Source organism: Pseudomonas sp. LBUM1645, assembly GCF_059716185.1.
Map to the genome: position 1 here is coordinate 5,803,623 of NZ_CP166811.1, position 57,034 is coordinate 5,860,656.

Sequence of the window (57,034 nt, forward strand, 5' to 3'; positions counted from 1 at the left end):
CGATAGCCCTCCTCGCCTTCGGCGGTGAAATGCCGGTCGCGAAAGGCGATGTCCTGGCCACGAAACGAATTCTTGCCGTACAGCGCGCGCCGGGCTTTTTCCACCGACAACGGACTGACGTCCATGCCTTCGACCTTGAACTGGTGCGGCTGTAACCCCGCATCGAGCAACGCCATGGCGATGGAATACGGTTCTTCACCGGTGGAACACGGCAGGCTGAGAATCCGCAGCGCGCGCATATTGTTGATGTCGCTCAGGCGTTTGGCGGCCAGTTTCGCCAATGTGGCGAAGGATTCCGGGTAACGGAAAAACCAGGTCTCGGGGACAATCACCGCTTCGATCAGCGCCTGCTGCTCGTCCTGCGAACCCTGCAAGGTGTGCCAGTACTCATCGGCCGTCAGCGCTTTGGATGCCATGCTGCGCTGGCGCACCGCGCGCTCGATGATCGCCGGGCCCACCGACGTCACGTCGAGACCGATGCGCTCTTTCAGGAAATCGAAAAACCGCTGATCGCTGCTCATGGCCGCTCCTCAAGCAGTGCCAGGTTCAGAGGCTGCGACGGAAACAGCAACTCGCGAACCTGATCGTCGAGTAAGTCGGCGACCCGCACCCATTGCAGCAAACCCTGGGCATCTTCACGCACCGGCCCGAGGTACGGCGCCTGACGATTGTCCAGGCCATAGGGCTGAAAATCCGCCGGGTTGCAGCGCAAGGTGTCGGTGGCCTGTTCCAGAATCAGCCCGAGCAATTGCGCCTCAGCGAACTCATCCGGACGGTAATTGACCAGCACCAAGCGCGTGCTGGTGCGGGCCTGGGCCGGTTGGCCGAACGTCAGCGCACTGAGGTCGATCACCGGCACCACCGCGCCGCGGTAGGCGAACACCCCGGCCACCCAGTCCGGCGCGCGGGGAATCGGCTTCAACGGCAGGCGCGGCAGCACTTCCGCCACCTCGATGGCCTGCAAGGCATAGCGCTCGTTGCCGATGCGAAACACCAGAAACAATGATTGCAGCGCCGGCTTCACGGCGGTGCGCTTGGCCGTGGGTTCGCTCATCAGACTTTGAATCGCGAAACGCCACTACGAAGCCCTACGGCCACCTGGCTCAGTTCGTCGATGGCGAAACTGGCCTGGCGCAGGGACTCGACGGTCTGGCTGCTGGCATCGCCCAACTGCACCAGCGCGTGGTTGATCTGCTCCGCGCCCGTGGCCTGGGCCTGCATGCCTTCGTTGACCATCAACACCCGCGGCGCCAGCGCCTGGACCTGATGGATGATCTGCGACAACTGCTCGCCGATTTGCTGCACCTCGGACATGCCGCGGCGCACTTCTTCAGAGAACTTGTCCATGCCCATCACCCCGGCCGACACCGCCGACTGGATCTCGCGCACCATCTGCTCGATGTCGTACGTGGCGACGGCGGTCTGGTCCGCCAGACGCCGCACTTCGGTGGCGACCACGGCAAAACCGCGGCCGTATTCACCGGCCTTTTCGGCCTCGATGGCCGCGTTGAGCGACAGCAGATTGGTCTGGTCGGCGACTTTGACGATGGTCACCACCACTTGATTGATGTTGCCGGCCTTCTCATTGAGGATCGCCAGTTTGGCGTTGACCAGATCGGCTGCGCCCATCACCGAGTGCATGGTCTCTTCCATCCGTGCCAGGCCTTGCTGCCCGGAACCGGCGAGCACCGAGGCCTGATCGGCGGCGGTGGAGACTTCAATCATCGTGCGCACCAGATCCCGCGAAGTGGCCGCAATCTCACGGGACGTCGCGCCGATTTCGGTGGTGGTGGCAGCGGTTTCGGTGGCGGTCGCTTGCTGTTGCTTGGAGGTGGCTGCGATCTCGGTCACCGAGGTGGTGACCTGCACCGAGGAACGCTGGGCCTGGGACACCAGGGACGTCAGCTCGGTCATCATGTCGTTGAAGCCGGTTTCCACGGCGCCGAATTCGTCCTTGCGCGCCAGGTTCAGACGACTGCTGAGATCGCCAGTACGCATTATTTCGAGGATCTGCACTATGCGGTTCATCGGCGCCATGATCGCGCGCATCAACAAAAGACCACACAACCCGGCACAAATGACGGCGACCAGCAACGAAACGCCCATGATCAGCTTCGCCACTGCTACCGATGAAATGATCGTGTCAGTGGCCGCCTCTGTCGCCTCCTTGTTGAATTCAATGAGTTCGTCAAGCTGTTTGCGGCCGGCAGCCCATGCCGGGGTCAGCTCTTCGGTGAATAGGCGGCGGGCCTGTTCGAAGTCCTTATGCTGGTAGGCATCGACTACCTCTTCGAGCAGCTTGTCATATTGCTCGTGCAGCTTTTCAAACGCCTCGAACCTTGCCTGATCATCTTTCTCGAAGACGGTACTCCGGTAGCTGGACATCGAGCGTTGCAGCCTTTCCTCAATACCCTTGTACAGATCCTTGTCATCCTGGGTCATGACTCGACCGCCACCCAGCCCGATCAGTTGCTGGGTCAGCACGTAATCATCGACCCAGGCACCGCGAATCAGGGAACTGTAGTGAATCCCGGGAACACTGTCCGTGCGCACAACGTTCTCACTGGACTCAATCGACAGTAAACGGGAATACGACACAACGACCATCAGCAACATGATGGCGATAATCACCGCAAAGCTCGCCAAGATGCGTTGGCGCAACGTCCAGTTCTTCACAGTCAGTCCTCGGGGGGCATTTCAAATGCTGCGGAGTATAGCCGAGGGCGAGGTTGCATCTATAAAGGGTTGCGCGCCACTTCTCATCCCCGGCAAAAACAGCCGTAATTGGCCTTGAGGGTGGCATGTGGCGCGACTGAAGGCGGCCTGAAGGGTTACATGGAAGCCTGGCGAACCTGCTTCTCCAACTCAGCCTTCAACCCCGGCTCAAGCTTCAACTGACGTGCAAGCTCATCGAGGTAGGACTTCTCCATGAAGCTCTCCTCATCCACCAGCATTACGCTGGCGATGTACATCTCAGCGGCCATTTCCGGCGTGCTGGCAGCGCGGGCCACTTCCGTCGGGTCGAGCGGCTTGCTGAGTTCGGCATGCAGCCACTGCTGCAATTCCTGATCGTTGTCGAGTTTGGTGAATTCGCCTTCTATCAATGCACGCTCGCGTTCATCAACGTGGCCATCGGCTTTGGCCGCAGCGACCAGCGCCTTGAGAATCGCCTGGCTGTGCAACTCGACTTGCGCTGGTGGCAGACGGTCGAGTGTCTGCGGTTCAGTCTTCGGCACGGTGCCTTGCTGGGCCTGCCAATTACCGTAGGCCTTGTAGGCAATGACGCCGAGCGCCGCGAGGCCGCCGTAGACGGCGACTTTGCCGCCGACGTTGCGTGCCTTTTTGCTGCCGAGCAACAGGCCCATGGCACCCGCCGCCAACGCCCCGCCGCCTGCGCCCGAAAGCAAACTGCCGAGGCCGCCCGAACCACCGCTGCCACCGAGCAATCCGCCCAGGCCACCGCCAGAGGTCTTGTTTTGTGAACCGCCGGCCTTGTTCTGCAACATGTCCTGACCGGACTTGAGTAGCTGATCGAGCAATCCACGCGTGTTCATTTGCCGCCTCCAAAAAAGGGGTTAACCGGATCAATAAGGCCACCAGCCTAGATCGAAAGTGCCCGGCATTCGGGGGCGAGAGTGCTTCGAGATGTTGCGCAGCGCCATTCAGCCGACCGCGGCCCTTCAGAAAAATGGATATACACTCAAGCAAATCTATAAAAACCGCCCACCGGGTACTTTCACCATGATGACCTTGCGTCAGATCCGTCACTTCATCGCCGTGGCCGAGACCGGCTCGATCTCCGCCGCCGCGCAAACCGCGTTCATTTCTCAGTCCACCTTGACCCTGGCGATCCAGCAGCTGGAGCAGGAAATCGGCGTAGGCCTGTTCAACCGTCACGCCAAGGGCATGACGCTGACCCACCAGGGCCACCAATTCCTACGCCAGGCGCACCTGATTCTGGCGACGGTGGACAACGCCAAACGCAGCCTGCAACAGAGCACCGATCAAGTCGCCGGCCAGTTGATCATCGGCGTGACCAGCCTGGTGGCCGGTTACTACCTTGCTGATCTACTCACCCGTTTCCAGCGCGCCTACCCCAATGTCGAGATTCGGGTGATGGAGGACGAGCGCCCTTACATCGAGCATTTGCTGGTCAGCGGCGAAATCGATGTTGGTGTGTTGATCCTCTCCAATCTCGAGGACCGCCACGCCTTGCAGACCGAAGTACTGACCCACTCGCCCCATCGGTTATGGCTACCAGCCCAGCATCCGCTGCTGGAACACGACAGCATCAACCTCGCCGACGTGGCCCGCGAACCGTTGATTCAGCTGAACGTCGATGAAATGGACCGCAATGCGCAGCGCATGTGGGCGGCGGCTTCGCTGCAACCGCGCATCACCTTGAAAACGGCGTCGACGGAAGCGGTGCGAAGCCTGGTAGCAGCGGGATTGGGCGTGTCGATCCAGCCCGACATGACCTATCGCCCATGGTCACTGGAGGGCGACATCATCGAAGCGCGACCGATAGCGGACTTGAGCCAGACCCTCGACGTCGGCCTGGCCTGGCGTCGTGGCACCGCGCGCCCAGCGTTGGTGGATCCGTTCCTGACCGTCGCCCGCGAGCAACCCCACGGCGGGCGCAAGCCATCTATTTAATCGAACGCCACCTTCAGTATTTAGTATTTGTCGACCTCGGGTGCGGCGCCTAGTCTTGGTACATCTATAAGACGGCCGGGCCCCAGTCACAGGGAGCAGCATGGCCACACAAGAAAAGAGAACCCGAAAAATGGCTGGCGCGCAGACCCCGTTGTTCACCGCGTTGTTGATCGATGGCGAATTGGTCGCGGGTCAGGGGTTTGTCGAACCGATCCTCAACCCGGCCACCGGTGAAGTGCTGACCCACATCGCCGAAGCCAGCACTGAGCAAGTCGAAGCCGCGATCCTCGCCGCCCATCGCGCCTTTGCCGGTTGGTCGCGGACTACGCCGCAACAACGCTCGAACCTGCTGCTGGACATCGCCAACGCCATCGAAAAACAAGCCGACCTCCTCGCCCGCCTCGAATCCCTGAACTGTGGCAAGCCGTTGCACCTGGCCCGTCAGGATGACTTGAGCGCTACGGTCGATGTGTTCCGTTTCTTCGCCGGCGCCGTGCGTTGCCAGACCGGCCAGCTCAGCGGCGAATACCTGCCGGGTTACACCAGCATGGTCCGCCGCGATCCGATTGGTGTGGTCGCCTCGATTGCGCCGTGGAACTACCCGATCATGATGGCCGCGTGGAAAATCGCCCCGGCCCTGGCCGCCGGCAACACGCTGGTGTTCAAGCCCTCCGAACACACGCCGCTGTCGATTCTGGCCCTGGCGCCCGCGCTGGCCGAGATCCTGCCACGCGGTGTGATCAACATCGTTTGCGGTGGCGGTGAAGGCGTCGGCAGCCACTTGGTCAGTCATCCTAAAGTGCGCATGGTGTCGTTGACCGGCGATATCGTCACCGGGCAAAAAATCCTCCAGGCCGCGGCGAAAACCCTGAAGCGTACTCACCTCGAACTCGGCGGCAAGGCCCCGGTGATCGTCTGCAACGATGCCGACATTCAGGCCGTGGTCGAAGGCGTGCGCACTTACGGCTATTACAACGCCGGCCAGGATTGCACCGCAGCCTGCCGAATTTATGCACAGGCGGGGATTCATGACCGCTTGGTGGCCGAACTCGGCGCGGCGGTCAGCAGCCTGCGCTTTGCCGGCAAGCGCGACGCCGACAACGAGATCGGCCCGCTGATCAGCACCCGCCAACGCGACCGCGTGGCCAGTTTCGTCGAGCGCGCCCTCGGCCAGCCGCACATCGAGCGAGTGACCGGCGCGGCGGTGCATTCCGGTGCCGGCTTCTATTACCAGCCGACGTTGCTGGCCGGTTGCAAGCAGACCGATGAGATCGTCCAGCGCGAAGTGTTCGGGCCGGTGGTCACCGTGACCCGTTTCGATCAGCTCGAACAAGCCGTGGACTGGGCCAACGACTCGGAATACGGCCTCGCCTCCTCGGTCTGGACCCAGAACCTCGACAAAGCCATGCAAGTCGCCGCGCGCTTGCAGTACGGCTGCACCTGGATCAACAGCCATTTCATGCTGGTGAGCGAAATGCCCCACGGCGGCCTGAAGCGTTCGGGCTACGGCAAGGACTTATCCAGCGATTCGCTCCAGGACTACAGCGTGGTGCGGCACATCATGGCCCGCCACGGACAGCATCTCTGACTACGCTTATAACAAGCCGCTAACGGCCTGCTTCATCACGTTCAAAACTGCCCCGACCATAATTAAAGAAGAGGGAAACCCCATGTTCGTGCACAAGACCGCACTGCTCAGTGCAATCACCACCGCGCTGCTGGCCAGTGCCAGTATCCAGGCCGCCGAACCGCTGAAAGCCGTCGGTGCCGGCGAAGGTCAGCTGGATATTGTGGCCTGGCCTGGCTACATCGAACGTGGCGAAAGCGACAAGGCCTACGACTGGGTCACCGGCTTCGAAAAGGAAACCGGCTGCAAGATCAACGTCAAGACTGCCGCCACTTCCGATGAGATGGTCAGCCTGATGTCCAAGGGGGGTTACGACCTGGTGACGGCATCCGGCGATGCCTCCCTGCGGTTGATCGCCGGCAAGCGTGTGCAGCCGATCAACACAGCGTTGATCCCGAACTGGAAGACCATTGACCCTCGCCTCAAGGACGGCGCTTGGTACGTCGTCAATAAGCAAACCTACGGCACCCCGTACCAATGGGGCCCAAACGTGTTGATGTACAACACCAATATCTTCAAAACGGCGCCAGACAGCTGGAGTGTGGTGTTCGAAGAGCAAACCCTGCCGGACGGCAAGTCCAACAAGGGTCGGGTCCAGGCCTACGACGGGCCGATCTACATCGCCGATGCGGCGCTTTATCTCAAATCGAAACAGCCGGAACTGGGCATCAAGGACCCGTACCAGCTCAACGAAGCGCAATACAAAGCGGCGCTGGAGCTGCTGCGCAAGCAACAGCCCTTGATCCACCGCTACTGGCATGACGCAACGGTCCAGATGAGTGACGTCAAAAACGAAGGCGTAGCGGCGTCCAGCACCTGGGGCTACATGGTCAACGGCCTGGTGGCGGACAAGCAGCCGGTTGCCTCGGTCATTCCAAAAGAAGGTGCAACGGGTTGGGCCGACACCACCATGCTCCATGCGGAAGCCAAGCACCCGAACTGCGCCTACAAGTGGATGGACTGGTCGCTGCAACCGAAAGTCCAGGGTGACCTGGCGGCGTGGTTCGGTTCGTTGCCGGCGGTTCCAGCAGGGTGCAAGGAGAGTGAATTGTTAGGCGCCGAGGGCTGCAAAACCAACGGTTACGACCAATTCGACAACCTGGCCTTCTGGAAAACCCCACAAGCTGAAGGCGGCAAGTTCGTGCCGTACAGCCGCTGGACCCAGGACTACATCGCGATCATGGGCGGCCGTTAAGCCCTCTTCGCGAGCAAGCTCGCTCCCACATTTGATCGCATTCCAATGTGGGAGCGAGCTTGCTCGCGATGCTTTTAAAGATTCAGATTTTTGGAGCACCGCACCATGACGCTTGCAGTCCAGTTCACCAACGTTTCCCGTCAGTTCGGCGAAGTGAAGGCCGTTGACCGGGTTTCCATCGATATCCAGGACGGCGAGTTCTTTTCCATGCTGGGCCCTTCCGGCTCGGGCAAAACCACCTGTCTGCGCCTGATCGCCGGTTTCGAACAACCGAGCGCTGGCTCTATCCGTATTCACGGCGAAGAAGCCGCCGGGCTGCCGCCGTATCAACGTGACGTGAACACCGTGTTCCAGGATTACGCGCTGTTCCCGCACATGAATGTACTCGACAACGTCGCCTACGGTTTGAAGGTCAAAGGCGTCGGCAAGTCCGAACGCCAGAAACGCGCCGAAGAAGCCCTCGACATGGTCGCCCTCGGCGGCTACGGCGAGCGCAAACCGGTGCAACTGTCCGGCGGCCAGCGCCAGCGTGTGGCCCTGGCCCGCGCCCTGGTCAATCGGCCGCGCGTGCTGCTGCTCGATGAACCGTTGGGCGCGCTCGACTTGAAGCTGCGCGAGCAAATGCAGGGTGAACTGAAGAAGCTGCAACGCCAGCTCGGCATCACCTTCATCTTCGTCACCCACGACCAGACCGAAGCGCTGTCGATGTCGGATCGTGTGGCGGTGTTCAACAAGGGGCGCATCGAGCAAGTCGATACCCCGCGCAACCTGTACATGAAACCGGCTACAACCTTTGTCGCCGAATTCGTCGGCACCTCCAACGTGATTCGCGGCGATCTGGCGAAACAATTGAGCGGCAATCCACAGCCGTTTTCGATTCGCCCGGAACACGTGCGTTTCGCCGAAGGTCCGCTGGCCAGCCATGAAATCGAAGTCAGCGGTTTGCTCCATGACATTCAGTACCAGGGCAGCGCCACGCGCTATGAATTGAAACTGGAGAACGGCCAGACCCTGAACATCAGCCAGGCCAACGTCCAGTGGCTGGACGTCAGCGCGCAACATCAGACCGGACAACGCATCAGCGCACGCTGGGCACGGGAAGCGATGATTCCGCTGCACGACAACGCTGTCGGTGGGGTGTGAGATGAACAGCGTGGCTCTCCCTCAAACCCCGGCCGGCGGCTCGCCGTTGCGCAGGTTTTCCAACCTGCTGTATCGCCGGCCGAACCTGTACCTGTCGATGCTGCTGGTACCGCCGCTGCTGTGGTTCGGCGCGATCTACCTCGGCTCGCTGCTGGTTCTGCTGTGGCAAGGCTTCTACACCTTCGATGACTTCACCATGGCGGTCACGCCCGACCTGACCCTGGCGAACTTCGCTGCGCTGTTCCAGCCGTCGAACTTCGACATCATCCTGCGCACCTTGAGCATGGCCGTCGCCGTCTCGATCGCCAGCGCCATCGTCGCGTTCCCGATTGCCTACTACATGGCGCGCTACACCACCGGCAAAACCAAGGCGTTTTTCTACATCGCGGTGATGATGCCGATGTGGGCCAGTTACATCGTCAAGGCGTATGCCTGGACCTTGCTGCTGGCCAAGGGCGGCGTGGCGCAGTGGTTCGTTCAGCACCTGGGGGTTGAGCCGGTTTTGCAGTTCATTCTGGGCATTCCGGGCGTCGGCGGCAGCACGTTGTCGACCTCACACTTGGGCCGTTTCATGGTGTTCGTCTACATCTGGCTGCCCTTCATGATCCTGCCGATCCAAGCCTCGCTGGAACGGCTGCCACCGTCCTTGCTGCAAGCCTCGGCCGACCTCGGCGCCAAGCCCCGCCAGACCTTTATGCAAGTGACTTTGCCGTTGTCGACTCCGGGCATCGCGGCCGGTTCGATCTTCACCTTTTCGCTGACCCTGGGCGACTTCATCGTGCCGCAACTGGTGGGCCCGCCGGGCTACTTCGTCGGCAGCATGGTGTACGCCCAGCAAGGTGCGATCGGCAACATGCCGATGGCCGCGGCCTTCACGTTGGTGCCGATTGTGTTGATCGCCATTTACCTGACTATCGTGAAACGACTGGGGGCCTTCGATGCGCTCTGATGCAAAAAAACAAAGACCAGAAACCCACGGGGAGAAAGCCTCGCTCGGCCTGCGCATCGCAGCCTGGGGCGGGTTGGTGTTTCTGCACTTTCCGATCCTGATCATCTTCCTGTACGCCTTCAACACCGAAGACGCAGCGTTCAGCTTCCCGCCCAAGGGCTTCACCCTGAAGTGGATCGGCGTGGCGTTCTCGCGCCCCGACGTGCTGGAAGCGATCAAGCTGTCGCTGCAAATCGCCTCCGTCGCGACGTTGATTGCGCTGGTCCTCGGCACCCTTGCGTCGGCGGCGTTGTACCGCCGGGATTTCTTCGGCAAGCAAGGCATCTCGCTGATGCTGATCCTGCCGATTGCCTTGCCGGGGATCATCACCGGTATCGCGCTGTTGGCGACCTTCAAGACCCTGGGGATCGAACCGGGGATGTTCACCATCATCGTCGGTCACGCGACCTTCTGTGTGGTGATCGTCTACAACAACGTCATCGCCCGCTTGCGTCGCACTTCTCACAGTTTGATCGAGGCGTCGATGGACCTCGGCGCCGACGGCTGGCAGACCTTTCGCTACATCATCCTGCCGAACCTCGGCTCGGCATTGCTGGCCGGCGGCATGTTGGCGTTTGCCCTGTCGTTCGACGAAATCATCGTCACCACCTTCACCGCCGGCCATGAACGCACCCTGCCGCTGTGGCTGCTCAACCAGCTCAGCCGCCCACGGGACGTGCCGGTGACCAACGTCGTCGCGATGCTGGTGATGATGGTGACCATGCTGCCGATCCTCGGCGCCTATTACCTGACCCGTGGCGGCGAAAGCGTTGCGGGCAGTGGCGGGAAATAACTGGCACCGCATTTTTACCACTGTGGAAATCGGCTTTTTGTGGGAGCGAGCTTGCTCGCGATGACTGACTGACATTCAACAGAAATGTCGACTGTAAAACCGCTATCGCGAGCAAGCTCGCTCCCACAGGGGCCGGTTTCCACAGAAAAAAATAATTGCTTCAAAGAGGACAAAGCCATGCAAACCAAACTCTTGATCAATGGCCAACTGATCGACGGCGAAGGCCCCGCCCAACCGGTGTTCAACCCGGCCCTCGGTCGTGTGTTGGTGGAAATCAACGAAGCCAGTGAAGCCCAGGTCGATGCCGCCGTGCGTGCCGCCGACAGCGCCTTCGAAGACTGGTCGCAAACCACGCCGAAAGAACGTTCGCTGCTGCTGCTCAAACTCGCCGACGCCATCGAAGCCCACGGCGAAGAGCTGGCCAAACTGGAGTCGGACAACTGCGGTAAGCCGTACAACGCCGCGCTGAACGACGAGATCCCGGCGATTGCCGACGTGTTTCGTTTCTTCGCCGGCGCCAGCCGTTGCATGAGCGGTTCGGCGGGCGGTGAATACCTGCACGGCCACACTTCGATGATCCGCCGCGACCCGGTCGGCGTGATCGCGTCCATCGCACCGTGGAACTACCCGCTGATGATGGTCGCCTGGAAAATCGCCCCGGCCCTCGCGGCAGGTAATACCGTGGTGCTCAAGCCGTCGGAACAAACCCCGCTGACCGCGCTGCGTCTGGCGGAACTGGCGTCGGAGATTTTCCCGGCCGGCGTGCTTAACCTGGTGTTCGGTCGTGGTCCTACCGTCGGCAGTCCACTGGTCACACACCCAAAAGTGCGCATGGTCTCGTTGACCGGTTCGATCGCCACCGGCTCGAACATCATTTCCAGCACCGCCGACAGCGTCAAACGCATGCACATGGAACTGGGCGGCAAAGCCCCGGTGATCATCTTCGACGACGCCGACATCGACGCCGCCGTGGAAGGCATTCGCACCTTCGGCTTCTACAACGCCGGCCAGGACTGCACCGCCGCCTGCCGCATCTACGCGCAGGAAGGCATCTACGACAGGTTCGTCGAGAAGCTCGGCGAAGCGGTCAGCAGCATCAAGTACGGTGTGCAGGATGATCCGTCGACCGAGCTCGGCCCGTTGATCACCGCCCAACATCGCGACCGCGTGGCCGGGTTTGTCGAGCGTGCCGTGGCGCAGCCGCATATCCGTTTGATCACCGGCGGCAAGGCTGTGGAAGGCAATGGCTTTTTCTTCGAACCAACGGTATTGGCCGACGCGCAACAGGACGATGAAATCGTCCGTCGTGAAGTGTTCGGGCCGGTGGTGTCGGTGACCAAATTCACCGATGAAGCACAGGTGCTGGGCTGGGCCAACGATTCGAACTACGGCCTGGCGTCGTCGGTCTGGACCTCGGACGTCGGTCGTGCGCATCGCTTGTCCGCACGCTTGCAGTACGGCTGCACCTGGGTGAATACACACTTCATGCTGGTCAGCGAAATGCCGCACGGCGGTCAGAAATTGTCCGGTTATGGCAAGGACATGTCCATGTACGGGCTGGAGGACTACACCGTCGTTCGGCATGTGATGTTCAAGCATTAAAAGCTTCGCGAGCAAGCTTTGCTCCTACAGGATTGATGTCGTTCGCATGATTGGTGCACACCACAAAACCTGTAGGAGCAAGGCTTGCTCGCGATGGCGTCACCGCAAACTCAAGGAAGAAACCGGCACCCAGCACCACCAGGTTCCACCCCAAAAAAGCCAAAACAATAACCACCGATCCGGGCAGCGCCGTCATGGCCCTGCCACGGTTTCGGACATCCGAAATCTGCCGATTTTCCGGAGCTAACACACCATGAGTGCATCACCCGAACTCTCTGCAGCCGTTGCCGACAGCGATGCCGAGCAACTTCGCAAGCTGGGCTACACCTCGAACTTCAATCGCAGCATGAGCCTGTGGGAAAACTTCGCCCTGGGCTTCACTTATCTCTCTCCGGTCGTAGGGGTTTATACCCTGTTCGGCCTGTGCCTCGCCGCCGGTGGGCCACCGATGTTCTGGGCTTACTTGCTGGTCGGATGCGGCCAGTTGCTGGTGTGCCTGATCTTCGGTGAAGTGGTCTCGCAGTTCCCGATTTCCGGCGGCGTGTACCCGTGGGCTCGTCGTTTGGTGGGTAAGCGCTGGGCGTGGATGGTCGGCTGGATCTACTCCATCGCCCTGTGCGTCACCATCGCGGCTGTTGCGGTGGGCGCCGGTCCATACCTGGCCGCCATGATGGGCTTTGAACCGAGCAACAACACCAACATCGTCATCGCACTGTTCCTGACGTTGTTCGCCACCCTGGTCAACCTCAGCGGCACCAAAGTGCTGGCTCGGATCGCCATGTTCGGCTTCCTCTGCGAACTGGTCGGTGCGGTAATCGTCGGCGTTTACCTGCTGATCTTCGAACGCCATCAATCGATCAGTGTGTTGTTCAACACCTTCGATATCAGCGTCGACGGCTCGTATCTACCGGCATTCCTCACCGCCTCGCTGGCGGGGATGTTCCTGTACTACGGCTTCGAGGCCTGCGGCGATGTGGCCGAAGAAACCCCGAACCCGAGCAAACAGATCCCGGTGGCCATGCGCATGACCATCTACATCGGCGGCATCGCGGCGATGTTCGCCTGCCTGGCGCTGATCCTCGCCGTGCCAGACATGCAAGCGGTCATCAATGGCACCGACAAGGACCCGGTCACCACCATCCTCAACAACGCCTTCGGTCCGGTCGGTTCGAAAGTGGTGATGGGCGTGGTGATGATTTCCTTCATCTCCTGCGTCATCAGCCTGCAAGCGGCGGCGAGCCGTCTGCTGTATTCCTACGCTCGGGATGAAATGGTTATCGGCAGCTCACTGCTGAAGAAAATTTCCCCTACGACTCAGGTTCCGGTTGCGGCGCTGTTCGTGTCCGGTGTCCTGCCGGCACTGATCATCATCCTCGGTTTCTTCCTGCAGGATGCAGTGGCAACCATCGTCAGCTTCGCGGCCATCGGCATCTACCTGGCATTCCAGATGATCGTGCTCGCCGCGTTGTATGCGCGCATAAAGGGCTGGAAACCGAGCGGCAAATTCACCCTCGGCGCCTGGGGCTGGGCCGTGAACATCGGCGCGCTGGTCTATGGCGTCGGCGCAATCATCAACATGGCCTGGCCGCGCACACCGGATGCGGCGTGGTACATCAACTATGCGATGGTGTTGAGTACTGCGATCGTGATTGGGTTGGGGCTGGTTTATATGTGGCTTGCCAAGCCGTATGACCATGGGACTGCGCCTGCGGGGGATGCTTGGAAGGTTAGTCGATAAGGCTTTTTGAACCGGGTACCATTACTGGTGCCGGCGCTGAAATATTCCCCTTTCTCACAGTCCTAGAGAAAGGGGAATTAATGACTGCTATTGACTGAAAAGAAAAAATCATCAAAGCAACAGTTCTGCTTGATCGTGCTTCAGCAAAGTTATGCGATCGAAAAGCTTGATTTTTTCATCTGCTTTTTGTTTAGCGTAATCCGACATAAACGCAACAAGCTCCTCAAGCTGACTCACATTCCCAACCACCTTGAAGGCTTTTTCTTTATTAACAAAAACAAGCGACTTCTTCTTTCGAGCCAACAGTTCAATCACGTTGCTCAGTGTTCCGGTGCTTTTAGCATCCCAAATCATCAAGCCGTAATCGGCGGCATCAGCCATAACAACATCTTTCGCGGTGAAAAATGCTCTCGACCCTTTGGAGTGTTTGGTTTCTACCGTTCTAGCCGGCCATTCTCCAAGATTGTTCCGAGGGGTCACGCCACTGCAATAAATAGTAGTTTTAGATCGAGCCAGGCTCAATAAATACTCTTGAATAGATGTATCGGCTCCGCCTGCGTCGCCAACCACGACGTCAAACTCTGAATCAACGATATTATTGATACGCTCTTTAACCTTCGGATCAAGGTGTTTGATATTAATAGAGCCCGCAATAAATACAGTTGTCATCTATCTCACTTCCAAGTTAACGCCGCGACGTAGATTTTTCCCACTTTTGGATATTTACGTAAAGCAGCACAGGCGGCATCCATTGACGCCCCACTGTCAAACAAATCATCAACGACCAAAACATTCCAACAGCCTGTATTGGTAATTTCATCATTCACACTGAAGCTAGCTCCTATAGCGGCAACCTTTTCAGCTTTAGAATGCAAATTTTTAAGCGATTGCCCGGTGGCAGCCTTTCGAAGCAAATCCGAAAATACAGGCTTTCCTATTATTCGTCCTAACTCTACGGCAACCTCAGTAACTGGCTGTCGTGCACGTATATTCGAGGCAGGCATAGGAATTACGAACCCTACTTGAGCAAGTTTAGGTAAAACATTCGTCGCTACAGCTTGAGCAAGAGGGCTCACCTGACTCCAATCCTTCTGGTATTTGAGCTGGTAGGTCGCTTGTCCTACCTCGGTACGGAGATTATCGAAGCGTGGGTTTCCGTGCTCATCATCCCCTAGAAAGGTACTACTTATCATGTGCTTGTCCAGCACCCATCCTTGGTCCCAAGGGCCGTTTATCTGTTTTAGGGATACTTTCAAGGCATTCTCCATTTTTAAGCCTGTCCGTTAAGCACCGAAATTTCCTTGGCGCTTTTTGACCATAGGCAATGAAAAACAGAGATTCCAGTCAAACGCCGCGTGGCGCTGACTCTCATGCAAAAACAGGAAATTCCTACAGACCAAACTTTCCGGCAAAAGCACCAATTCCTACAACTCGCGGCGCCAGAGTAGACTTGGCGCCGCGAGCGCCTGAACGATAGGCTTTACCTCGTCGCTGCCAAATCAGCGACCCGGGGTCGAAGCCGGAACACAATCAATATGGCGCAACCGCGCTCCTCTGAGTGGCGGCTCCCTTTTCAACTTGGAGTCGAAAAAATGCTTGAGCACACGCTAAATCCGTCTGAAATCCATCCTCATTTCACCCCAACCATCTTCACCCGCCACAACCGCTTCCTCCACGCCTTCATGCAGGACAACCAAGCCTGGTTCTGCGTCCAGGATCTCGGTCGCCTGATGGGTCGCCCGATGGACCAACGCCTCACCCTGAAACTTGATCCGGACCAGCGTCGATACGTCTGGTTGCTGAAGAACGGTAAAACAGTCGAATCACTGATGGTCAGCGAATCAGGGATGTATGCCCTTCTGGTGTACCACTTCGTCCCTGAAAACCGAAACCTGCGCCAGTGGTTGAGCAACGTGGTCATCCCAATGCTGCGTGATGCAGACGAGACGCCTGTGGATAACATTCCAAGTTTGAGTTCGTTGCAGTGGGCCGGGATCTCGGTGCCGCTGCTGCATTGGCAGCATCAGGCCTGGATCAAGTGGCGGGACATGCCTGATCTGATGCAGGCACAACGGCCGTTCAAGATCATGGGCACTTGCAGTTGAAGGTAAGGTAAAGAAATGAAAAAGGGGCCGACTTCACAGTCCGCCCCTTCGGTTTACCTACTCAAAACCTCGAAACACTCCTCATCGCATCCACCAGATACCGCATCGCAATCTGGTCGCTTTCCGACAGCTCCCGATAGCGCTCCAACAACTTCATCTCGTCCGAACTGACCCGACGCCTTCGGCGCACTGTGCTCAGGCAAGGAAGGATTCCCAGCAACTGGGTGATGCCTTGTACTTTCGTCATGGACGATGTCCTTCTATAAGCCCGAGAAAACTTCAAAAACCGCATCGCCCTCTCCTTTTTGTAGTCGCCGGCCTGAAGGGCAGGGTCGGTCATGAACACAGAATAGGAACTATCACGGCGGTGAAAAGCGATTTTTAGAGTAATTAGTCAAAAAAAGCAGAAATGCCCTATATATCAGAAAGTACTGTCAGAAAACTTAACCGAAATTTCTTGTTTCATTGCCAAGAAGCCAAAGTGCTACCAATCATTTTTTCTACGCGACCGAACGGTTTAAGCTATTTGTTATCTGTTTAATGTCCGTTGCGTTTGGCCGAAGGCATGTCCGAACCTCTATTTTTGATCCAGCACGTGCCAGGAACGGCGCGGGATTGTTCACGACAGGTTGAACTTATGCACCGCAGGAATTTGCTCAAAGCATCCATGGCCATCGCTGCCTACACCGGATTATCAGCCACCGGCCTCCTGGCTGCGCGGGCCTGGGCCGGTAACAGCGCGGCGGATGGCGAGGCTCAGGCGTTCGACTTCGAAGCGCTGAAGATCCAGGCCAAGCAGCTCGCCGGAAATCGCTATCAGGACACCAAGCAGGTGCTGCCGCCGACGTTGGCGAACATGGCGCCGCTAGATTTCAACGCGATTCGGTACGACGGCAACCACTCGCTGTGGAATGACCTCAACGGTCAACTGGATGTGCAGTTCTTCCACGTGGGCATGGGTTTCAAGCAACCGGTGCGCATGTACAGCGTCGATCCCAAGACTCGTCAGGCGCGGGAGGTGCATTTCCGCCCGTCCCTGTTCAACTATGAAAAAACCACGGTCGACACCAAGCAGCTCACGGGCGATCTGGGGTTTTCCGGGTTCAAGCTGTTCAAGGCCCCAGAACTGGACCGGCACGACGTGCTGTCCTTCCTCGGCGCCAGCTATTTCCGTGCGGTAGATGCCTCGGGCCAGTACGGTCTGTCGGCACGCGGCCTGGCGATTGATACCTATGCCAAGAAGCGTGAAGAGTTCCCGGACTTCACCAAGTTCTGGTTCGAGACCCCGGACAAGGACAGCACCCGCTTCGTGGTCTACGCCCTGCTGGACTCACCGAGTGCCACTGGCGCCTACCGGTTCGACATCGACTGTCAGGCCAGCCAGGTCGTCATGGGCATCGATGCCCACATCAACGCGCGTACCGCCATCGAACAACTGGGCATCTCGCCGATGACCAGCATGTTCAGCTGCGGCACCCACGAACGACGGATGTGCGACACGATTCACCCACAGATCCACGACTCTGATCGCCTGGCCATGTGGCGTGGCAACGGCGAGTGGATCTGCCGCCCGCTGAACAACCCAGCCACCCTGCAATTCAATGCCTTCGGCGACACCAACCCGAAAGGTTTCGGCCTGGTGCAGACCGATCATGAGTTCGACAGCTATCAAGACACCGTCGACTGGTACAGCAAGCGTCCGAGCCTCTGGGTAGAACCTACGACTGAGTGGGGCGAAGGCTCCATTGATCTGATGGAAATTCCTACAACCGGCGAAACGCTCGATAACATCGTCGCGTTCTGGACCCCGAAAAAACCGGTTGCGGCCGGCGACTCCCTGAACTACGGCTACAAGCTGTACTGGAGCGCACTGCCACCGGTCGGCACGCCGTTGGCGCGAGTCAACGCCACTCGTTCGGGCATGGGCGGCTTCATCGAAGGCTGGGCCCCCGGCGAGCATTACCCGGAAGTCTGGGCTCGACGGTTTGCCGTGGACTTCACGGGCGGCGGTCTGGACCGCTTGCCGGAAGGCGCAGGGATCGAGCCGGTGGTTACGTGCTCAAATGGGCAGGTCAAGGACTTCAACGTGCTGGTTCTGGATGACATCAAGGGTTACCGCATTACCTTTGACTGGTACCCGACCAATGACAGCGTGGCACCAGTGGAACTGCGGTTGTTCATTCGCACCAATGACCGGACGTTGAGTGAAACCTGGTTGTATCAGTACTTCCCGCCTGCGCCTGAGAAGCGCAAGTACACCTGAGAGTAATGGGGTGGCTGGGCTGGCCCCATCGCGAGCAAGCTCGCTCCCACAGGTGATCTGAGGTGTACACAAAACCTGTGTCTCATGGAGATCCAATGTGGGAGCGAGCTTGCTCGCGATGAGGGCCTGACCGACAACAAACCTCAGTGCACAGAAACGCAAAAGCCCCGGTCAACTCGACCGGGGCTTTTTGGTTTTACAGCATCAATCAATCACGCAAATCCGACTCATGAATCGGCTGCTCACGGTGGGTGGCCCGCTGATACTGCGCCGGCCAGATGGCCTTGCGTCCACCCAGATCATCATCGGCATGCAGCGGCCAGTACGGATCACGCAACAGCTCACGGGCCAGGAAGATGATGTCCGCCTGGCAGGTGCGCAGAATGTGCTCGGCCTGTGCCGGCTCGGTGATCATTCCTACCGTGCCGGTGGCAATGCCTGACTCTTTACGCACTCGTTCAGCGAAGCGGGTCTGATAACCGGGACCTGTAGGAATCTCGGCATTGGCTGCCGTACCGCCCGACGAGACGTCGATCAAATCCACACCCAGGTCTTTGAGGCGTCGCGCCAGCTCCACGGTTTCATCGGGGTTCCAGCCGTCTTCCACCCAATCGGTGGCCGACACCCGCACGAACAACGGTAGCTCTTCAGGCCACACCGCACGCACCGCTTCGGTGACTTGCAGCACCAGCCGGATTCGATTCTCGAACGAACCACCATATTGATCGCGCCGCTGATTGCTCAGGGGCGAAAGAAACTGATGCAACAGGTAACCGTGGGCGGCGTGTATTTCCACCACTTTGAAACCGGCGGTCAGCGCCCGTTTGGCCGAAGCGACAAAGGCCTGAATGACTTCAGCGATCTCGCCATCATCGAGCTGCTTGGGGTGGGTGTGCTGCGGGTCGAAAGCAATCGGCGATGGGCCTACGGGGATCCAGCCACCGTCTTCGGGTTTGACGCTGCCATGTTTGCCAATCCACGGCCGATGGGTGCTGGCCTTACGCCCGGCGTGAGCCAACTGAATGCCGGCCACAGCGCCTTGAGCTGCAATGAAGCGCGTGATGCGTTGCAACGGTTCGATCTGTTCATCGTTCCACAGGCCGAGGTCTTCGGCGGTGATGCGCCCGTCGGCCGTGACCGCCGTGGCTTCGGTAAACACCAGGCCGGCCCCGCCGACAGCGCGGCTGCCGAGGTGGACCAGGTGCCAGTCATTGGCCAGTCCATCGACGCTGGAGTACTGGCACATCGGCGACACCGCAATGCGGTTGAGCAGGGTCAATTGGCGAAGGGTATAGGGTTCAAGCAGCAGACTCATGGGGCACCTCTCGAATCAGTGGGCAGGCTCCAGGGTTCTGTTTGAAAGTCGACGAGTGACAGGAAAAAGGTGCAGCACCCGCCCCCGCGGGCAAAAAATTCGACAAGACGTCACAAGGATAATCAAGCAGTGCTTAGAGCCTAGTCGACAACGGGGGAAGGTGGAGGGTTCCGGGGAGATTTGGCGCCAGGGAGATCGCCATCGCGAGCAAGCTCGCTCCCACATTAGTTTTGTGAACAACGCAGATCCACTGTGGGAGCGAGCTTGCTCGCGATGGGTTCAACGCGGTTCGATGTGGGCAATCATCAACTGCACCGTCTCGTTGCCACGAAACTCGTTGAGGTCGAGTTTGTAGGCCAATTCCACCCATTTGATGGTCGGATTCGGCCAGATGTCGCGGTCGATTCCGAAGGCAATGCCATCCAGTTTCACCGAACCGCACTCACTCTTCAGCACCACTTTGAGGTGCCGCTCGCCGACCACCCGCTGCTCGACCAGCTGGAACACGCCGTGGAACAGCGGCTCCGGGAAGTGCTGCCCCCAAGGACCGGCATGGCGCAGGGCGCGGGCCAGTTCCAGGTGGAATTCCTCGACCGCCAGCGTGCCGTCCGACAGCAATCGACCCGTCAGGTCTTCTTCGCGCAATTGCCTACGCACTTCCGCATCAAAGGCTTCGGCGAACAACGGAAAGTTCGCTTCCGGCAGCGTCAGGCCGGCGGCCATTGCATGGCCACCGTATTTGCTGATCAGGTTCGGATGCTGCGCCGCCACCACGCTCAACGCGTCGCGAATATGAAACCCCTGAACCGAACGCCCCGAGCCCTTGAGCAAGCCATCGCCGGCATCGGCAAAGGCAATGGTCGGACGGAAATAGCGATCTTTCATACGCGACGCGAGGATTCCGATGACACCCTGGTGCCACTCGGGATCGAACAGGCACAAGCCGAACGGCATCGACTCGACCGGCAAATCCTTCAGTTGAGCCAGCGCTTCACGCTGCATGCCCTGCTCGATGGATTTGCGGTCCTGGTTCATGCCGTCGAGTTGAGCGGCCATTTCACGCGCCAGACCGGCGTCTTCGGTGAGCAGGCATTCGATGCCCAGGCTCATGTCATCCAGACGCCCCGCCGCGTTCAGACGCGGGCCAACAATGAAACCCAGATCGGTAGAGGTAATGCGCGTGTGGTCACGCTTGGCGACTTCGAGGATCGCCTTGATTCCCGGCCGGGCGCGCCCGGCGCGGATCCGTTCCAGGCCTTGGTGCACCAGAATCCGGTTGTTGGCATCCAGCGGTACCACGTCGGCGACGCTGCCCAGGGCCACAAGGTCCAGCAACTCGCCGATGTTCGGCTGCGGCTTGCTCTCGTACCAGCCGAGGCTGCGCAAACGCGCACGCAGGGCCATCAGCACATAGAAAATCACCCCGACGCCGGCCAGCGCCTTGCTCGGAAACTCGCAACCTGGTTGGTTGGGGTTAACGATGGCATCGGCCAGCGGCAATTCGTCACCGGGCAAGTGGTGGTCGGTGACCAGTACCTGGAGCCCGGCCTTTTTCGCCGCCGCCACGCCTTCAACGCTGGAGATACCGTTGTCCACAGTGATCAGCAACTGTGGTGTACGGGTCAGCGCCACTTCGACGATTTCCGGCGTCAGACCGTAGCCGTACTCGAATCGATTCGGCACCAGGTAGTCGACGTGCGCCGCGCCCAGCAGGCGCAAGCCCAGCATGCCCACGGTGCTGGCCGTCGCGCCATCGGCGTCGAAGTCACCGACGATCAGAATCCGCTGACGCTGCTCCAGTGCCGTCACCAGCAAATCCACCGCCGCATCGATGCCTTTGAGCTTCTGGAACGGGATCAACCGCGCCAGGCTCTTGTCCAGTTCAGCCTCGGACAGCACGCCCCGCGCCGCGTACAGACGGGTCAGCAGAGGCGGCAGATCACCGAGGAATGGCAGGGTGTCGGGCAACAGACGAGGTTCGATGCGCATGGGGTGACAGGTGCTTCTCTTGAATACGTAGGATAAAAACGGGTAGCGCGGACCTGCAGCGAGTAATCAGCCGCGTTCGCCGCTCAACCACTGCAACTGGACTTCGTGCTGACCACGGTCGTCGGTGACGAAAATCGTCCCTTCGCTGATCATCACGTCCCACTTGATAACGCGGGGCATGTCTTTGGCCAGGGTTTCCAGCACGTCCTGCGGCACGGCCGCGATGTGCACGTTTTTCAGGTTCTTGATCGCCGGGATCACTTTGGTCTCCCAGACGCGCAGGCTGCCGTAAGCCAGCAGGCTGGTGCGTTCGGTGCGACGCGAGCACCAGGTCAGGCGATCGGCGTCTGGCTGGCCGACTTCGATCCAGTGCAGAACACGGTCGTCCAGGCTCTTTTCCCACAGGGCTGGTTCGTCCACGTCTGACAGACCGCGACCGAACGACAGCTGCTCGTTGTACCAGAAGGCGTAGGCCAGCAGCCGCACGGTCATGCGCTCTTCAGTTTCCGAAGGGTGACGGGCGATGGTCTGCTTCACGCTCTCGTACACGCTGCGATCGAGGTCGGTAAGGTTCAGTTCAAACTTGTAGGTCGTGGACGGCTGGGCCATGAACGGGCTTCTTGATACGGGGAAAGGCGGCAAGTCTAACCGATGCGGTAGGCAATCCACGAATTGAAGGCGATCAACCTTGGTCGTCTGACGTTCGGCTATGTTAAAACCCTGTATTCGCTCAACCTTTGTCCTACAGGATCCAGTATGCCGCTCACCGGAAAACCGCTCTCAGGTCTGAAAGTCATCGAATTGGGTACGCTGATCGCCGGGCCGTTTGCCTCGCGCATTTGCGGCGAATTCGGTGCCGAGGTGATCAAAATCGAGTCCCCCGATGGCGGCGATCCGTTGCGCAAATGGCGAAAACTGTATGAAGGGACCTCGCTGTGGTGGTTCGTCCAGGCGCGCAACAAGAAGTCCCTGACCCTGAACCTCAAACACCCCGACGGTTTGGCGATCCTGAAAAAACTGCTCAGCGAAGCGGACATTCTGATCGAGAATTTTCGCCCGGGCGTGTTGGAAAAACTCGGTCTGGGCTGGGAAGTCCTGCACGCTCTGAACCCGAAACTGGTGATGGTGCGCCTCTCGGGTTTCGGTCAGACCGGGCCGATGAAAGATCAGCCAGGCTTTGGCGCCGTCGGTGAATCCATGGGCGGTCTGCGCTACATCACCGGGTTCGAAGACCGACCACCGGTGCGCACCGGGATTTCCATCGGTGACTCGATTGCCGCGCTCTGGGGCGTGATCGGTGCGCTGATGGCGTTGCGTCATCGCGAGGTCAACGGTGGCCTCGGCCAAGTGGTGGATGTGGCGCTGTATGAAGCGATCTTCGCCATGATGGAAAGCATGGTCCCCGAGTTCGACGTGTTCGGCTTCATCCGCGAACGCACCGGCAACATCATGCCGGGCATCACGCCCTCCTCGATCCACACCAGTGCCGACGGCAAACATGTGCAGATCGGCGCCAATGGCGATGCGATCTTCAAACGCTTCATGCTGATCATTGGTCGCGAGGACCTGGCCAATGACCCTGCGTTGGCGAGCAACGACGGACGCGATAGCCGTCGCGACGAGATTTATGGGGTGATTGATCGCTGGGTCAACTCGCTGCCGCTGGACACCATCATCGAGCAGTTGAATCAGGCCGACGTACCGGCCAGCCGGATCTTCAGTGCGGAAGATATGTTCAGTGATCCGCAGTACCTGGCCCGGGAAATGTTCCTGAAGGCCAAGTTGCCGGACGGCAAAGATTTCAAGATGCCGGGAATCGTGCCGAAACTATCAGAGACACCCGGCACTTCGGAATGGGTCGGGCCGCAGTTGGGCGAACACAATGCGCAGGTACTCAACGATCTTGGTTACGACAAGGAACAGATCGCAAAGCTGCGTGAAGACGGGGCTATCTAAGCTGAGGCGCCTGCTTGCGCGGCCCATCAACCACTGCCTGACGCGCGGCGGACGAGCATTGTGCGCGTTCGCGTTTTTCCTGTTGCTCGCCGGCCAGGCTCAGCCAACGTTGGCGCAGCCGAAGGAAACCCTGGTCTGGTTATTGCGCGATCTTCCACCGCTGATGATTTTCGAAGGATCGAAAAAGGGCCAGGGCGTCATCGATCAACTGTTACCGCTGCTGATCGCCCGCATGCCGCAATACGAACACACCCTGATGCGAGTCAATCGCGCTCGCGGCTTGCAAATGCTCCACGAGCCATCCCTCACGTGCGATGCGGCGCTGAATTGGAGCAAGGAGCGCGATGACTGGATCGCGTTTTCCATTCCGGTCTTTCGCGCCATGAGCAATGGCCTGGCCGTGCGCCGCGTTGATCGGGAGGTGCTGGCGCCCTTTATCAAGGATGGCGAAGTGGACCTGGCGGCCCTACTGGCCAGTGGCCGCGAGAAACTGGGCATTATTGCCGAGCGCAACTACGGCGAATATCTCGACGCGCTGCTCAAACAAGCGCCAGCCAACTCACTGACCCTCCACTACGGCAACGATGCCTTGGGTAGCCTGTTGCAAATGCAACGCCTGGGGCGCTTGCGGATGCTGTTGGGGTACCGCTCGGAGATCCGCTACCAGGCCCAGCAGCAAGGGATCGCGGAGGATGAATTGCAGTTCTACCCGATTCGCGGCACCGGTAAATACCTGTCCGGTTACATCGGCTGTACCGACACCCCCCAGGGCCGGCAGGCGATCATCGAGATCAACCAACTGCTGCGCACCCTGCCCCACGATCACTTGAGCGAGGCATACGCCGCCTGGCTGGACCCCGAGAGTCGCAGCGACTACCTGGAAGCCAGCCGGGCATTTTTCCTGCAGCAGGCCGAGCAATGACAAATCGCAGGCAAAAAGAAACCCCGAGAAGTGGGGAGACGACTCGGGGTTAAACGTGGCCTACATAAAGACCAGTGGCAGCAAGCTACAAGCACCGGAGCACAATGCTTGATCCTGCTGTTACAAGGTCTGACTGACCTAAGCGCAGGAAGGTTCCCACAAAAAACAATTCAATTTCGGTTGGCCAGGATCTTGTCCTGAGCAGCGTTGCGCAACGCCGCGATGACGCAGGGCTCCAGCCGACCTTCGGCGATCAACACGTCGCGATGCAAACCGTCGACAACATCCGTCAGTAGACGTTTGCTGGTCAACTGAGCCTGATTGAACGGCCGCTCGACCACGATCGCGCCGGTCGCATTTTTCAGTGTCACCAGGCATTCGCCATGGGTCCCCGACGGGGTCAACGTTACCTGATACGGGCTCAGAGCTTCACCGAGCAATAGACTGATACTTTCCATCTCGATCACCACTCAATAGTCCGAAAAAAAAGTGCCTGGGGCGTGCCTACAGTAAATGACCACTGGCTCGAGAAGAAAGTTCTGGATACCGACTGCTGGTGAACCTGCGCCTCTGGTCAATAGAGCATGCACGGCCAAGATGACAGAGAAAAAACAGCCGCGTCACCCCTGCTGCTTACGCTTGCCGATATCGGTCCATCCTCCCAGCAGTCCCCGCAATTGTCCGTCGGCACCGTAAAAAGGCACCGTCCACTGATAGACATGCCTGACGCCGTTGTTGAACATCAATTGACGCTCACTGAAGCGCGTCTTGCGTGTACCGAGCTGGGCCATGAACTCTGCATGCAGCAGTTCGGCGGTCTCTTTGGGCAAGACGTCCAGTTCAATCAGCTGTCGTCCCTGAATCTGGTCGAAACGGGTCGACAAGCCCTCTTCATAACTTTTGTTGCACATGATCAAACGCCCTTGCAGATCACGAACAAACATCGGATCGGGCATGGCGTCCATCAACGCATGCTGGAAGGCAAGCTGATCGCTAAGACTTTTCTCGGCATCCAGGCGCTGCTGGATCAATACCGTGAGCCGTCGGTTCCAGAGCAGGGACAACAGGCCGAACAGACTGACGATAAACATTCCCCAGCAGCCCCACTCGGCGAGTCGGTGCCAGGCGCCGGGCACCTTGACGGGGGCAATTCCATTGAGCCATTTCAGGCGAATGGCGCGCAATTCGGCAGGATCAAGCGCCTCAAGCGCCTTGTTGAGGATGCTCGACAGCTGAGGCTGACCTTTGCGTACGGCCAAGTGGTCCGCCTCCCATTTGCCCTCCACCGTATACCCGACCTTGAGCTGCCCGGACGGATAGAGTTGTGCTCCGGTTTCGTTTTCGATGGTGGCATAGGCCTCACTGCTCTCGACCAGCGCCCGGGCCTCCGCGTAGGTTTTAACCGAGCGCAGCTCGATGTCCGGATGATCGCGGCGAATCGTGGCCTCCAGCGCATGCCGGGTCGGCAACACCAGAACCCTTCCCGACAGTTGCTCCAGGGATTGCACCTTCGGCGCCCCGGCTCGCCCGACGAACACCCAGCCAGCGCCACCGAACGCATGACTGAAATCCAGAAACGTCTTGCGTTCGTCATTCATCGCCAGCGTCGTACTCATGTCCGCTGCGCCACTTTCCAGTCGCCCGAGCAACTGATCGGTGGAAAACGATTCTTCGTGAACAAACTGCAACCCCGTCATCGCGCTGATGCGGTTGAGCAGATCATTGTTCAAGCCGCTCCATTGGCCGTGCTCATCCTTGAACAGGTACAGCGGGTATTGCACCGATGCGACGATGACTTTCGAATGCCCGGCAATCCATTCCAACTCCTGAGCGTCCATTTCGATTGTTGCGCCGGCGACCACCTCTCCAGCCCCAGGCGCCATCAATTGCGACGCGCTCCCCCATTGAGCAAAGCCCAGGGTACCGACTAAAAAAAACATCCAGCACGCGGCTGGTTTTAACCCTCTGAAAAACAGCATTGCCACTTCCTTGGTGATCGTCTCGCCCGCCCTTCATGGGCGGCTCTTCATTTACGAAACTCGACAAGTGTGGCATGCAGAAATGAGAAAGCCCGTCAGGAGACGGGCTTCAAAATGTGACAGTTTTAATCGGTTACAGAGGCTTGCCGCGGTTGCCATGCTTACTGACAAAGGCCTGCACGGCTTTCAGGTCATTTGGCAGCACGGTGCAGCGCTCATCTCGCTCAAACAAATCAGAAAGATGTGCAGGTAGTTCGAGCGCTTTTCCTACGCCAGCTTTTTCCACTGCGTCCGGGAATTTGACCGGATGCGCCGTACCGAGGATCACCATCGGGATATCCAGGCTGCGACGGCACTCGCGCGCCGCCTTCACGCCGATAGCGGTGTGCGGATCCAGCAGTTCGCCGGTTTGCTCATAAACTTCAGCAATGGTTTCGCAGGTTTGAGCGTCATCCACGGCCAGCGAATCGAACAGCTTGCGGGCTTCGGTCCAGCGTTCCTGTTCGACGCTGAAACCGCCACCTTGCTTGAAGGTGTCCATCAGCCCGGCAATCGCTGCGCCGTTGCGACCGTGCAGGTCGAACAGCAGGCGTTCGAAGTTCGACGACACCATGATGTCCATCGACGGCGACAGCGTGGCGTGCAGGGTGTCCTTGACGTACTGATTGCCGCTCATGAAGCGGTGCAGGATGTCGTTGCGGTTGGTGGCGACGATCAACTGGTTGATTGGCAGGCCCATGTTGCGTGCCAGGTAACCGGCGAAGATGTCGCCGAAGTTGCCGGTCGGCACCGAGAACGATACCGAACGTGCCGGGCCGCCCAACTGCAGGGCTGCATGGAAGTAGTAAACGATCTGGGCCATGATCCGAGCCCAGTTGATCGAGTTAACCGCCACCAGACGCGTGCCTTTGAGGAAGCTCTGGTCGGCGAAGCTCGCCTTGACCATTTCCTGGCAGTCATCGAAGTTGCCTTCGATGGCGATGTTGTGGATGTTCTCGCCGAAGATGGTGGTCATCTGGCGACGCTGCACTTCGGACACGCGGTTGTGCGGGTGCAGGATGAAGATGTCGACGTTTTCGCAGTGCTTGCAGCCTTCGATGGCGGCCGAACCGGTGTCGCCGGAGGTGGCGCCGACAATCACCACGCGCTCACCGCGTTTTTCCAACACGTAGTCGAGCAGACGACCCAGCAGTTGCAGGGCGAAGTCTTTGAACGCGAGGGTCGGGCCGTGGAACAGCTCCAACACCCATTCGTTGCCGTTCAGCTGACGCAACGGTGCCACGGCGTTGTGGGAAAACACGCCGTAAGTCTCTTCCAGAATCTTTTTGAAATCGGCGTCAGGGATGCTGCCGGTCACGAACGGGCGCATCACCCGGAAGGCCAGTTCGTGATACGGCAGGCCGGCCCAGGAAGCGATTTCTTCCTGGGTGAAACGTGGCAGGTTTTCCGGGACGTACAGACCACCGTCCGTGGCCAGACCGGCCAGCAGGACGTCTTCGAAATTCAGGGCCGGTGCCTGGCCGCGGGTACTGATATAACGCATGACTGGCTCCAATAGACAGTGTTCGCAAATCCGGGCCCGCAGGCGAGCCCGGTGAACGATAACGGCTTAGTTCAGGTGCTCGACGCGGATCCGTACGACCGGACCGACTACGCCTGCCAATGCTTCGAGGGCGGCGATCGCGTCGTTCATGTGCTGTTCCAGCACGCGGTGAGTCAGCAGGATCATCGGCACCAGGCCGTCGTGTTCTTCGACTTCCTTCTGCATGATCGATTCGATGTTGATGCCGCGCTCCGACAGGATGCTCGCCACCTGCGCCAACACGCCAGGATGGTCCTTGGCCTGGATACGCAGGTAATAGGAGCTTTCGCAGGCTTCGATCGGCAGGATCGGGTGGGCCGACAGCGAATCCGGCTGGAACGCCAGATGCGGTACACGGTTTTCCGGGTCGGAAGTCATGGCGCGAACCACGTCCACCAGGTCGGCGATCACCGACGAAGCGGTCGGCTCCATACCAGCGCCAGCGCCGTAGAACAGGGTCGAACCGGCGGCATCACCGTTGACCATCACCGCGTTCATCACGCCGTTGACGTTGGCGATCAGGCGATCGGCCGGGATCAGCGTCGGGTGCACTCGCAACTCGATACCGGCCGCGGTGCTGCGCGCCACGCCCAGGTGCTTGATGCGATAGCCCAGCGCTTCGGCGTAGTTCACGTCAGCGGTGGTCAGCTTGGTGATGCCTTCGGTGTAGGCCTTGTCGAACTGCAGCGGGATGCCGAACGCGATCGACGCCAGGATCGTCAGCTTGTGGGCTGCGTCGATGCCTTCAACGTCGAAGGTCGGATCGGCTTCGGCGTAACCCAGGGCTTGCGCCTCAGCGAGTACGTCTTCGAAGGTGCGGCCCTTCTCACGCATTTCGGTGAGGATGAAGTTGCCGGTGCCGTTGATGATGCCGGCGACCCAGTTGATGCGGTTGGCCGACAGGCCTTCACGGATCGCCTTGATCACCGGAATGCCACCGGCCACGGCGGCTTCGAACGCCACAATCACGCCCTTCTCCCGGGCCTTGGCGAAAATTTCATTACCGTGAACGGCGATCAACGCCTTGTTCGCGGTCACAACATGTTTTCCGTTCTCGATCGCTTTGAGTACCAGCTCGCGGGCAACGGTGTAGCCGCCCATCAGCTCTATGACGATGTCGATCTCAGGGTTCGTGGCCACTTCGAAGACATCGTTGGTAATCGCAATACCGGTCGTCTGGAACTGAGGCTTTGGCGTGCGCATGGCAATTTGTGCCACTTCGATTCCACGCCCGGCACGACGAGCAATTTCCTCGGCGTTACGCTGAAGTACGTTGAAGGTACCGCCACCGACGGTCCCTAACCCACAGATGCCTACTTTGACCGGTTTCACTGTGAACTCCCCATAAAACGGCCGACTCAAGGCCGGCCGTGAAAACAACCGCATACTCGCGGTTCTCTATTAATGGCCCGGCGAATGCTGCCGCCGAACCATGATCGTCAATGGCTGACCGTGACGATGCGAATTTACTTCGCGCCCAGCGCCAGTTTGGCGACTTGTGGCGCAGGCTGGTAGCCCGGAATGACTTGGCCGTCGGCCAAAACGATGGCCGGTGTACCGTTCACGCCGATCGACTGACCGAGGGCGAACTGCTTGGAAACCGGGTTATCGCACTTGGCGGCCTTGATTTCCTTGCCGTCGACCATCTTGTCCATGGCGGCTTTCTTGTCTTTCGAGCACCAGACCGCTTGCAGCTGTTCGTCACCCGGCGAGCCAAGGCCCTGGCGCGGGAACGCGACGTAACGCACTTCGATGCCGCGCTTGTTCAGCTCAGGCACTTCGGCGTGCAGCTTGTGGCAATACGGGCAGGTGGTATCGGTGAACACGGTGATGTGCGATTTGGTTTCGCCGATCGCCGGGTAGACCACGGTTTCCGCGACCGGGATTGCGTTGACCAGTTTGGACACGCCCAGGCGTTCGGTCTTCTCGGTCAGGTTGATCGGCTTGCCGTCCTTGAGCTGGAACATGTAGCCCTGCACCACGTACTGGCCGTCGGCGCTGGCGTAGAGCACACGGCTGCCTTGCAGTTTGACTTCGTACAGACCCGGCAGCGGACTGGCGGAGATGCTTTCTACCGGTACTTCGAGCTGGAGGTTTTCCAGGCTTTTACGAATAGCTTTGTCGGCCGCGTCATCGGCGACGGCAAAGGTGCTGACCAACGCAATGGCTGCGGCGGCGAAAATCTGGGTCAGACGCATGAGAACTCCTGAAGGCGGACAAATGGGTCGATCAGAACGCCCGTGCCGAAACACCGGGTCATAAACGCCCATCGTGCAAACCGGCAAAGCCTACCACATAAGGCCCCTGTGGCCGAATGCGGGTGATGCAACACATCGCGGGTGCCGTCAGCTTTCTGTGGGAGCGAGCTTGCTCGCGATAGCGGTGTGTCAGGCAACATTAATATTGGATGTACGGGCCTCATCGCGAGCAAGCTCGCTCCCACAGAAAAGCAGATCACAAATCGCTCAGCCGCGTGGATGGTGTTTGGCGTGCAGGTCTTGCAAACGTGCGCGGGCGACGTGGGTGTAGATCTGCGTGGTCGACAGGTCGCTGTGGCCGAGCAGCATTTGCACTACCCGCAGGTCGGCGCCGTGGTTGAGCAGGTGCGTGGCGAAGGCATGGCGCAAGGTATGCGGCGACAGCGACTTGCCGATCCCGGCAACCTTGGCCTGGTGCTTGATGCGATGCCAGAAGGTCTGCCGAGTCATTTGCTCGCCGCGCTGGCTGGGGAACATGACATCGCTGGGACGCCCCCCAAGCAGCTCCTGGCGGCCATCACGCAGGTAACGCTCGACCCAGACAATCGCCTCCTCGCCCATCGGCACCAGCCGCTCCTTGCTGCCCTTGCCCATCACTCGCAGCACGCCTTGGCGCAGATTGACCTGCTCCAGTGTCAGGCTGATCAACTCTGTCACCCGCAAGCCGCACGCATAAAGCACTTCGAGCATGGCGCGGTCACGCTGGCCGATGGCTTCGCTCAGGTCAGGCGCTTTTAACAAGGCCTCCACGTCCGCTTCCGACAAGGATTTAGGCAGTGGTCGACCCAGCTGCGGCATATCGACACGCAAGGTCGGATCGACTGCAATCAGCTTTTCCCGCAGCAAATAGCGATAAAAGCCACGCACGCCGGAGAGAAATCGCGCCGTCGAGCGGGGTTTGTAGTTTTGCTCCAGGCGCCAGGCCAAGTGATCGAGGATCAATTCGCGGCCGGCGTTGATCAACTCCAACCCTTTTTCCTGCAGCCAGCCGTGGAACAGGGCCAAGTCGCTGCGATAGGCATCGCGGGTGTTATCGGAAAGACCTTTCTCCAGCCACAGAGCGTCGAGGAATTGGTCTATCAGTGGGTGATCGATGGCAGGCATAAAGGCTCAGACAAGACCGACAGTACGGCCATGGAAGATAAATCGCAGGCAACAAAAAAGCAGCCCGTAGGCTGCTTTTTTCTGCATCGGAAGCTGGACTTAAGCCAGTTTTTCCTTGATGCGAGCTGCTTTACCGGACAGGTCACGCAGGTAGTACAGCTTGGCTTTACGTACGTCACCGCGACGTTTAACGGCCATGCTGTCGATTTGCGGGCTGTAGGTCTGGAAAGTACGCTCTACGCCAACACCGTTGGAGATTTTACGAACGGTGAAAGCACTGTTTACGCCGCGGTTACGCTTGGCGATAACAACACCTTCGAACGCTTGCAGACGCGAACGGTCGCCTTCCTTCACTTTCACCTGAACGACAATGGTGTCGCCCGGGGCAAAGGTAGGGATCTCTTTGGTCATCTGCTCTGCTTCGAGTGCAAGGATGATTTTGTTAGTCATGCTGTGCTCCTAAGGTAAATCGTCGGATCTACCATCGATACGTTGTTAACTATCGTCCCGCTCGCGGATGTATTCCTCGAGCAGCTTCTTCTCTTCTCCAGAAAGCGAGCGGCTTTCCAGAAGATCGGCGCGTCGTTCAAAGGTCCTACCAAGGGACTGCTGTAAACGCCAACGCCGGATATGCGCGTGATTGCCACTTAGCAACACGTCGGGAACACGCTGATCCGCATACACCTCCGGTCGGGTGTAGTGCGGGCAATCCAGCAAACCATCCGTAAAGGAATCTTCCTCGGCGGAGTCCGCATGCCCTAAAGCTCCAGGCAGCAGTCGTGTAACCGCATCGATCAGGACCATCGCCGGCAGCTCGCCGCCAGACAGTACATAGTCGCCAATCGACCACTCTTCATCGACATGAGCCTCTATAAAACGCTCGTCAATGCCTTCATAGCGGCCGGCAATCAGGATCAATGCATCCAGATTCGCCAACTCGCGTACCGCCGACTGAGTCAGTTGACGGCCTTGGGGGGACAGGTAAATTACCTTCGCCGCCTCCCCGGCTGCTGCCTTGGCCTGAACCAACGCATCTTCCAGGGGCTTGATCTTCATCACCATGCCCGGACCACCGCCAAATGGGCGATCATCCACAGTGTGATGTCGATCCGTCGTGTAGTCTCGCGGATTCCAACAGGTGAGCTGCAAGAGCCCCTGTTTCACCGCACGACTGGTGATGCCGTACTCGCTGATGGCGGAGAACATCTCGGGAAACAAACTGATCACTTCTACGCGCAAGTTAGCCACGCTTAGAAGTCCGCATCCCATTCCACCTTCATCTCGCCTGCGGCAAGGTCGACGGCCAACACGCATTGCTCCGTATAGGGCAACAGGCGTTCGCGATCATCCAGGCTGCCAGCGCAAGGCTTGACCACCATTACATCATTGGCGCCGGTTTCCAGAAGATGATCGATTTTCCCGAGCAATTGCCCGAGTTGATCAATGACCTTCAGACCTTCCAGCTGGTACCAGTAGTACTCGCCGTCGGTCAATTCAGGGAACAGGTTGCGCGGCACGCAGATCTCATAACCGGCCAGAAGACGCGCTTCTTCACGATCATCAAGACCCTTGAGCTTTGCGACCAGGAACTTATCGTTCCCACGTCCGCTGACCAGCTCGACCTGTTTCACACTACCTTCGCGCTTGAGCGTCCAGGTTTTGTACTGCAACAGGTTTTCAGTCGGATCAGTAAAGGAATACACCTTCACTTCGCCGCGAACGCCATGAACCGAATAAATTTTGCCAATAACGATCAAATCATCAGCAACAGCTGGCGTCGCGTTCATATTGCTCAGGCCGCAGCCTTAGCCGCGTCCTTCAACAACTGAGCAACACGCTCAGAAGGTTGTGCACCAACGCTCAGCCAGTAGGCTACGCGCTCTTGGTTCACGGACAGACGGACTTCTTGACCACGAGCAACAGGGTTGAAGAAACCAACCTGTTCCTTGTGCGAACCGTCGCGCGGGTTGCGGCTGTCGGTTACGGTCAAGTGGTAAAACGGGCGCTTTTTGGAGCCGCCAAGGGCAAGACGGATTGTTAGCATGTGAACATCGTTCCTGTAGTCGGTGCTGCAAATCTAAAGGCACAGCGGGCATAGGTGCCCGAAAGGCCGCATATTCTAAGGAATATCCGGACTTTTGCAAATGACTTTTTCCGGCGGCCTTTCAGTCGCCATCAAGATTTGCTATAGAGCCGTCGTTGAAAACGGCCAGTCAGCTCCCGCCAAGTGCGGGTTTGCTGGAGATCCCACGTCCATGTGGGGCTGCGTCGACATCGCTGCCGACGCGGATTCTTTACATTCTCGGCATGCCGCCGCCGGGCAACATACCGCCCATGCCGCGCATCATTTTGGCCATTCCGCCTTTAGCGGAGAACTTCTTCATCATCTTCTGCATCTGCTTGTGCTGCTTGATCAAGCGACCGATGTCCTGCACCTGGGTGCCGGAACCCATGGCGATCCGACGCTTGCGCGAACCGCTGATCAGCTCAGGGTCGCGGCGCTCGGCCGGGGTCATGGAATTGATGATGGCTTCCATCTGCTTGAATTGTTTCTCTGCCGCGCCTTGGGCGTTGCCCATCTGCGCCAGGTTCATGCCGCCGATGTTTGGCAGTTTGTCCATGAGGCCGCCGAGGCCGCCCATGTTTTTCATCTGTTGCAGCTGATCGCGGAAGTCTTCGAGGTCGAAGCCCTTGCCCTTCTTCAGCTTCTTGGCCAGTTTGTCGGCCTTGTCCTTGTCGAGGGTCTGCTCGGCCTGCTCGATCAGGCTGAGTACGTCGCCCATGCCGAGGATGCGCGAAGCAATACGCTCCGGGTGGAACGGCTCGAGCGCGTCGCTCTTCTCGCCCATACCGATGAACTTGATCGGCTTGCCGGTGATGGCGCGAACCGACAGTGCGGCACCACCACGGGCATCGCCGTCGACCTTGGTCAGGATCACACCGGTCAGCGGCAGAGCATCGCCGAAGGCCTTGGCCGTGTTGGCGGCGTCCTGACCGGTCATGGCGTCGACCACGAACAGCGTTTCGACCGGGTTGATCGCGGCATGCAGCGCCTTGATCTCGCCCATCATCTCTTCATCGATGTGCAGGCGACCGGCGGTATCGACGATGACCACGTCGATAAACTTCAGTTTTGCTTCTTTAATAGCCGCTTGCGCGATGTCGACCGGCTTCTGGCTCAGGTCGGACGGGAAGAAGGTAACGCCGACTTCACCTGCGAGCATTTCCAGCTGCTTGATCGCTGCCGGACGGTAAACGTCCGCAGATACGATCATGACCGACTTCTTCTTGCGCTCTTTAAGGAAGCGCGCGAGTTTGCCGGCGGTGGTGGTTTTACCTGCACCCTGCAAACCGGCCATCAGCACGACGGCCGGAGGAACGGCGCTCAGGTTCAAGTCTTCGTTGGCCGCGCCCATCAGGCTTTCGAGTTCGGCCTGGACGATCTTCACGAAGGCCTGGCCCGGCGTCAGGCTGCGCGACACCTCGGTGCCGACGGCGCGTTCCTTGACCGAATTGACGAAGTCTTTCACCACCGGCAAGGCGACGTCAGCTTCGAGCAACGCCATACGCACTTCGCGCAGGGTGTCTTTGATGTTGTCTTCGGTCAGCTTGGCCTTGCCGGTGACATGGCGCAGCGTCTGCGAGAGACGGTCGGTTAAGTTTTCAAACATTGCGCGATCCTTTCAGGCCCTGTGTAGACCGGGATAATGGCGGCCCAGACCGGAATAAACATGTGCTCGGCGAGCCTGCGGCGTGGGCAGGTCGCGGATTATAGCGAAGACTGCGTCTGGCGGACACCTCGTCGTCAGGTTGCATGGTCTTTCGTGCTGCGGGGGTTCTATGCCAAACTCAGCGCCTTTCGGGCTTGCCTAACAGGATTTATGCTCCCCTTGTCACCCAGTTTGCTAGCTACCCTCGCCGCCGCCTGCTTATATGCCGCTGCGACCCTCTATCAAGGCACTCGTCTGGCCACCGGCGCCAAGGCGAACAAACGCCTGCTGGTCACGCTCGGCGTGCTCGCCGTGCTGGCTCATAGCGCCAGTCTGTTCACCCACCTGCTGACACCGATTGGCCTGGGCCTGGATTTTTTCAGCGCCGCCAGCCTGATTGCCGCCGCGGTGATTGCCCTGACGCTGTTGGCCTGCTCGCGGATCCCGGTGGAGAACCTGCTTATATTGCTGTTCCCGCTCGGCGCCGCCACCGTGCTGCTCGCACAGTTCGCCCCCGCCGGCACCGTGCAGATCATCGACGAAGAACCGGGCATCCTCGCCCACATCCTGCTGTCGATCCTCGCCTACGGCATGTTCACCATCGCAGTATTCCAGGCGTTGCTGCTGCTGGTTCAAGACCATCAGCTCAAGCACAAGCACCCGTCCGGCCTGATCAAGAACTTCCCGCCGCTGCAAACCATGGAAAGCCTGCTGTTCGGCTTCCTCTGGGCCGGCTGGACCCTGCTGTCGCTGTCGCTGATCTCTGGCTGGCTGTTCGTCGACAACCTGTTCGCCCAGCACCTGGTGCACAAAACCTTGCTGGCGTGCATCGCCTGGATCGTTTTCAGCGTGTTGCTTTGGGGCCGTAACCGCCTCGGCTGGCGCGGACACAAGGCCATTCGCTGGACTCTCGCCGGTTTCTGCCTGCTGATGCTGGCGTATTTCGGCAGTAAGCTGGTTCGTGAATACATCCTGCATATCTGACGGGCGGCATTAATGGACGACTTGCCCATAGGGCCGATGCTCGCGGTAGTGGCCCTGCTGATTTTATGGTCGGGGCTGTTTACCGCCATCGAAGCTGCGCAACAGTACTTGCTCGCCCAGCGGACAGCTTCGCGCTCGAGCGACAAGCCGGTGGCAAAGCTGAGCTTTTCGCTCAATAGCCTGATCCTCTGCAATACTCTGTGCCGCGCACTGGTCGTGGTCATCAGCACCTTGCTGGCGATTTTCACTTGGGCGGAAAACGGTCCATGGGTAGCCTGCCTGGGGGCTGGCGCCGTGCTTCTGGTGTTCGCCGACTACCTGCCGCGCACCCTCGCCGTCCGTTATCCGGATGCAGTCCTGGCCCTGGGCAATACCTTGCTGGGCGCGCCACTGAAAATCATCTATCCCGCCGCCTGGTTGCTCAATGGCATAAGCCAACTGCTGATGCGACCGTTCGCCCGCAAAGTCAAAGTGGTGCAGCAGAGCGAAGACGAGGCCTCGAACGATCGGCATGAGGATCACGAACACGCCGTCTGCCGCCCTCACCCGCTGTCAGGCATCCATGCGCTGGACAACATCACGGTCAACGACATTCTGGTGCCGCGCAGTGACGTCGACGGGGTCAATCTGGACGACTCCCTCGAGGAAATCATCGAGCAGCTTCGCGCCAATAAACGCACGCGCTTGCCGGTTTTCCACAGCGACATCAATCAGGTCGAGGCGGTGCTCAACACCCGGCAGATCCGCCATCTGCTGTCCGACGCCAGTCTGACCCGAGAGGCACTGCTGGCAGCCTGTCACGACCCCTACTTCGTGCCGGAAAGCACCCCGTTGCAACTGCAGCTGTTGAATTTCCACAAACAACAGCGACGCCTGGGCATGGTGGTCGACGAGTACGGCGAAGTACTCGGTGTCGTGACCCTGGAAGACATTCTCGAAGAAATCGTCGGCGAGTTCGAAAGCCAGCACAGCCTGGATAACCCGCACATCCATCCACAGGCCGATGGCCGCCTGGTGATCGAAGGTGCGGCGTCGATTCGCGAACTGAACAAGAGCCTGGGCTGGCACTTGCCGAGCGACGGTCCGAAAACCCTCAACGGGTTGGTGACCGAGGCGCTGGAGACGATTCCGGAAAGTGCGGTATGCCTGAAGATCGGGCGTTATCGGCTGGAGATTCTGGAGACGGAAGACAATCGGGTCTCGCGAGTGTTGATCTGGCATACCAGTTCGACGCCTGCGATTGCCTCTATCCGTTAGATAGTTAAAAGATCGCAGCCTCGCTTCGCTCGACAGCTCCTACAGTTTGGAATGCGTTCCCTTGTAGGAGCTGTCGAGCGAAGCGAGGCTGCGATCTTTTTCCATATCTATGCCTTGTTCGATCGTTAGCCGCCTTCCTATAATCAAGCCGCTTACCCAAGCCCCGCCATACCCAAGTGCTACCCGCACTCTGCGTTAAGCCCACATCCCTGGGTGTTCGACCATAATAATTCGCTCCACTGGGGCACATGACTGTCAGGGATAACTGCATGACGACCAGCACGACTTATAACGACACCGCGCCTGTGCAACCGACGAACTCCGCCACCCGCGTGGCGACCGCGAGTTTCATCGGCACCGCCATTGAGTTCTACGACTTCTACGTCTATGCCACTGCCGCTGCGCTGGTGATCGGTCCGGTATTCTTTCCGCAGACCTCCGGTACGGCCCAGATGCTGTCGGCGTTCCTCACCTTCGGCATCGCCTTCCTGGCTCGACCGCTGGGATCGGCGCTTTTCGGCCACTTCGGTGACCGCATCGGGCGCAAATCGACGCTGGTTGCCTCACTGCTGCTGATGGGCGTTTGCACCACGCTGATCGGCGTACTCCCGGGTTACGACAGCATTGGGGCCTGGGCGCCGATCCTGCTCTGCGTGCTGCGCTTCGGCCAGGGCCTGGGACTCGGCGGTGAATGGGGCGGCGCGGCGTTGCTGGCGACCGAGAATGCACCGAAGGGCAAACGCGCCTGGTTCGGCATGTTCCCGCAACTCGGTCCCTCGATCGGCTTCCTCGCGGCCAACGGGCTGTTTCTTACGCTGGCAATGACCCTGAACGACGAGCAGTTCCGCTCGTGGGGCTGGCGGATTCCGTTCCTGCTCAGTGCCGCGCTAGTGATGGTCGGTCTGTACGTGCGCCTCAAGCTTCACGAAACCCCGGTGTTTGCCAACGCAATGGCTCGCCAGGAGCGGGTGAAAATCCCGCTGGTCGAGCTGTTCAGCCAGTACTGGGCGCCGATGTTGCTGGGTGCCGGGTCGATGGTGGTGTGCTACGCGTTGTTTTATATCTCGACGGTGTTTTCGCTGAGCTATGGCGTGTCGACGCTCGGCTACACCCGCGAAACCTTCCTCGCGCTGCTGTGCTTCGCCGTGCTGTTCATGGCCGCCGCTACGCCGCTGTCGGCCTGGGCCAGCGATCGTTACGGGCGCAAACCGGTGCTGATCATCGGCGGTGTGCTGGCGATTCTGTCCGGCTTCCTGATGGAGCCGCTGCTGACCCAAGGTTCGACCTGGGGCGTGGCGCTGTTCCTGTGCATCGAGCTGTTTCTGATGGGCGTGACGTTTGCGCCGATGGGCGCGCTGCTGCCGGAGCTGTTTCCAACCCACGTGCGTTATACCGGTGCGTCGGCGGCCTACAACCTGGGCGGCATTGTCGGGGCCTCGGCGGCGCCGTTCTTCGCACAGAAGCTGGTGGCGATGGGTGGTTTGAGTTATGTCGGCGGGTATGTGTCGGGGGCGGCGGTGCTGAGTTTGATTGCTGTGCTGTGCCTGAAAGAGACTCGGCATAACGATTTGAATCGGGTGGCCTGATAGGCCGCCATCGCGAGCAAGCTCGCTCCCACAGGGACGGCGTTCTAACAGAAAGAATGCGATTCAATGTGGGAGCGAGCTTGCTCGCGATAGCCGCGACTCGGTTTACAGCTCTACAACAACAGCCTGAGAAGCGCGGGTCGCTTTGGCGCGAGCAGCATCAATCGACTCATCACGCGCCAACGCCACACCCATCCGGCGCTGACCATTGACCTCAGGCTTGCCGAACAGACGCAATGCCGTATCCGGCTCGCTCAACGCAGCACCGAGATTGGCGAAAGCCGTCTGGGTCGACTGCCCTTCCACCAGAATCACCGCCGAAGCCGATGGACCGAACTGACGGATCAATGGAATCGGCAGGCCCAGAATCGCCCGTGCGTGCAACGCAAACTGCGACAGGTCCTGGGAAATCAACGTCACCAGACCGGTGTCATGTGGACGCGGCGAGACTTCGCTGAACCACACCTGATCACCTTTGATGAACAGCTCAACACCAAACAGACCACGACCACCCAAGGCTTCAGTGACAGCTTTGGCAACGCGCTCGGATTCGGCCAGGGCAATCGGGCTCATGGCTTGTGGCTGCCAGGATTCCTGATAGTCGCCCTTCTCCTGACGGTGACCGACTGGCGCGCAGAACGTAGTGCCGCCAACGTGACGCACGGTCAACAGGGTGATTTCGTAGTCGAAATCGATGAAGCCTTCGACGATCACGCGACCTTTACCGGCACGGCCGCCTTCTTGAGCGTAATCCCAAGCGGTTTTTACATCGTCGACGCTACGCAGCAGGCTCTGGCCTTTACCCGAGGAGCTCATGACTGGCTTGACCACGCACGGGAAGCCCAGGTCCTGAATGGCCTTGCTGTAATCCTCGAAGGTGTCGGCGAAGTGGTACGGCGAGGTCGGCAGGTCCAGCTCTTCAGCGGCCAGGCGACGGATGCCTTCGCGGTTCATGGTCAACTGCGCGGCGCGAGCGGTCGGGATCACGGTGAAGCCTTCGGCTTCCAGTTCCACGAGGGTCGCGGTGGCAATGGCTTCGATTTCCGGCACGATGAAATGCGGCTTTTCGGCTTCGATCACCGCACGCAGGGCGGCGCCATCGAGCATGTTGATCACATGGCTGCGATGGGCGACCTGCATGGCAGGCGCATTGGCGTAGCGATCCACGGCAATCACTTCAACGCCCAGGCGTTGCAGCTCGATCACCACTTCCTTGCCCAACTCGCCACAGCCACACAGCAATACGCGGGTCGCGGTTGGCGACAATGGAGTTCCGATACGGGTCATCTCAGGTCCTCAAGAAGCGGATCATCGAGGGTAGCTGCGCCTGGCGCGCTTCCCATGGGGAGAAAGCGCGGCATTTTACATGAACCTGCGGGTTTGGCTTCAGCTGACGACGGCCTGTTTGCGCAAGCGCCAGGCCATGATCAACCACACGGCGGTCACGCCCGCGAACTTTGAGCCCATGGCGGTGAGGATCACGCCTGGGGTGAACGCATCGATCATGCCGAAGAAGATGAAGGTATCGAGGGGAATGCTCAGGGCCGAACTTATCCACAGGCGGTCGTGCAAGGGACGCTTGGTGATGCTGAACACCAGCCAATCGATACATTCGGACACCGCGAACGCCGTGGCGCTGGCCAGCGCGATGGAGGGATCGGACGTCACGTAGGACAACACCAGCGCTGCCAGCATCGCCGCGATCGCACCATGGCCGAAACGGGTTTGCACCATGTCGCGCAAAACGAACACCAAACCACCCCAGGCTGACCAGATGATGTCCAGGTGCGGAGCGGTGGAAAAGGCGTAGTTGATCAGCACGACGCTGCTGATGTAAGCGATCAGGAAGAGCATGGGGCGGCGGGATACCTGTCAATTTTGCGCACAGGGTACCGTAGGAGCTGACGAGTGCAACGAGGCTGCGATCTTTTGACGTTGTTTTTTAAAGGCAAGATCAAAAGATCGCAGCCTCGTTGCACTCGTCAGCTCCTACAGGCCGGGAGTTTTGCCGATCATCCAGAGTATCCCGCTGGATTTAGCCCGCTCATGACACAACCCCAACACCTTGCGGCGCTCTTCGTTGTCCATCCGGCTCCAGCGCGTGATCTCTTCCACTGTGCGCTGACACCCGGTGCAAATATCGTCCTCGTCCAGCGCGCAGATATTCACGCAAGGCGATCGAACCGGGCGCTCGGGCGTGTTCATTCTTCCTGCTCAACCAGATCGCGGGCATACCGTTGCGAGTTATGCACATAGTGAGCAGCACTGGCCTCCAGCATTTTTTTCTGCGGCTCGGTCAGCTCGCGCACCACTTTGCCGGGGGAGCCCATGACCAGCGAACCGTCTGGAATCTCCTTGCCCTCACCAATCAGTGAGTTGGCGCCGATGATGCAGTTCTTGCCGATTTTCGCGCCATTGAGGATCACCGCGTTAATCCCGATCAAGCTGTAATCGCCCACCGTGCAGCCATGAAGCATGGCGTTATGGCCGATGGTCACGCCGGTGCCGATGGTCAGCGGGTAACCCATGTCGGTGTGCATCACCGTGCCGTCCTGGACGTTGCTGTTCTTGCCGATCAGGATCAGTTCGTTGTCGCCACGCAGCACAGCGTTGAACCAGACGTTGGCGCCCTCTTCCAGTTTGACCTTCCCCACCAGCACGGCATTGGGTGCGACCCAGCTCTGCGGATGGGTTTCGACGCGGGCGTCGCCCAGGCGATATTTCATCTTATTGTCCTCAAGGCCAGGCTGGCTCACTTGCAAAAAGCGGGGTTCACGCCATACGGGCGATGGCTTCAGGTATTGATAAACGTCTTAGGTGGCTGGTGCAGGCTGATTTTGGCGTCATAGAGCAGGTTGATCAACTCGACGATCATAATCGCCGTCAGGCCCCAGATTTTGTACTCGCCATAACGATAGCTCGGCACGTACCAACTGCGGCCCTGGTAATCGATGCGATGGGTGTGTTCGCGCGGATCCTTGCGGAAGAACTCCAGCGGTACGCTGAAGACTGCGGCAATCTCGGCATCGTTGGCCCGGTACTCGACAAAGTCCGGAATCACACCGACATAGGGGGTGACCTTGATGCCGTGCAGGGAGATCAACGGGCTCAGCGGACCGATCACTTCGACCAGCCCCGGCGGCAGGCCGATTTCTTCTTCGGCTTCGCGCAGGGCGGTGAAAATAAGGTCGGGGTCTTCAGGGTCGCGCCGCCCGCCGGGAAAGGCGACTTCGCCGCCATGGGTCGAGAGCCCGCTGGCGCGCAGGGTCAGAACCAGTTCCGGTTCGTCACTGCGAGTGATGGGCACCAGTACCGCGGCTTCAGGGAAACGTTTGTCGGTTTCCAGTGTGCGAGGGGTGTGGTTGCTTACTCGATGCAGTAGCTCGTCCAGCATGAGACTTCTCGATTTATTCGCTACCTCGCATCATGCACCAATCGAACCGACCGCCCAACCCCATAACCACTGCATGTCGCTAAACGACAACTTGCCGACAGACACCGCCGCACGCCAAGATAGGCGCAGCATTCAGGAACCCAAGCATGAAATTTTGCAGTCAGTGCGGCAACCCGGTGACCCAGCGCATTCCAGAGGGCGATTCGCGCCTGCGTTTTGTCTGTGACAGCTGTCAGGCCATTCACTACCAGAACCCCAATATCGTCGCCGGTTGCGTGGCGACCTGGGGCTCCAAGGTCTTGCTGTGCCGCCGCGCCATCGAGCCTCGGCTCGGTTATTGGACCCTGCCCGCCGGCTTCATGGAAAACGGTGAAACCATCGAGCAGGCGGCCATTCGCGAGACGGCCGAAGAAGCCTGCGCGCGGGTGCGCAACCTGAGCATCTATACGTTGATCGACGTGCCGCACATCAGCCAGGTGCATGTGTTCTTCCGCGCCGAGCTGGTGGACCTGGATTTTTCCGCCGGTCCCGAGAGTCTGGAAGTGGCGCTTTTCGAAGAAGCCGACATCCCTTGGTCCGAGCTGGCTTTCCGCACGGTGGGCCGTACCTTAGAATGCTTCTTCGCTGACCGGCGGACCGAGGTCTACCCCGTGCGGTCCGAGTCGATCCCGCCGCTTGCTCAGCCTGCCAATAAATAAAAAAACACCTATAACTATTAAATAGTCGCGACACCTCTTAGGGATATCGTTTCAATGCGCTGGTTGCTTGCCCTGTTTTGCTTGTCGTTCGTCGCTGTCTCCCAGGCTTCCGTTGCGGAAACGCTGGACGGCAAAGTCATCGAAAAAGTTCTGGTGCTCAAGTCCGCCCACCAATTGCAATTGATCAATGACGGCAAGCCGCTCAAGACCTATCGCATTTCCTTGGGCAAACGCCCCAAGGGGCCGAAGCTGATGGAAGGCGACAAACGCACGCCTGAAGGTTTCTATTGGCTGGACTGGCGCAAGGTCAGCGATAAATTCAATCTGGCGATGCACATCTCCTACCCGAACATCAGTGACTCCGCGCGCTCCCGGCGTGAAGGCGTCGAACCCGGTAGCATGATCATGATCCACGGCACCCCGGACACTGAAGAAAACCCCGAAGACCTGTTCCACACGCTGGACTGGACTGACGGCTGCATTGCCATGCGTAACATGGACATGCGCGAGGTCTGGGGTTTGGTGCCGGACGGCACGATGATCGAAATCCGTCCGTAATCCTGTGGCGAGGGAGCTTGCTCCCTCGCCACAAAAACATCGAGTAGCTTCTGATCTCCCTCTTCCGAGCGCTACCGTTGGTCGCTCCTCGAAAAATAAATTCAAAAGATCGCAGCCTGCGACAGCTCCTACCGGGTAGATACCACTCCCATCGGTAGGAGCTGCCGCAGGCTGCGATCTTTGCGTTCAAAATCCCCACCTCTAATACCACTTAAAACCATCAACCCTATCCCCCATCAATCAGGGCAGGCTTTCCCGCGCCAACAGCAAAGTGGTCTCATTGACATGGTATTTAAGTGGTATTAGGTTTCACCCCACCACCGGGCGACAACACTCCAATATCCGCATCGGACAAAACCTACATGAATGACCTCCAGGCCCTACGCCCTGACGACACCCAGCCCACGCCGTTGTACCTGCAATTGGCGCGCAATCTGGAAGCGGCGATCCATGCCGGCCAGTGGAAAGCTGAACAGGCCATGCCGTCGGAGCGCAACCTCAGCGAAATGCTGGGCATCTCCCGCGTCACTGCACGCAAAGCGTTGGAAGTCTTGTTCGAGCAAGGCCTGATCCGCCGCAACCAAGGTTCCGGCACCTTCATCACCCCACGCCTGGAACAACCGCTGTCGCGCCTCTCGGGTTTTAGCGAAATGCTGCGCCTGAAGGGCTTCGTCCCCGGCTCGCAATGGCTGGAGCGTGAAATCACTCCGCCGACCCACGAAGAACTGATCCGCCTGGGCCTCTCGCCGAACGACAAGGTCGCGCGGCTCAAGCGTCTGCGTAAAGCCGACGACACGGTGATGGCGATCGAGATGAGCACCCTGCCCGCCTCGATCATTCCCAAGCCACAAGCGGTGGGCGACTCCCTGTACGAATACCTCGACGGCATCGGCAAGCCGATCGTCCGCGCCCTGCAGCACATTCAGGCGATCAACGCCTCGGACGAGTTCGCCGCCCTGGTGGGCATCGCCCCCGGCACCGCCATGCTGCTGATGACCCGGGTCGGTTACCTGGAAGACAACACGCCGATCGAAGTCACCGACACCTATTGCCGCAACGACTACTACGACTTTGTCGCAGAGCTCCGTAGATAAAGAACTTCGTCGATAACCCGCTTCGCCGCTAAAGAACCGAGAACTGATCATGTCCGAAGACAACATCCTCACCGCCCGCGGCTGGGTTCGCGGCCGGCTGATTCACGAACACGGCAAGGTCGTGTCGATCGAAGGCCAACCGTGCGATCCGGCCGACAACGACCTGCCTTACCTGCTGCCGGGTTTCATCGACCTCCACGTTCATGGCGGCGGCGGCAAAGACATCATGGAAGGTGCGCCAGCCTTCGAGACCATCACCAAAACCCACGTGCGTTTCGGCACGACTTCGCTGCTGGCGACTACCATGACCGCGCCGCCGGAAGAAATTTCCAGCGTGCTCAAAGCCGTCGGCGAATATTGCGAACAGCGCCCGAAAGGCAGCGCCCGAGTCCTCGGCGTGCACCTCGAAGGCCCCTACATCAACCCCGGCAAACTCGGCGCCCAACCGAATTTCGCCCACACCGCGTTGATGGCCGAAGTCGAAGAATATCTGGCACTGGCGCCGATCCGGGTGATCACCATCGCCCCGGAAATCGCCGGCCACGACGCCTTGATCCGTGACCTCAGCGCTCGTGGCGTACGCATGCAAATCGGCCATACCCTCGGCAGTTACGAGGAAGGCGTTGCCGCGCTGAACGCCGGCGCCAGCAGTTTCACCCACCTCTACAACGCCATGAGCCCGCTGCATCACCGCGAGCCGGGCATTGTCGGCGCGGCACTGGCTCACGCCAAATACGCCGAGTTGATTCCGGACTTGCTGCACGTGCACCCCGGCGCCATCCGTGTGGCGCTGCGCTCGATCCCGTGCCTGTATTGCGTCACCGACTCCACCGCCGCTGCCGGCATGCCCGACGGTGAGTACAAGCTCGGCAGCCACACCGTGACCAAATGCCTGGGCGGTGTGCGCTTGCCCGACGGCACGTTGGCCGGCAGCACCCTGACCATGGATCAGGCCCTGCGCAATCTGGTGAAGATCGGTTTGCCAATCGCCGAGGCCTCGCAACGTCTTTCGCAATTCCCCGCCGACTACCTCGGCCTCAACGAACGCGGGCGCCTGCAACCCGGCAGCTGGGCCGACTGCGTGCGGCTCGATCGCTCACTCACACTGACCGCCGTCATGGTCGAAGGAGAAGACATTGACTTCAAAAATGCTTGAAGAGGCGCTGTCCTCATTCGAGGCCGTGCAAGCCCAATTGCAGCAACTCGACCCGCAGATGATCGAGATCGCCGGGCGCCTGCGTCGTCAGCCACCGCAAGTGGCGATGACCGTCGCTCGCGGCAGCTCCGATCATGCCGCCAGTTACTTCGCCTACCTGACCATGCAGCAGTTGGGCTTCCCGGTGGCGTCGTTGCCGATGTCGGTGGTGACCATGCTGCAAGCACCGCTGAAGGTCAGCGGCCAAGTGGCGTTCGCCTTCTCGCAGTCCGGGCAAAGTCCCGATCTGGTGAACAGCATGCGTCTGCTGCGCAAGCGCGGCGCCCTGAGCATCTCGATGGTCAACGCCGAGAGTTCGCCGCTGGAGGCCGCGTGTGAGTTCAGCTTGCCGTTGTGTGCCGGCACCGAAAGCAGCGTCGCCGCGACCAAGAGTTTTATCGCCACCCTTAGCGCCAGCGCCCGTCTGATCGCACATTGGAAAGAGGACGCGGAATTGCTGGAGGCCGGCCTCGCACTGCCGGAAGGTTTGCGCGAGGCGGCGAAACAGGACTGGAGCCTGGCCATCGATGCCTTGCGCGATTGCCAGCGCCTGATGGTAATTGGCCGTGGCGCAGGTTTCGCCATCGCCCAGGAAGCCGCGTTGAAATTCAAGGAAACCTCGGCGATCCAGGCTGAAGCCTTCAGCAGCGCCGAGGTCCGTCACGGCCCGATGGCGTTGATCGACGAAAATTATCCACTGCTGATCTTCGCCCCGCGCGGTGCCGAGCAGGCCGGTTTGCTGAGCCTCGCCGCCGACATGCGCCAGCGCGGTGCCCGCGTATTGCTGGCCGCACCGGATGATGTTGCCGAACGCGACCTCACCCTGACCCGCGCCGAGCACCCGGCCCTCGACCCGATTCTGGCGATCCAGAGTTTCTACGTCATGGCCGCCGGTTTGGCCGTCGCCCGAGGCATGGACCCGGACCAGCCGCGGCATTTGAGCAAAGTGACGCGCACGCACTGAGTCCGAACCCGTACGTATTTCCTGATGAGACCGAGCCATGCACAACAATAATAAAGAGCTGACCCTCAGCGCCCCGCTCAGCGGCCCGGTGCTCACGCTCGCCAAAGTCCCGGACCCGGTGTTCGCCAGCGGCGCCATGGGCGACGGGATCGCCATCGATCCGCTGAACGACACCCTCCACGCCCCGTGCGCCGGCGTCGTGGTGCACGTCGCGCGCACCGGCCACGCCGTCACCTTGCGTGCCGACAACGGCGCCGAATTGCTGCTGCACCTGGGTCTCGACACCGTCGAGTTGCAGGGCGAAGGCTTCTCGATGCTGGTCAAGGAAGGTGCGCGGGTCAGCAACGGCCAGCCGCTGTTGCGCTATGACCTGGACAAGGTCGCGCAACAGTGCAAAAGCCTGGTCAGCCTGATGATCCTGACCAACAGCCAGGACTTTCAGGCGCGACCAATCACGCTGAAGTCGGTAAAAGTTGGCGAGCCATTGCTGCACATCATTCGTCGACACGCACCTGGCGCGCAGGCTGAAGCGGAGCTCTCCGGGGAAGAGATTTACGGCCACATTCGCATCGCCCATCGTGGCGGGCTGCATGCCCGTCCGGCAGCGCTGATTCGTCAGACAGCGCAAGGTTTCAAGAGCAAATCGCAGCTGCACTTCGCTGGCAAATCGGCGACCTGCGACAGCTTGATCGGGTTGATGGGTTTGGCCGTTGGCGAACAGGACGAGGTTCAGGTCTGCTGCCAGGGCCCGGACGCCGAAGCCGCGTTGCAAGCGTTGCTGATCGCGTTATCCACAGCGCTGGCCGAAGACAGCCACGCCGCCGCACCGACACCGATTGCCCGACGCACTCGAGCTGCCGAAGCGGGCGTGTTGCACGGTGTTTGTGCAGCGCCTGGTTTGGTTGCCGGGCCGTTGTTTCGCTTGAACGCGATCAGCCTTCCGGTGGACGCCGGCAACCATGATCCCGAGCAACAGCTGCACGTTCTCGACACCGCGCTGACCGTTGTGCGCGGCGAAATCGACCACACGCTGGCCCAAGCCAGGAAACATAAAAACACCGACGAAGAAGCGATCTTCGCCGCGCATCACGCCTTGCTCGAAGACCCGGCGTTGCTGAACGCAGCAAACACTTCCATCGATCAAGGCATGGCCGCGACCCACGCCTGGAGCCAGTCGATCGACGTGCAGTGCGAGGTGCTCCAGCAACTCGGCAGCCCGCTGTTGGCAGAGCGCGCCAATGATCTGCGCGACCTCAAACAACGCGTACTGCGCGCCCTGCTCGGCGAAACCTGGCACTACGACGTGCCGGCCGGCGCCATCGTCGCCGCGCATGAACTGACGCCGTCCGATCTGCTGCAACTCAGTCAGCAAGGTGTCGCCGGGTTGTGCATGGCCGAGGGCGGCGCGACTTCCCATGTGGCGATTCTCGCGCGTGGCAAAGGCCTGCCGTGCATGGTTGCACTGGGTTCTACGCTGCTGGATCAGCAGCAAGGCCAAGCGGTTGTGCTGGATGCCGATGGCGGTCGCCTTGAACTGATGCCAAATGCCGAACGTTTGGCCGAAGTGCATCAGGCACAACTCGATCATCAACAGCGCCGTGCGGAGCAACAGGCTCAGGCTCACACCCCGGCGCTGACACTCGACGGTTTGCAGATTGAAGTCGCCGCCAATGTGGCTTCCAGCGCCGAAGCGGCTGATGCCCTGGCCAATGGCGCCGACGGGGTCGGCTTGCTGCGTACCGAGTTTCTGTTTGTAGATCGCAGCACCGCGCCGGACGAAGAGGAACAACGCGTCGCCTATCAAGCCGTGCTCGACGCCATGGGCGACAAGTCGGTGATCATTCGCACTATCGACGTCGGCGGCGACAAGCAACTCGACTACCTACCGCTGCCGGCCGAGGCCAATCCAGTGCTCGGCCTGCGCGGTATCCGCCTGGCTCAGGTCCGCCCGGAAATCCTCGATCAGCAACTGCGCGCCTTACTGCATGTCAGCCCGCTGTCGCGCTGCCGGATCCTGTTGCCGATGGTTACCGAAGTCGATGAGTTGCTGCACATCCGCCAGCGTCTCGACGCGTTGTGCACTGAACTCGGTGTGAGTGAGCGCCCGGAGCTGGGCGTGATGATCGAAGTCCCCGCCGCCGCGCTGCTGGCCGAGCAACTGGCCGAACACGCGGACTTCCTGTCCATCGGCACCAACGACTTGTCGCAATACACCCTGGCCATGGACCGCGACCACGCCGGCCTAGCCTCGCGGGTCGACGCCATGCACCCGGCGCTGCTGCGGCTGATCGCCCAGACCTGCTCCGGTGCTGCGGTGCACAACCGTTGGGTCGGTGTCTGCGGCGCGCTGGCCTCCGATCCGCTGGCCACGCCGGTACTGATCGGCCTGGGCGTCAGCGAGTTGTCGGTCAGCCCGGTGCAGATCGGTGAAATCAAGGATCGCGTCCGTCATCTGGACGCCAGCGAATGCCGACGCATCAGCCACGACTTGCTCAAGTTGAGCAGCGCCAGCGCGGTGCGTCACGCCTGTCACCAGCAATGGCCTCTGAGCTGAACAACAACAAAAAATCCAGGGAGATTCGCCATGTACCAATACTTCATCGAAGGCCTGCAACGCCTCGGCCGCGCGCTGATGCTGCCGATCGCGATCCTGCCGATCGCCGGCCTGTTGCTGCGTCTGGGCGACACCGACCTGATGAACATCGCGATCATTCACGACGCCGGCCAGGTGATCTTCGCCAACCTGGCGATGATCTTCGCCATCGGCATCGCGGTCGGTTTCGCCAAGGACAACAACGGCACCGCAGGCCTCGCCGGGGTGATTGGCTATCTGGTGATGATCTCCACCCTCAAAGTGCTCGACGCGAGCATCAACATGGGCATGCTCGCCGGGATCGTCAGCGGCTTGATGGCGGGCGCGCTGTACAACCGTTTCAAGGACATCAAACTGCCGGAGTACCTGGCATTCTTTGGCGGGCGGCGGTTCGTGCCGATAGTCACCGGGTTCGCCGCCGTCGGCCTGGGCGTCATCTTTGGCTTGATCTGGCCGCCCATCCAACACGGCATCAACAGCTTCGGCACGTTGATGATGGAAAGCGGCAGCTTCGGCGCGTTCGTCTTTGGCGTTTTCAACCGCCTGCTGATCGTCACCGGGCTGCACCACATCCTCAACAACATGGCGTGGTTCGTCTTCGGCAACTTCACTGATCCGACCACCGGCGCCATCGTCACCGGTGACCTGTCGCGCTACTTCGCCGGCGACCCGAAAGGCGGCCAGTTCATGACCGGCATGTTCCCGATGATGATCTTCGGCCTGCCCGCCGCGTGCCTGGCGATGTACCGCAACGCCCTGCCGGAACGCCGCAAAGTCATGGGCGGGATCTTCCTGTCGATGGCGCTGACTTCGTTTTTAACGGGAGTGACTGAGCCGATCGAATTCGCCTTCATGTTCCTCGCGCCGCTGCTTTATCTAGTGCATGCGTTGCTGACCGGGCTGTCGATGGCGATCACCAACCTGCTGAACATTCATCTCGGATTTACGTTTTCCGGTGGTTTGATCGACATGATTCTCGGCTGGGGAAAATCCACCAACGGCTGGTTGATGGTACCGGTCGGCCTGGCGTATGCGGTGATCTACTACGTGGTGTTTGATTTCTGCATTCGTCGGTTCAACTTGAAGACGCCGGGGCGTGAGGATGTTCTGAATGGCGACAAAGTAGTCATCGCCGAGAATGAACGGGCCGGGGCTTACATCAAGGCGCTGGGTGGTGCACAGAATTTGATCACCGTGGGTGCGTGCACCACTCGGTTGCGGCTGGACATGGTAGATCGCAACAAAGCAAACGACGCGGAGTTGAAAGCACTGGGGGCGATGGCGGTTGTGCGTCCGGGCAAGGGTGGGAGTTTGCAGGTCGTGGTCGGGCCGATGGCGGACAGCATTGCTGATGAGATTCGCTTGGCGATGCCGGCGTTGGGGCGCGCACTTGTTTCCTCCCCTCCTGCTGTTATCGATACGCCGAAACCTGCTGCGGTGGCGAATTCAGAAGCACAGCAATGGTTGGATGCGTTGGGTGGCGGCGAGAACGTGTTGCAGATGGATTGCATCGCCATGACCCGGATTCGATTGCAATTGGCGGATGGCAAGGCGTTGTCTGAGTGTGATTTGAAGGCGTTGGGTTGCCAGGGTGTCAGTCAGTTGGAAGGTGGGGTTTGGCATCTGCTGATTGGCGATAAGGCGCAGAGCTTGAGTGGGGCGCTGGAGGCGTTGGTTAATCGTAGTGAAGTGAGTGCCAAGGTTTAGATTGTTGCGCCCGCTTTCTTACGAACAACAAAAAACAGACCTAGGCAGGGTTCTCGTAGTGACACTTAGGCTCAAGCAGAAGTTGCGCGCTGCTCCGCTTCGTAATGCCGAGTCTGGAAAGGCATGAGGGTTTGAGCTTTCAGGCCGAGGCCTTCATTCAGCCCCCAGGAGATGGCAAGTTCATCACGGCGCCGACGAAGAGGTACGACTGCTTGTGGCGCCCTCCCTTGCCTGGAAGTCGAATATGCAAAAAGCTCAAGAGCATTGAGGGTTTCTGACACGCGGCTATCAGACACGCACGCAAAACGAGTAAACCGTTCGAGCAAGTAGCCTGCACGCCGAACCTCCAACCCATCCGCGTGGCAGCTCAGAAAAGCAGTTACTTCACTCTCAAGATTCAAACTCGAGTACCAAACAGCTTTGGCAGCGCTCACCAGCGCAGCGTCATCTGCTTGATTCAAAGGTTTTTTGACCAAGGTGTCCAAGGCGGATGAGAGGACATGGCCGCTAAGGGGCGTCGCCATCTGTAGTCTCCAGGTAATCTTGCAAGATATTGGTGAGAACGGAGGTCGGTGGCTCTTTGTTGCCAACATATACATCAATTGCCTGCAATGTCAGACGACGGAGTTCAGTGGTCAGTATGAAACCCGCCCGAAGCAGCGCTTTGACGTCGCCTATATCCTGGTCTGTCGCTCTACCTAGTTTGGATATTGCGATGTCGACAGGAGCCGCAATATGGACATGCAACGGTGACTCTACAGAGAAATCTGCAAGGGGAAGACTGCGTTCCCAGTAGTCTTCATGAATGGGACCGAAGCTGGTGTTGTATTGAAGGTCGTAGTTCAGCTCCATCAACCTGCCGGATTGCTCATCAACAAAATGTTCAGGTACTTCTGCGAGCAAGGTCTGTAGGTGAAGACCTTGTGGGAGATTTGCATAGTAAATTTCAGCGTCAACATCAGTTGACACGCGATGATGAGTGTAGAGGTGAACGGCGCACCCTCCGAACACGATAACCTTGACCGCCCCTGGCTCTGCGCATTCACCGACTAGCTCCAGTTCGACGGATTTGAACATCGAAATTAGCGCCTGCCCAAGCGCGGTGTTCGAGTTAACCCTGGGAGTAATTGCGTCCGGCAATTCCATCTTTGAACCTCAAGTGGATTGAAGTGTTTGTGATGGACAAAGGCTGGACTTGACACTTCCGACGGACAACCTGAAAAGGTTGTCAGATATTTCCTTGAACGATGTAGCCGTTACCGCAAGAATAGGTATGCCCCCCTCGACGAAAACGACTATTAGGTAGTCATCGCAGGCAAGGTAGCTCCCACAGTTTGAGTTGCGTACATCAGTCCAAATCCCGAGCAATAAAAAACCCGCTGATCTTCATCAGCGGGTTTCTCATTTCTGCGGACAGGAAGATCAAAAATCTTCTAGCCGCCATACCTCGTAAGCAGGCGTCTCATAGGGATGGCTCTCTTTCAGAGCCACCACCACCGCCCGAATCAACTCATTCGCTACGACAAGCTCAACCTTCCACTCCTCAACCTGCTCGACCTGCCCCGCTTCACCAATAAACGGCTGACTGCCATCCAATGGGCGAAACTGGCCAAGGCCGAGCACTTGCCAGGCGCAATGGTCATAAGCGCCGATCCGTCCGCCACCGGCGGCGAATACGGCACTCTTGACCTGCTCCACATGACTGGCCGGAACAAAAAAACTGAGCTTATACACAGCGCTTAGTTAACCCAGACGCGAGCGTTACGGAACATACGCATCCAAGGTGCGTCTTCGTTCCAGTCTTCCGAACGCCACGAGTTCTGCACCGCGCGGAACACACGTTCCGGGTGCGGCATCATGATCGTTACGCGACCGTCGCGGCTGGTCAAACCGGTGATCCCGCGCGGCGAGCCGTTCGGGTTGGCCGGGTAGTTTTCGGTGACCTTGCCGTGGTTGTCGACGAAACGCATCGCCACGCAACCCGACAGATCGGCTTCCAGCAACGCTTCTTCGCTGGCGAACTCGGCATGACCTTCACCGTGAGCAATAGCGATCGGCATACGCGAGCCGGCCATGCCTTGCAGGAAGATCGAATTCGATTCCTGGACCTGAACCATCGCCACGCGCGCTTCGAACTGCTCGGAACGGTTACGCACAAAGTGCGGCCAGAACTCGCTGCCCGGGATCAGCTCGTGCAGGTTGGACATCATCTGGCAACCGTTGCACACGCCGAGGGTGAAGCTGTCGTTACGTTCAAAGAAGCCCTGGAACGCATCGCGAGCACGGCTGTTGAACAGCGCGGACTTGGCCCAGCCTTCGCCGGCACCGAGAACGTCGCCGTAGGAGAAACCACCGCAAGCGACCAGACCTTTGAACTCGTTCAGGTCGACACGGCCGGCCAGAATGTCGCTCATGTGCACGTCGATCGCGTTGAAACCGGCGCGGTCGAACGCGGCTGCCATTTCCACCTGACCGTTGACGCCCTGCTCACGCAACACGGCAACCTGTGGGCGGATGCCTTTCTTGATGTAAGGCGCGGCGACGTCCTGGTTGACGTCGTAGCTCAGCTTGACGCTCAGGCCCGGGTTGTCTTCTTCCAGCAGCACGTCGAACTCTTGTTCGGCGCAGTCGGCGTTATCACGCAGACGCTGAATCTGGTAGCTGGTTTCAGCCCACTGACGTTGCAGCAGACGACGCTGGCCTTCGAATACGGTTTCGCCGTTGAAGGTGATGTTGATCTGGCCGTTGTTCATCGGCTGACCAATCACCGACACGCACTCGCCCAGACCGGCAGCGCTGAACTGCGCAAGGATGTCTGGAGTAGCGTCCTGGCGAACCTGGATCACGGCGCCCAGTTCTTCGTTGAACAGGATCGCGGCGATGTCGGCAGAAGTTTCTGCCAGACCGTCGAGGTTCAGGCTCAGGCCGCAGTGGCCGGCGAAGGCCATTTCCACGGTGCTGGTCAGCAGACCACCGTCGGAACGGTCGTGGTAAGCCAGCAAGTGACCGTCGGCGTTGAGGCCCTGGATAACGGCGAAGAAGGCTTTGAGGTCTTCGGCATCGTCGACGTCCGGCGCTTGCGAACCGAGCTTGCCGTGAACCTGGGCCAGGATCGAGGCGCCCATGCGGTTTTGGCCTCGGCCCAGATCGATCAGGATCAGGTCGGTGGTGCCCTTGTCCATGCGCAGTTCCGGCGTCAGGGTCTGACGGATGTCAGCCACAGGCGCGAAACCGGTCACGATCAGCGACATCGGCGACGTCACGGTTTTGTCGACGCCTTCGTCGTTCCAGCGCGTGGCCATGGACATCGAGTCCTTGCCCACCGGAATGGTAATGCCCAGGTCAGGGCACAGTTCCATGCCGACCGCTTTCACGGTGTCGTACAGACGCGCGTCTTCACCTGGGTGACCGGCAGCGGACATCCAGTTGGCCGACAGTTTGATGTCGGAGATTTTGTTGATGCGCGAAGCCGCGATGTTGGTCAGGGTTTCGCCGATGGCCATGCGGCCCGACGCCGGAGCGTCCAGCAGAGCCAGCGGAGTGCGCTCGCCCATGGCCATGGCTTCACCGGTGTAAACATCGAAGCTGGTGGCGGTGACGGCAACGTCGGCTACCGGAACCTGCCACGGGCCGACCATCTGATCACGGGCCACGAGGCCGGTGATGGTGCGGTCGCCGATGGTGATCAGGAAGCTTTTGCTCGCCACGGCCGGGTGATGCAGAACGCGTTCAACGCAGTCTGCGATCTCCAGGGTCGACGGATCGAAATCGTCGCCCAATTCGTTTTCGCGAACGGCCGAACGGTGCATGCGCGGGGCTTTGCCCAGCAGCACTTCCAGTGGCATGTCTACCGGGCTGTTGCCGAAGTGACTGTCGGTGACGGTCAGTTGCGGCTCGGCAGTGGCTTCGCCGACGACGGCAAACGGGCAACGCTCGCGTTCGCAGATCGCCTGGAAGCGTTCGAAGTCAGCCGGGCCGACCGCCAGAACGTAACGCTCCTGGGATTCGTTACTCCAGATTTCGTGCGGGGCCATGCCCGGCTCGTCGTTTGGAATGTTGCGCAGTTCGAAGCGACCGCCACGGTTGCCATCGTTGACCAGTTCCGGGAAGGCGTTGGACAGACCGCCCGCGCCGACGTCGTGGATGAAGCTGATCGGGTTGTGTTCACCCAACTGCCAGCAACGGTCGATGACTTCCTGGCAGCGACGTTCCATCTCAGGGTTTTCGCGCTGTACGGAAGCGAAGTCCAGGTCTGCCGAGCTGGTGCCGGTGGCCATGGAGGAAGCCGCGCCGCCACCCAGACCGATCAGCATCGCCGGGCCGCCGAGCACGATCAGCTTGGAGCCGACGGTGATCTCGCCTTTCTGTACGTGTTCGGCACGGATGTTACCCATACCGCCCGCCAGCATGATTGGCTTGTGGTAGCCGCGAACTTCGTCGCCACGCGGGGTGGTGATCGACTGTTCGAAGGTACGGAAGTAACCGGTCAGGGCCGGACGGCCGAATTCGTTGTTGAACGCGGCGCCACCCAGTGGGCCTTCGATCATGATGTCCAGCGCGGTAACGATGCGCTCAGGCTTGCCATAAGGCACTTCCCACGGCTGTTCGAAGCCCGGGATTTGCAGGTTGGACACGGTGAAACCGGTCAGGCCAGCCTTTGGCTTGGCACCGCGACCGGTTGCGCCTTCGTCGCGGATCTCGCCACCGGAACCGGTGGACGCGCCCGGGAACGGGGCAATCGCAGTCGGGTGGTTGTGAGTTTCGACTTTCATCAGGATGTGCACCGGTTCCTGCACCGCGCCGTACTGGCGGGTTTCAGGGTCCGGGAAGAAACGACCGGCGACGTTACCGACGATGACCGAAGCGTTGTCCTTATAAGCCGACAGAACGCCTTCGCTGTGCATCACGTAGGTGTTCTTGATCATGCCGAACAGGCTTTTTTCCTGGCTCTGACCGTCGATGTCCCAACTGGCGTTGAAGATCTTGTGACGGCAGTGCTCGGAGTTCGCCTGGGCGAACATCATCAGTTCGATGTCGTGCGGGTTGCGCTTCAAGCCGACGAAGGCGTTGACCAGGTAGTCGATTTCGTCTTCGGCCAGGGCCAGGCCCAGCTCGGTGTTGGCTTTTTCCAGCGCGGCGCGGCCGCCACCCAACACGTCGATCGCGGTCAGCGGTTTCGGCTCGGCATGGCTGAACAGGCCGGCGGCTTGTTCAAGGTTGCCGAGGACGATCTGGGTCATGCGGTCGTGCAGCGCATCGGAGATCAGCTGCGCTTCGGCGTCGCTGAACTGGCCGGCGACGTAGAACGCGATGCCGCGTTCCAGGCGCTGGATTTTCGTCAGGCCGCAGTTGCGAGCGATGTCGCTGGCTTTACTGGACCATGGCGAGATGGTGCCGAACCGCGGCAACACCAGGAACAGACGACCGGTTGGCTCTTGTACCGGAACACTTGGGCCGTACTTCAGAAGGCGCGCGAGCACCTGCTGTTCGTCGCCGGTCAGGACGCCGGTAACTTCGGCGAAGTGAGCGAATTCAGCATACAAGCCGCTGACAGCCGGGACCTTCTGGCTCAGTTGCTCAAGGAGTTTGCTGTGGCGAAAGGCAGAAAGGGCAGGAGCGCCGCGCAGGATCAACATCTTCGGGACAGCCTCGGGAAGGGGTGTGCTTTGAGGCCGTGCATTCTAGCCTAAACAGGCCGCGACATCACCCGAAACGGTACGGGCGGCTGCACCCGGGCGTCGGGCCGGGTGTTCGGACCTCAAACCGGTGCGCGCCGAGCGATATTTTTTCTGTCACAAAATGCTGCTCGGGCCCATTCCTGCGGGCTCCGGAGCGGTTTTCAGCTGCCTAGCAGACAAGCCCTTCGCTGTCGAGATATGGCGCTCGTGGTCCTTTGCGTATACTGCGCAGATGTTTTCCCCAACGGCTTTGCGTCCGCGGTTCGCCAAATGGCTGATCGCAACCGGACTCTTCCTGGTGCTCAGTGGCTGTGTTGATAAACCCAACACGCTGGAGCGCGTAAAGGAGGATGGCGTGCTGCGGGTGGTTACCCGTAACAGCCCCGCCACCTACTTTCAGG

General features: G+C 59.5%; 53 protein-coding genes and 2 pseudogenes (2 of these 55 only partly in view). 23 read left to right on the top strand and 32 right to left on the bottom strand.

The window, feature by feature from the left end; all coding sequences use genetic code 11:
* The 5 genes and pseudogenes from ACA079_RS26345 to ACA079_RS26365 form a co-directional block, all read right to left on the bottom strand.
* Window positions 1-521 carry the start of a CheR family methyltransferase gene (locus ACA079_RS26345; protein ID WP_497701476.1) on the bottom strand. Its footprint begins 754 nt before the window's first position, so the window shows 521 of its 1,275 coding nt (coding positions 1-521); the start codon lies at window positions 519-521; the stop codon falls past the left edge of the window.
* Window positions 518-1,054 (bottom strand): chemotaxis protein CheW, encoded by a 537-nt coding sequence (locus ACA079_RS26350; protein WP_497701477.1) that lies wholly within the window; start codon window positions 1,052-1,054, stop codon window positions 518-520. Before ACA079_RS26350 ends, ACA079_RS26345 begins: the two co-directional genes overlap by 4 nt.
* A pseudogene (locus ACA079_RS26355) lies at window positions 1,054-2,127 on the bottom strand (methyl-accepting chemotaxis protein); the annotation flags it as partial. The gene ACA079_RS26350 and the pseudogene ACA079_RS26355, both read right to left, overlap by 1 nt.
* Window positions 2,128-2,202: 75 nt before the next feature.
* Window positions 2,203-2,616 (bottom strand): annotated as a pseudogene (locus tag ACA079_RS26360) (MCP four helix bundle domain-containing protein); the annotation flags it as partial.
* A 215-nt stretch (window positions 2,617-2,831) separates the two neighbouring features.
* Window positions 2,832-3,554, bottom strand: a complete 723-nt coding sequence (locus tag ACA079_RS26365; RefSeq protein ID WP_497701478.1) for a tellurite resistance TerB family protein — start codon at window positions 3,552-3,554, stop codon at window positions 2,832-2,834.
* A 187-nt stretch (window positions 3,555-3,741) separates the two neighbouring features.
* On the opposite strand from ACA079_RS26365, the gene ACA079_RS26370 reads away from it, so the two are divergent.
* The 7 genes from ACA079_RS26370 to ACA079_RS26400 all read left to right on the top strand — a co-directional run bounded on the left by ACA079_RS26370 (window position 3,742) and on the right by ACA079_RS26400 (window position 12,004).
* Window positions 3,742-4,656: a LysR family transcriptional regulator gene (locus ACA079_RS26370; protein WP_223429736.1), complete on the top strand. Its 915-nt coding sequence runs from the start codon at window positions 3,742-3,744 to the stop codon at window positions 4,654-4,656.
* Window positions 4,657-4,756: 100 nt separating this feature from the next.
* Window positions 4,757-6,244 carry a gamma-aminobutyraldehyde dehydrogenase gene (locus ACA079_RS26375; protein ID WP_080931981.1) on the top strand — a complete coding sequence of 496 codons (1,488 nt, stop codon included), beginning with the start codon at window positions 4,757-4,759 and terminating at the stop codon, window positions 6,242-6,244.
* Between the two features lie 82 nt (window positions 6,245-6,326).
* A complete protein-coding gene (gene ydcS, locus ACA079_RS26380; protein WP_497701479.1) occupies window positions 6,327-7,478 on the top strand; it encodes a putative ABC transporter substrate-binding protein YdcS in 1,152 nt (383 codons plus the stop codon).
* 105 nt (window positions 7,479-7,583) lie between these two features.
* Complete coding sequence (locus ACA079_RS26385) at window positions 7,584-8,621, top strand: ABC transporter ATP-binding protein (protein WP_489266090.1); 1,038 nt, start codon at window positions 7,584-7,586, stop codon at window positions 8,619-8,621.
* A 1-nt stretch (window position 8,622) separates the two neighbouring features.
* The gene (locus ACA079_RS26390) at window positions 8,623-9,570 is read left to right on the top strand and encodes an ABC transporter permease (RefSeq protein WP_497701480.1); all 948 of its coding nucleotides are present in this window, start codon (window positions 8,623-8,625) and stop codon (window positions 9,568-9,570) included.
* The gene (locus ACA079_RS26395; RefSeq protein ID WP_415771191.1) at window positions 9,560-10,402 is read left to right on the top strand and encodes an ABC transporter permease; all 843 of its coding nucleotides are present in this window, start codon (window positions 9,560-9,562) and stop codon (window positions 10,400-10,402) included. Before ACA079_RS26390 ends, ACA079_RS26395 begins: the two co-directional genes overlap by 11 nt.
* Before the next feature lie 177 nt (window positions 10,403-10,579).
* Window positions 10,580-12,004 carry a gamma-aminobutyraldehyde dehydrogenase gene (locus ACA079_RS26400; RefSeq protein ID WP_497701481.1) on the top strand — a complete coding sequence of 475 codons (1,425 nt, stop codon included), beginning with the start codon at window positions 10,580-10,582 and terminating at the stop codon, window positions 12,002-12,004.
* Here ACA079_RS26400 and ACA079_RS26405 read toward each other — a convergent pair.
* Window positions 11,994-12,200: a hypothetical protein gene (locus ACA079_RS26405; protein ID WP_497701482.1), complete on the bottom strand. Its 207-nt coding sequence runs from the start codon at window positions 12,198-12,200 to the stop codon at window positions 11,994-11,996. The genes ACA079_RS26400 and ACA079_RS26405 overlap by 11 nt on opposite strands.
* 57 nt (window positions 12,201-12,257) lie before the next feature.
* Here ACA079_RS26405 and ACA079_RS26410 point away from each other — a divergent pair, with 57 nt between their 5' ends.
* Window positions 12,258-13,742, top strand: coding sequence for an APC family permease (locus ACA079_RS26410; protein WP_497701483.1), 1,485 nt, complete (start codon window positions 12,258-12,260; stop codon window positions 13,740-13,742).
* A gap of 111 nt (window positions 13,743-13,853) precedes the next feature.
* On the opposite strand, the gene ACA079_RS26415 is transcribed toward ACA079_RS26410, so the two are convergent.
* Entirely contained in the window at window positions 13,854-14,411 is a 558-nt protein-coding gene (locus ACA079_RS26415; RefSeq protein ID WP_497701484.1) for a hypothetical protein, read from the bottom strand.
* Window positions 14,412-14,416: 5 nt separating this feature from the next.
* Entirely contained in the window at window positions 14,417-14,998 is a 582-nt protein-coding gene (locus tag ACA079_RS26420; RefSeq protein ID WP_497701485.1) for a ComF family protein, read from the bottom strand.
* A gap of 336 nt (window positions 14,999-15,334) precedes the next feature.
* Here ACA079_RS26420 and ACA079_RS26425 point away from each other — a divergent pair, with 336 nt between their 5' ends.
* Window positions 15,335-15,847 carry a BRO-N domain-containing protein gene (locus tag ACA079_RS26425; RefSeq protein WP_497701486.1) on the top strand — a complete coding sequence of 171 codons (513 nt, stop codon included), beginning with the start codon at window positions 15,335-15,337 and terminating at the stop codon, window positions 15,845-15,847.
* Window positions 15,848-15,908: 61 nt separating this feature from the next.
* On the opposite strand, the gene ACA079_RS26430 is transcribed toward ACA079_RS26425, so the two are convergent.
* Window positions 15,909-16,094, bottom strand: a complete 186-nt coding sequence (locus ACA079_RS26430; RefSeq protein ID WP_497701487.1) for a hypothetical protein — start codon at window positions 16,092-16,094, stop codon at window positions 15,909-15,911.
* Between the two features lie 390 nt (window positions 16,095-16,484).
* Between ACA079_RS26430 and ACA079_RS26435 the strand changes: the two genes are divergently transcribed.
* Window positions 16,485-18,110, top strand: coding sequence for a glucan biosynthesis protein D (locus tag ACA079_RS26435; protein ID WP_497701488.1), 1,626 nt, complete (start codon window positions 16,485-16,487; stop codon window positions 18,108-18,110).
* Between the two features lie 208 nt (window positions 18,111-18,318).
* Here ACA079_RS26435 and ACA079_RS26440 read toward each other — a convergent pair whose 3' ends face one another.
* The 3 genes from ACA079_RS26440 to ACA079_RS26450 form a co-directional block, all read right to left on the bottom strand.
* Window positions 18,319-19,425, bottom strand: coding sequence for an NADH:flavin oxidoreductase/NADH oxidase (locus ACA079_RS26440; protein WP_497701489.1), 1,107 nt, complete (start codon window positions 19,423-19,425; stop codon window positions 18,319-18,321).
* Window positions 19,426-19,704: 279 nt separating this feature from the next.
* Entirely contained in the window at window positions 19,705-21,414 is a 1,710-nt protein-coding gene (gene recJ, locus ACA079_RS26445; RefSeq protein ID WP_497701490.1) for a single-stranded-DNA-specific exonuclease RecJ, read from the bottom strand.
* 66 nt (window positions 21,415-21,480) lie between these two features.
* Window positions 21,481-22,023: a YaeQ family protein gene (locus tag ACA079_RS26450; RefSeq protein WP_008151638.1), complete on the bottom strand. Its 543-nt coding sequence runs from the start codon at window positions 22,021-22,023 to the stop codon at window positions 21,481-21,483.
* A gap of 147 nt (window positions 22,024-22,170) precedes the next feature.
* Between ACA079_RS26450 and ACA079_RS26455 the strand changes: the two genes are divergently transcribed.
* Both ACA079_RS26455 and ACA079_RS26460 read left to right on the top strand, forming a co-directional pair.
* Window positions 22,171-23,370 (top strand): CaiB/BaiF CoA transferase family protein, encoded by a 1,200-nt coding sequence (locus ACA079_RS26455; protein WP_008151637.1) that lies wholly within the window; start codon window positions 22,171-22,173, stop codon window positions 23,368-23,370.
* The gene (locus tag ACA079_RS26460) at window positions 23,297-24,292 is read left to right on the top strand and encodes a TIGR02285 family protein (RefSeq protein WP_497701491.1); all 996 of its coding nucleotides are present in this window, start codon (window positions 23,297-23,299) and stop codon (window positions 24,290-24,292) included. The genes ACA079_RS26455 and ACA079_RS26460 overlap by 74 nt, the downstream gene beginning before the upstream one ends.
* A gap of 170 nt (window positions 24,293-24,462) precedes the next feature.
* Here ACA079_RS26460 and ACA079_RS26465 read toward each other — a convergent pair whose 3' ends face one another.
* From ACA079_RS26465 to ffh, 11 genes are all read right to left on the bottom strand, one after another.
* Entirely contained in the window at window positions 24,463-24,750 is a 288-nt protein-coding gene (locus ACA079_RS26465; RefSeq protein WP_497701492.1) for a DUF3509 domain-containing protein, read from the bottom strand.
* Window positions 24,751-24,912: 162 nt separating this feature from the next.
* Window positions 24,913-26,271, bottom strand: a complete 1,359-nt coding sequence (locus ACA079_RS26470; protein ID WP_497701493.1) for a transporter substrate-binding domain-containing protein — start codon at window positions 26,269-26,271, stop codon at window positions 24,913-24,915.
* 133 nt (window positions 26,272-26,404) lie between these two features.
* A complete protein-coding gene (gene thrC / locus ACA079_RS26475) occupies window positions 26,405-27,814 on the bottom strand; it encodes a threonine synthase (protein WP_497701494.1) in 1,410 nt (469 codons plus the stop codon).
* Between the two features lie 66 nt (window positions 27,815-27,880).
* Window positions 27,881-29,185 (bottom strand): homoserine dehydrogenase, encoded by a 1,305-nt coding sequence (locus ACA079_RS26480; RefSeq protein WP_046048339.1) that lies wholly within the window; start codon window positions 29,183-29,185, stop codon window positions 27,881-27,883.
* A gap of 134 nt (window positions 29,186-29,319) precedes the next feature.
* Window positions 29,320-30,051 carry a bifunctional protein-disulfide isomerase/oxidoreductase DsbC gene (dsbC, locus tag ACA079_RS26485; protein ID WP_109628141.1) on the bottom strand — a complete coding sequence of 244 codons (732 nt, stop codon included), beginning with the start codon at window positions 30,049-30,051 and terminating at the stop codon, window positions 29,320-29,322.
* 267 nt (window positions 30,052-30,318) lie between these two features.
* Complete coding sequence (gene xerD, locus ACA079_RS26490) at window positions 30,319-31,215, bottom strand: site-specific tyrosine recombinase XerD (RefSeq protein WP_497701495.1); 897 nt, start codon at window positions 31,213-31,215, stop codon at window positions 30,319-30,321.
* Between the two features lie 99 nt (window positions 31,216-31,314).
* Window positions 31,315-31,665 carry a 50S ribosomal protein L19 gene (gene rplS, locus ACA079_RS26495; protein WP_003175895.1) on the bottom strand — a complete coding sequence of 117 codons (351 nt, stop codon included), beginning with the start codon at window positions 31,663-31,665 and terminating at the stop codon, window positions 31,315-31,317.
* 45 nt (window positions 31,666-31,710) lie between these two features.
* A complete protein-coding gene (trmD, locus tag ACA079_RS26500; protein ID WP_154503229.1) occupies window positions 31,711-32,484 on the bottom strand; it encodes a tRNA (guanosine(37)-N1)-methyltransferase TrmD in 774 nt (257 codons plus the stop codon).
* Window positions 32,466-33,002: a ribosome maturation factor RimM gene (rimM, locus tag ACA079_RS26505; protein WP_010565276.1), complete on the bottom strand. Its 537-nt coding sequence runs from the start codon at window positions 33,000-33,002 to the stop codon at window positions 32,466-32,468. Before rimM ends, trmD begins: the two co-directional genes overlap by 19 nt.
* Window positions 33,003-33,007: 5 nt before the next feature.
* Window positions 33,008-33,259: a 30S ribosomal protein S16 gene (gene rpsP / locus ACA079_RS26510; protein WP_007944872.1), complete on the bottom strand. Its 252-nt coding sequence runs from the start codon at window positions 33,257-33,259 to the stop codon at window positions 33,008-33,010.
* A 250-nt stretch (window positions 33,260-33,509) separates the two neighbouring features.
* On the bottom strand, window positions 33,510-34,886 hold the full coding sequence (gene ffh, locus ACA079_RS26515; protein WP_497631495.1) for a signal recognition particle protein: 1,377 nt from the start codon (window positions 34,884-34,886) through the stop codon (window positions 33,510-33,512).
* 210 nt (window positions 34,887-35,096) lie between these two features.
* On the opposite strand from ffh, the gene ACA079_RS26520 reads away from it, so the two are divergent.
* The 3 genes from ACA079_RS26520 (at window position 35,097) to ACA079_RS26530 (ending at window position 38,752) form a co-directional block, all read left to right on the top strand.
* Window positions 35,097-35,909, top strand: a complete 813-nt coding sequence (locus ACA079_RS26520) for a cytochrome C assembly family protein (RefSeq protein WP_436273557.1) — start codon at window positions 35,097-35,099, stop codon at window positions 35,907-35,909.
* Window positions 35,910-35,921: 12 nt separating this feature from the next.
* The gene (locus ACA079_RS26525) at window positions 35,922-37,166 is read left to right on the top strand and encodes a transporter associated domain-containing protein (RefSeq protein WP_497701496.1); all 1,245 of its coding nucleotides are present in this window, start codon (window positions 35,922-35,924) and stop codon (window positions 37,164-37,166) included.
* Window positions 37,167-37,435: 269 nt separating this feature from the next.
* Window positions 37,436-38,752 (top strand): MFS transporter, encoded by a 1,317-nt coding sequence (locus ACA079_RS26530; protein ID WP_497701497.1) that lies wholly within the window; start codon window positions 37,436-37,438, stop codon window positions 38,750-38,752.
* A gap of 105 nt (window positions 38,753-38,857) precedes the next feature.
* Here the strand turns inward: ACA079_RS26530 and purT are convergent, their stop codons facing one another.
* From purT to ACA079_RS26555, 5 genes are all read right to left on the bottom strand, one after another.
* On the bottom strand, window positions 38,858-40,039 hold the full coding sequence (gene purT, locus ACA079_RS26535; RefSeq protein WP_497701498.1) for a formate-dependent phosphoribosylglycinamide formyltransferase: 1,182 nt from the start codon (window positions 40,037-40,039) through the stop codon (window positions 38,858-38,860).
* 99 nt (window positions 40,040-40,138) lie between these two features.
* On the bottom strand, window positions 40,139-40,606 hold the full coding sequence (locus ACA079_RS26540) for a VUT family protein (RefSeq protein ID WP_310263625.1): 468 nt from the start codon (window positions 40,604-40,606) through the stop codon (window positions 40,139-40,141).
* Window positions 40,607-40,741: 135 nt separating this feature from the next.
* The gene (locus ACA079_RS26545) at window positions 40,742-40,957 is read right to left on the bottom strand and encodes a DUF1289 domain-containing protein (RefSeq protein WP_497701499.1); all 216 of its coding nucleotides are present in this window, start codon (window positions 40,955-40,957) and stop codon (window positions 40,742-40,744) included.
* Entirely contained in the window at window positions 40,954-41,478 is a 525-nt protein-coding gene (locus ACA079_RS26550; protein ID WP_007954617.1) for a gamma carbonic anhydrase family protein, read from the bottom strand. The genes ACA079_RS26545 and ACA079_RS26550 overlap by 4 nt, the downstream gene beginning before the upstream one ends.
* A gap of 68 nt (window positions 41,479-41,546) precedes the next feature.
* Window positions 41,547-42,146, bottom strand: a complete 600-nt coding sequence (locus ACA079_RS26555) for a CoA pyrophosphatase (protein ID WP_056743377.1) — start codon at window positions 42,144-42,146, stop codon at window positions 41,547-41,549.
* 146 nt (window positions 42,147-42,292) lie between these two features.
* Between ACA079_RS26555 and ACA079_RS26560 the strand changes: the two genes are divergently transcribed.
* From ACA079_RS26560 to nagE, 7 genes are all read left to right on the top strand, one after another.
* Window positions 42,293-42,844: an NUDIX hydrolase gene (locus ACA079_RS26560; protein ID WP_497701500.1), complete on the top strand. Its 552-nt coding sequence runs from the start codon at window positions 42,293-42,295 to the stop codon at window positions 42,842-42,844.
* Between the two features lie 54 nt (window positions 42,845-42,898).
* Window positions 42,899-43,402: a L,D-transpeptidase family protein gene (locus ACA079_RS26565; RefSeq protein ID WP_497701501.1), complete on the top strand. Its 504-nt coding sequence runs from the start codon at window positions 42,899-42,901 to the stop codon at window positions 43,400-43,402.
* A 362-nt stretch (window positions 43,403-43,764) separates the two neighbouring features.
* Window positions 43,765-44,496 (top strand): GntR family transcriptional regulator, encoded by a 732-nt coding sequence (locus ACA079_RS26570; RefSeq protein ID WP_008151596.1) that lies wholly within the window; start codon window positions 43,765-43,767, stop codon window positions 44,494-44,496.
* Window positions 44,497-44,545: 49 nt separating this feature from the next.
* A complete protein-coding gene (gene nagA, locus ACA079_RS26575; protein ID WP_497701502.1) occupies window positions 44,546-45,652 on the top strand; it encodes an N-acetylglucosamine-6-phosphate deacetylase in 1,107 nt (368 codons plus the stop codon).
* Window positions 45,633-46,655, top strand: a complete 1,023-nt coding sequence (locus ACA079_RS26580) for an SIS domain-containing protein (RefSeq protein ID WP_497701503.1) — start codon at window positions 45,633-45,635, stop codon at window positions 46,653-46,655. The genes nagA and ACA079_RS26580 overlap by 20 nt, the downstream gene beginning before the upstream one ends.
* Before the next feature lie 37 nt (window positions 46,656-46,692).
* Window positions 46,693-49,209 carry a phosphoenolpyruvate--protein phosphotransferase gene (gene ptsP / locus ACA079_RS26585; protein ID WP_497701504.1) on the top strand — a complete coding sequence of 839 codons (2,517 nt, stop codon included), beginning with the start codon at window positions 46,693-46,695 and terminating at the stop codon, window positions 49,207-49,209.
* Between the two features lie 30 nt (window positions 49,210-49,239).
* On the top strand, window positions 49,240-50,955 hold the full coding sequence (gene nagE / locus ACA079_RS26590) for an N-acetylglucosamine-specific PTS transporter subunit IIBC (RefSeq protein WP_497701505.1): 1,716 nt from the start codon (window positions 49,240-49,242) through the stop codon (window positions 50,953-50,955).
* A gap of 71 nt (window positions 50,956-51,026) precedes the next feature.
* On the opposite strand, the gene ACA079_RS26595 is transcribed toward nagE, so the two are convergent.
* The 4 genes from ACA079_RS26595 to purL all read right to left on the bottom strand — a co-directional run bounded on the left by ACA079_RS26595 (window position 51,027) and on the right by purL (window position 56,591).
* Window positions 51,027-51,479, bottom strand: coding sequence for a hypothetical protein (locus ACA079_RS26595; RefSeq protein WP_497701506.1), 453 nt, complete (start codon window positions 51,477-51,479; stop codon window positions 51,027-51,029).
* The gene (locus tag ACA079_RS26600; protein ID WP_497701507.1) at window positions 51,463-52,101 is read right to left on the bottom strand and encodes a DUF6036 family nucleotidyltransferase; all 639 of its coding nucleotides are present in this window, start codon (window positions 52,099-52,101) and stop codon (window positions 51,463-51,465) included. Before ACA079_RS26600 ends, ACA079_RS26595 begins: the two co-directional genes overlap by 17 nt.
* Before the next feature lie 276 nt (window positions 52,102-52,377).
* A complete protein-coding gene (locus tag ACA079_RS26605) occupies window positions 52,378-52,689 on the bottom strand; it encodes an NGG1p interacting factor NIF3 (protein WP_497701508.1) in 312 nt (103 codons plus the stop codon).
* Window positions 52,690-52,694: 5 nt separating this feature from the next.
* Complete coding sequence (gene purL / locus ACA079_RS26610; RefSeq protein WP_497701509.1) at window positions 52,695-56,591, bottom strand: phosphoribosylformylglycinamidine synthase; 3,897 nt, start codon at window positions 56,589-56,591, stop codon at window positions 52,695-52,697.
* Between the two features lie 274 nt (window positions 56,592-56,865).
* On the opposite strand from purL, the gene mltF reads away from it, so the two are divergent.
* Window positions 56,866-57,034 carry the start of a membrane-bound lytic murein transglycosylase MltF gene (mltF, locus tag ACA079_RS26615; RefSeq protein ID WP_415771234.1) on the top strand. Its footprint extends 1,292 nt past the window's final position, so the window shows 169 of its 1,461 coding nt (coding positions 1-169); its start codon is at window positions 56,866-56,868; the stop codon falls past the right edge of the window.

Coding starts and splice junctions, on each gene's coding strand:
- ACA079_RS26350 (WP_497701477.1), bottom strand. CDS start 1,054: ATGAGCGAACCCACGGCCAAGCGCACCGCCGTGAAGCCGGCGCTGCAA.
- ACA079_RS26365 (WP_497701478.1), bottom strand. CDS start 3,554: ATGAACACGCGTGGATTGCTCGATCAGCTACTCAAGTCCGGTCAGGAC.
- ACA079_RS26370 (WP_223429736.1), top strand. CDS start 3,742: ATGATGACCTTGCGTCAGATCCGTCACTTCATCGCCGTGGCCGAGACC.
- ACA079_RS26375 (WP_080931981.1), top strand. CDS start 4,757: ATGGCCACACAAGAAAAGAGAACCCGAAAAATGGCTGGCGCGCAGACC.
- ydcS (WP_497701479.1), top strand. CDS start 6,327: ATGTTCGTGCACAAGACCGCACTGCTCAGTGCAATCACCACCGCGCTG.
- ACA079_RS26385 (WP_489266090.1), top strand. CDS start 7,584: ATGACGCTTGCAGTCCAGTTCACCAACGTTTCCCGTCAGTTCGGCGAA.
- ACA079_RS26390 (WP_497701480.1), top strand. CDS start 8,623: ATGAACAGCGTGGCTCTCCCTCAAACCCCGGCCGGCGGCTCGCCGTTG.
- ACA079_RS26395 (WP_415771191.1), top strand. CDS start 9,560: ATGCGCTCTGATGCAAAAAAACAAAGACCAGAAACCCACGGGGAGAAA.
- ACA079_RS26400 (WP_497701481.1), top strand. CDS start 10,580: ATGCAAACCAAACTCTTGATCAATGGCCAACTGATCGACGGCGAAGGC.
- ACA079_RS26405 (WP_497701482.1), bottom strand. CDS start 12,200: ATGACGGCGCTGCCCGGATCGGTGGTTATTGTTTTGGCTTTTTTGGGG.
- ACA079_RS26410 (WP_497701483.1), top strand. CDS start 12,258: ATGAGTGCATCACCCGAACTCTCTGCAGCCGTTGCCGACAGCGATGCC.
- ACA079_RS26415 (WP_497701484.1), bottom strand. CDS start 14,411: ATGACAACTGTATTTATTGCGGGCTCTATTAATATCAAACACCTTGAT.
- ACA079_RS26425 (WP_497701486.1), top strand. CDS start 15,335: ATGCTTGAGCACACGCTAAATCCGTCTGAAATCCATCCTCATTTCACC.
- ACA079_RS26430 (WP_497701487.1), bottom strand. CDS start 16,094: ATGACGAAAGTACAAGGCATCACCCAGTTGCTGGGAATCCTTCCTTGC.
- ACA079_RS26435 (WP_497701488.1), top strand. CDS start 16,485: ATGCACCGCAGGAATTTGCTCAAAGCATCCATGGCCATCGCTGCCTAC.
- ACA079_RS26440 (WP_497701489.1), bottom strand. CDS start 19,425: ATGAGTCTGCTGCTTGAACCCTATACCCTTCGCCAATTGACCCTGCTC.
- recJ (WP_497701490.1), bottom strand. CDS start 21,414: ATGCGCATCGAACCTCGTCTGTTGCCCGACACCCTGCCATTCCTCGGT.
- ACA079_RS26450 (WP_008151638.1), bottom strand. CDS start 22,023: ATGGCCCAGCCGTCCACGACCTACAAGTTTGAACTGAACCTTACCGAC.
- ACA079_RS26455 (WP_008151637.1), top strand. CDS start 22,171: ATGCCGCTCACCGGAAAACCGCTCTCAGGTCTGAAAGTCATCGAATTG.
- ACA079_RS26460 (WP_497701491.1), top strand. CDS start 23,297: ATGCGCAGGTACTCAACGATCTTGGTTACGACAAGGAACAGATCGCAA.
- ACA079_RS26465 (WP_497701492.1), bottom strand. CDS start 24,750: ATGGAAAGTATCAGTCTATTGCTCGGTGAAGCTCTGAGCCCGTATCAG.
- ACA079_RS26470 (WP_497701493.1), bottom strand. CDS start 26,271: ATGCTGTTTTTCAGAGGGTTAAAACCAGCCGCGTGCTGGATGTTTTTT.
- thrC (WP_497701494.1), bottom strand. CDS start 27,814: ATGCGTTATATCAGTACCCGCGGCCAGGCACCGGCCCTGAATTTCGAA.
- dsbC (WP_109628141.1), bottom strand. CDS start 30,051: ATGCGTCTGACCCAGATTTTCGCCGCCGCAGCCATTGCGTTGGTCAGC.
- xerD (WP_497701495.1), bottom strand. CDS start 31,215: ATGCCTGCCATCGATCACCCACTGATAGACCAATTCCTCGACGCTCTG.
- rplS (WP_003175895.1), bottom strand. CDS start 31,665: ATGACTAACAAAATCATCCTTGCACTCGAAGCAGAGCAGATGACCAAA.
- trmD (WP_154503229.1), bottom strand. CDS start 32,484: ATGGGATGCGGACTTCTAAGCGTGGCTAACTTGCGCGTAGAAGTGATC.
- rimM (WP_010565276.1), bottom strand. CDS start 33,002: ATGAACGCGACGCCAGCTGTTGCTGATGATTTGATCGTTATTGGCAAA.
- rpsP (WP_007944872.1), bottom strand. CDS start 33,259: ATGCTAACAATCCGTCTTGCCCTTGGCGGCTCCAAAAAGCGCCCGTTT.
- ffh (WP_497631495.1), bottom strand. CDS start 34,886: ATGTTTGAAAACTTAACCGACCGTCTCTCGCAGACGCTGCGCCATGTC.
- ACA079_RS26520 (WP_436273557.1), top strand. CDS start 35,097: ATGCTCCCCTTGTCACCCAGTTTGCTAGCTACCCTCGCCGCCGCCTGC.
- ACA079_RS26525 (WP_497701496.1), top strand. CDS start 35,922: ATGGACGACTTGCCCATAGGGCCGATGCTCGCGGTAGTGGCCCTGCTG.
- ACA079_RS26530 (WP_497701497.1), top strand. CDS start 37,436: ATGACGACCAGCACGACTTATAACGACACCGCGCCTGTGCAACCGACG.
- purT (WP_497701498.1), bottom strand. CDS start 40,039: ATGACCCGTATCGGAACTCCATTGTCGCCAACCGCGACCCGCGTATTG.
- ACA079_RS26540 (WP_310263625.1), bottom strand. CDS start 40,606: ATGCTCTTCCTGATCGCTTACATCAGCAGCGTCGTGCTGATCAACTAC.
- ACA079_RS26545 (WP_497701499.1), bottom strand. CDS start 40,957: ATGAACACGCCCGAGCGCCCGGTTCGATCGCCTTGCGTGAATATCTGC.
- ACA079_RS26550 (WP_007954617.1), bottom strand. CDS start 41,478: ATGAAATATCGCCTGGGCGACGCCCGCGTCGAAACCCATCCGCAGAGC.
- ACA079_RS26555 (WP_056743377.1), bottom strand. CDS start 42,146: ATGCTGGACGAGCTACTGCATCGAGTAAGCAACCACACCCCTCGCACA.
- ACA079_RS26560 (WP_497701500.1), top strand. CDS start 42,293: ATGAAATTTTGCAGTCAGTGCGGCAACCCGGTGACCCAGCGCATTCCA.
- ACA079_RS26565 (WP_497701501.1), top strand. CDS start 42,899: ATGCGCTGGTTGCTTGCCCTGTTTTGCTTGTCGTTCGTCGCTGTCTCC.
- ACA079_RS26570 (WP_008151596.1), top strand. CDS start 43,765: ATGAATGACCTCCAGGCCCTACGCCCTGACGACACCCAGCCCACGCCG.
- nagA (WP_497701502.1), top strand. CDS start 44,546: ATGTCCGAAGACAACATCCTCACCGCCCGCGGCTGGGTTCGCGGCCGG.
- ptsP (WP_497701504.1), top strand. CDS start 46,693: ATGCACAACAATAATAAAGAGCTGACCCTCAGCGCCCCGCTCAGCGGC.
- nagE (WP_497701505.1), top strand. CDS start 49,240: ATGTACCAATACTTCATCGAAGGCCTGCAACGCCTCGGCCGCGCGCTG.
- ACA079_RS26595 (WP_497701506.1), bottom strand. CDS start 51,479: ATGGCGACGCCCCTTAGCGGCCATGTCCTCTCATCCGCCTTGGACACC.
- ACA079_RS26600 (WP_497701507.1), bottom strand. CDS start 52,101: ATGGAATTGCCGGACGCAATTACTCCCAGGGTTAACTCGAACACCGCG.
- purL (WP_497701509.1), bottom strand. CDS start 56,591: ATGTTGATCCTGCGCGGCGCTCCTGCCCTTTCTGCCTTTCGCCACAGC.